Raw genomic sequence first — 57,671 nt, 5'->3', positions numbered from 1 at the left:
GCCAGATGACCATTGCCGATGGTTTTGTTCAGATTCGACATGGAGAGGCTTGGTTGGACAATGTTAATATTGCCCCTTACGCACAGGGAAATCAATTTAATCATGAACCATTGCGCCCCCGGCGGTTGTTGTTACATAAACGTGAATTACAACAATTAGAGCGATCATCCTCTGAAGCGGGGGTGACGATTGTCCCTTTGAAAGTTTATTTGAAACATGGTTTCGCAAAAATTTTAATCGGTGTGGGGACGGGTAAACGACGGTTTGATAAACGTGAAACTATTAAAAAACGTGATCAAGATCGGGATCTGCAACGTAAATTTAAGGGCAGTATTCGGTAGGCTAAATTTAAATCGAAAAAAAGCATTAATCCATCAACCTGGATTAATGCTTTTTTTATTTAATGAATAAGACGTTAATAAATTAAAGATTAGTGGTTTATGTGAAAGAATCTTATTTAATATTTATGGGCTAATCGGTGTAAATAAGGCGTTTTTGCACGTAAAATGAGAAACATTTTCGGGTTATACTAATTTTATACTTGTAAAATAGAATAGTTGTTGCTAAAATGAGAACATTATTAAAAACGGAGTTTGATAATTATTAATTACATAAAGGATGGGAACGTATGGATACTGAACAAAAACAAGAAAAGAAATTTTTTGGACAACCAATTGGTTTGTCAACGTTATTTATGACAGAAATGTGGGAACGTTTTTCTTATTATGGAATGCGAGCCATTTTACTGTATTATATGTGGCATTTGATTGCGACAGGTGATTTAAATATAACTAAGGCCGTAGCTGCTTCAATTATGGCGATATATGCTTCGATGGTCTATTTGACCGGGGCCCTAGGTGGGTATTTGGCTGATCGAATTCTGGGTTCGAGGCGAGCGGTCTTCATTGGTGGAATTTTCATCATGTTTGGACATATCGTTTTGTCATTGCCGTTTGGAGCGAGTGCTTTATTTACGTCGATTGCCTTAATTATAATTGGAACCGGACTTTTGAAGCCCAATATTTCATCAATGGTTGGCTCACTATATCGTCCTGAAGATCGACGGCGAGATGCAGGATTCTCAATTTTTGTCTTTGGAATTAATTTAGGATCATTCATTGCACCACTATTGGTTGGTTGGACTCAGCAAAATGCTGGTTATCATCCGGCTTTCGGGTTGGCCGCGATTGGAATGTTCTTAGGATTGGTTCAATATTACATCGGTGGTAAGAAAAATTTACCAAAGGATGGTTTAAAGCCAACTGACCCGCTAGAAGCGCATGAAGTCAAGCCCTTGATTATTAAAACAATTTTAGGGATTGTAGCCTTAGGGATTATCTTATTTGTGATGACGATGATGGGTTGGAATGATATTACTGACTATATTAACTTGTTAACGTTTATTGCGGTACTAGTACCTATTTATTACTTTGTACAGATGCTTTCATCAAAGAAAGTGACTAGCAAAGAACGTTCACGAGTTTTGGCCTATATTCCGCTGTTTTTGGGAGCCGTCTTGTTTTGGGCCTTGGAAGAACAGGGATCTGTAGTATTGGCGACGTTTGCGGAAACACGAACGCTACATTCATGGTTCCCGGCAGCCTGGTTCCAGTCTTTGAATCCATTCTTCATTATGTTGTATACTCCATTCTTTGCAACGATGTGGACCCGTTGGCGTAAAAATGCGCCTTCGTCACCGATGAAATTTGCGGTCGGATTGATCTTTGCTGGGGCGTCTTTCTTGTTACTAGCTATTCCGGGTAGTCTTTGGGGAACTGCAACTCGCGTTTCACCATTATGGTTGTTGGGTTCGTGGGCTTTGATCATCTTTGGAGAAATGTTAATTTCACCAGTCGGCCTTTCGGTTACCACTAAATTAGCACCGCGAGCATTTAACTCGCAGATGATGTCACTCTGGTTCTTAGCTGCGGCAGCTGGATCAGCATTGAATGCACAATTTGTTGGTTTGTACACTCCGAAAACCGAAGTTGCATACTTCTTGCTCTTTGGAATCGCAGCAGTTGTTTTGGGAATTATTATGATGTTCCTTGTTAAAATGGTCATTCGTCTCATGGACGGAGTCGATTAATTAAATTTTTTAAGGTAACTTAGGCCATTTGAAATGGTTTGGGTTACCTTTTTTAGAGTTGGAAGCGTGGGAATATGAATAGTTGTTGTACGAGTAGTTAAAAACAATTAAAATTGATTTTAAAAGAAACTAGAATATGAAATATTTGTCATTTTGGCATGGAGGACTTAAAAATGAATCAAGCAGATCGCTTTAAACTTGAAATTAAGCAGACGTCGTCATTAACAGCCCTTGAGTTGCTGGAAATTATGCAGGCACGGGTTGCGGTTTTTGTGGTGGAACAAGATTGTCCGTATCAAGAAATCGATGCTAAGGATGAAGCTGCATGGCACGTAATTTTAAAAGAAGAAGACAAAATGGTGGCTTACGCCCGCATTGTAGGTCATGACGATGGAGTATCAATTAGCTTTGGTCGAGTGCTAGTAGTTAAACCTTACCGACAAATGCATCTCGGCCGAACCATCGTTATGGCAGCTTTAACAGAGATTGAGGAACGTTTCCCAGAAAAGACAGTTAAAATTGCAGCTCAAGAATATTTACGTAAATTTTATGAAACCTTTGGCTTTAAAGCGCAATCGGAAGTTTACTTGGAAGATGGGATTCCGCACCTAGATATGATTTTAGAAAAATAAAAAATATTTAAGTTGAGGTTGAAAAAATGATCAGTTATCAAAATTTTATTGATGGATCTGGTGGACTAGTTTATTTGGCAACATCGGTCCAAGCAGTTCCGAGTGTTAGAGTTGTTTCATTTGGGGTAGATCCACACGATGAAAGTACATGGTATATTTATTCGATGGATCCGGCTAGCCCCAAGACGGTTGAACTAGCGCAAAACGAAAATGTAGCGATTGTGACAGCCGTCGATCTTAAGAGTGGGATGCGGATTAATTCCAATCATGTTACGATGAGACCATCGAATAAGCAGTGGTCAGATGTACAAAATATTTTTGCAGCTGATTCTGGGTTTATCCGGGCGCATCATCCTGAAAGTGAACGCTTGTATGAGTTGCACTTTAGCTCATTAGTTCTGGAAACCTATAAGCCCAGCGAAAGAAGAATTATTGAATTTTAGATAGAGTTAATAAATCGGAATATTGGATCTATCGGAGAGCCTCCGAGGGATCCTTTTTTTATTGGGAAGAACGCAATTAACGAAGAACTTTGATTAAAAAAATATTTCTTTTTCGAAATAAAAGTCTTATAATTTTAAATATTGATGAATGGCCTTTATCAGATTAATGTACAAAAAATTGTTTAATAATTATTTTATTCTATGAATTTAATCAATCGAATTAAAAATAAACTGGAGTGTTTTGATGAAAAAAATATTAATGTGGTGTGGTTTATTATTATTAATTTTAGTTGTTGGGGGCGGTCTTTTGCTTCGAAATGAATTGACCACTTTAGCGACGATGAAAAAAATTAATAATAAGCCGTTTTATGAGATGAATTACCGAGGTGACTATGCACTGGATAAACTGTTAAAGAAGGGAGTGAATAACGATCAAGAATTAGCCGATTTTGCGACGGGGCAATTATTACACGGATTACCTGTTAAGATTAAAGTGCCCAATTTGGGATGTACTACCTTTAATGCTAAAACACCCGAAGGCAAGGCCACCTTTGCTCGTAATTTGGATCTGGATGATGCGCCAGTGATGGTGGTTCGAACGAAGCCTAAAAATGCTTATGAAAGTATTTCGGTGGTCGATCCAGGGTTGTTGGGGATCAAATCTAATGAAATGAATCAACCAATGGCGCGCCTAATGACATTGGTGGCACCATACATCCCCCTCGATGGGTTGAACGAAAAAGGGTTAAGTGCGGCAGTATTAGAGTTAGATGGACCAACGACAAACCAGCAAACCGATAAGCCGGGGATTAACACGAGTGTAGCAATTCGAATGATATTAGATAAAGCCAAGACAACCGATGAAGCAGTTAAATTACTTGAAAAATATGATATGCATAGTTCAGCCAAAGCGACTTACCATTTTCAAATTGCCGATCGGCAAGGTAAAAGTGTAATTGTCGAGTATATTAATAATAAGATGCAGGTGCTGCCGGCTGATAAGAGCTATCAAGTAGCAACTAATTTTTATTTAAGTCCCGATAAATATAATCAAGGTTCAGGACAAGACCGCTACGCGATTGCTAGTCAGCAACTAGAAGCGAAAAAAGGCATTTTAACTCCGCAAGCGTCGATGAATATTCTACAAGCAGCGCATTTAGATACAAAAGAACCGAATGGAAAAGTGTTAGCGACTCAGTGGAGTGCAGTTTATGAACAGGATAAGTTAAGGCTTAATATTGCAGTTGGACATAATTATAAGCAGATATATCATTTTAATGTACATTGAGTTAACATAATGTAGAAATGTAGTTTAAAGTTGTACAAGGATAAAAAGCTTTCATATTACATTTGCACCTTAGAATATTAGAAAGAAAAAACGAAAAAATAAATATTTTATAATTAAATTTGATTTAAATGTATCTTTCTCTAGATGATGGTGTTATAATAATTTACAGAGTTAAAAAGCAATTTTGTTTTATGTTTTACCAAATGTATGGCACATTGATTTTTGATTTAATTTTTATTATGGCAAGTGCCAAGGAGGTTTCATAACATGGAACAAGGAACAGTAAAATGGTTTAACGCAGACAAGGGATTTGGATTTATCGAACGCGAAAATGGTGGAGATGTATTCGTACACTTCTCAGCTATCCAAACTGATGGTTTCAAGTCATTGGACGAAGGACAAAAAGTTAACTTTGACGTTGAAGAAGGAGCTCGCGGATTGCAAGCTGTTAACGTTACTAAGGACTAATTTTTAGTTGTTAGCTGAAAAAAGGCACACATTGTGTGTCTTTTTTTTGTTTAAATTCATTAAATTTGAAGAAATTAAAAGTTCCCGTAGGCCCAGGTTTTATGATAAAATTAGGATGTTAAATTAATTATAAAATCATGAGGGAGTAACGGCGAACTTTGGTTTGCGGTCCCACCGTCAACAAGGACAGTTAGACTGTTCCGGTGGTCCTTAAATTGTGAGACTCGTGGTGACTTGTTTAAATGTCACTACGGGTCTCTTTTTATATTAATTATTAATTGAGGAATGGACTTAGGAGGGTTATTTTATGCATGATGATGGAATTCAAAAGCCGTTATATCAAAGGACGACGCAAGAAGTTGAGTCTGACCTAAAGGCTGATATAGTGAATGGTTTGACGGGGAGCGATGCTGAGCAACGTTTAGAAGAGATAGGACCGAACCAATTAAAGGCTACTAAGAAAACAACATTATTTCAAAAATTTTTGAATCAGTTTAAAGATTTTATGATTGTAGTGTTGTTAGTGGCTGCATTAATTGCAGGTCTTACGGGAGAAGTGGCTGATGCACTGATCATTTTAGCCGTGGTGATTTTGAATGCTGTTTTTGGGGTATACCAAGAAGCAAAAGCAGATGAAGCTATTGAGGCGTTGCAGAAAATGTCTGCCCCAAATGCGAATGTTCGGCGTGATGGGGTGATTATGACATTGCCGGCGAGTGAACTGGTTCCTGGTGATATTGTTGCCTTGGAGGCAGGAGATGTGATTCCAGCTGATATGCGTTTGCTGGAGTCTGCATCATTGAAAATCGAAGAAGCAGCCCTTACTGGAGAGTCTGTACCGGTTGAAAAGCAGACCAGGGCTTTAACTGGGACCGATTTACCTTTGGGCGATCGGACTAATTTGGCTTTCATGAATTCAAATGTTACTTATGGCCGTGGCCTAGGAATCATTACAGGCACGGGAATGTCAACTGAAGTTGGTCATATTGCAGGAATGTTGGAATCAACAGAGGCAACTAAGACACCCTTACAAGTTAATTTATCAAAATTAGGAAAGTCGTTGACCTACTTAATTTTAATTATTGCCGTGGTGGTATTCATTGTTGGTATGTTAAGAACTCCAGAGACAGCGAGTGGTAATCGATTGGTTGATATGTTGCTAACAGCTATTTCGTTAGCCGTAGCCGCTATTCCAGAAGGGTTACCCGCAATTGTGACTATTACATTAGCATTGGGAACTAATCAGTTAGCTAAAAAACATGCTTTGATGCGCAAGTTGCCCGCCGTGGAAACGCTCGGTTCAACGCAAATTATTGGTTCCGATAAGACGGGAACGTTAACGCAAAATAAGATGACTGTCGAAAAATACTATGTTGATCAAAATTTGATTGATGCGCCAACTCCAGTGACTGGTTCGGCCGAGCAATTGGCTGATTTGATGGCGCTAAATAATGATACTAAAATTAATACTGATGGAGACAAATTGGGTGATCCGACTGAGACGGCTTTAATCACATTTAATGAAAGTCAGCATCGTAATTTAAAACAATTATTTGAAAATAATCCTCGGGTTGCAGAAATTCCGTTTGATTCAGAACGGAAATTAATGACAACGATTCATCCACACGTTGATCAATTTATGATTACGGTTAAAGGGGCGCCGGATGAATTGTTACGCCGGACCACGCATCGCTTAGATCATGATCAGACCGTGATGATGGAGATCGCAGATAAGGATGCAATTGGGGCAGTTAATGTGGCGATGGCCCAAGATGCTTTACGAGTGCTCGGGTTTGCTTATAAGTTGGTGGATGAAATTCCAACCAAACTTGAGTCAGATTTAGTGGAAAACGATTTGATCTTTGTTGGAATGATTGGAATGATTGATCCTGAGCGACCTGAAGTCGCCGGTGCGGTCGCGGAAGCTAAAAAGGCTGGAATTCGTACTTTGATGATCACGGGTGATCATAAAATTACAGCGGAGGCGATTTCTCGCCGTTTGGGAATTTTGAGTTCCGAACAAGGTAGTGATGCAGTCATTACGGGACGTGAACTAGATCAATTAGATGATGCTACATTTAAAGCTCGGGTATCACAATATAGCGTCTATGCGCGTGTAGCTCCCGAACACAAAGTTAGAATTGTCAAAGCGTGGCAATCGCAAGGACAAGTAGTTGCCATGACTGGTGATGGAGTCAATGATGCGCCGGCCTTGAAAACGGCTGATATTGGTGTAGCGATGGGAATTACGGGGACTGAGGTTTCAAAGGGAGCGGCGGATATGGTGCTTGCTGATGATAATTTTGCAACCATTGTCAATGCCGTAGAAGAAGGGCGTAAAGTCTTTTCTAATATTCAAAAATCAATTCAATATCTTCTTTCAGCTAACTTAGGTGAAGTATTGACCTTGTTTGTTATGACGATCATGGGTTGGAATATTTTGGCGCCAGTGCATATCCTTTGGATTAACTTAGTTACTGATACATTACCAGCAATTGCTCTGGGGATGGAGCCGGTCGAACCCGGAATCATGGAACGTAAGCCGCGAGGTCGAAACAGCGATTTCTTGTCCAATGGGCTTGGAAGTACGATTATCTATCAGGGATTAATTGAAGGTTTAATTACATTAGGTGTATATTGGTATGCAATCAATTTCCCAGTCCATGCTAGTGTGGGCGCCGCACATGCGGACGCCCTAACAATGGCATTTGCAACATTGGGATTAATTCAGTTATTCCATGCCTTTAATACTAAATCAATTTATCAATCAATATTTACAGTTGGGGTATTTAAAAATAAGACCTTCAATTGGGCTATTGTAATTGCTGCATTGGCTCTGGCCGTTACGATTGTGATGCCTGGATTAAATGACATTTTCCATGTAACACACTTGGATTGGCATCAATGGCTCTTAGTTTTGGGATCATCTTTGGCGATTGTTCCAATTGTCGAGATTATTAAATTCATCCAACGTCGTAGTATGCATAAGCAATAATCATGTATAATATAGAAGCTGTGTTATCATGTCGGCTTTGATGCAAAAACTTGAATTACAGCGATTGGTCCAAGGAGGACTGATCGCTGTATTCTTTTAATTCATCAAGTTGTTATGGAAAATTTAAAAGCAAATGGAGAAACTAAAATGGTTAAAAAAATGTTTGCAAATCCACGCGAGTATGTAATGCAATTATCACAACTGGTACAAACTACTGAAGAGAGTGGCACAAATGTAGCTGAATATTTTGAAAAAATTCGTGCGGCGTTAGATCAAGAGCAAGTGGATGCAATGCCAAAGGCTGAATTTGCAGAAATCTCGGTGGAATTTGATGACGTAGTCGAAATTTATCAACAAGTGGCCCAAGATCTAGATAGAATGAAAGCTCCGGTACGTTTAATTGGCGTTCATGGTGCAATGCAAAAGACTTTCCGTGCGTATTATGAAGCAACCGTTGTCATGGCAAAATCATTAGATGTTAATAATCAACAAGTGGACGTAGTAGCATTTGATCAATCAGAAAAAGACCAAGATCAATTGATGGAAGAATTTATGAAACAAGTGCGGCGCGCTTTCCAAATGGTAATGTAAAAATGACGAATATATCAATTCCAGAATTAGATTTGGTCACCGGGATTGCATCTGAATTAGATCTTCCAAAATCAAAAATTAAAGCCACCACAGATTTGCTTCAGGATGGTAATACTGTCCCGTTTATCGCGCGTTATCGAAAAGAAGCCACAGGTAATTTAGATGAAGTGCAAATTCGGGATATTCAGGCTAGTAGTAAACGATTAGAAGATTTACAAGCGCGTAAGTTAACGGTTCAAAAGGCGCTTGTTGAACAGAAAGTTTGGAGCTCAGCTCTGGCGGAACGTTTGGTCGCTGCTGATAATTTACAACAGGTTGAAGATTTTTATTTGCCATATAAGCAAAAACGTAGAACGAAGGCTACGATCGCAAAAGAGGCCGGCTTAATGCCGTTTGCACAAAAAATTCAAAGCTTCCCGAAAGATGATTTAAGTCAACTTGCCCAGACCTATGTAGATGCTAAAAAAGGATTGCCAGATATTACGGCTGTTTTTAATGGCGTTCATGAAATTTTTGCCGAAGTGATCGGTGAGAATGCAGGTCTTCGTGAATGGATTCGAAATTTCACACAACAAAATGGAACTATCCAGGCCAAGCTTAAACGCGGGGCTGACGATATGGATCCGAAAGATGTTTATGCGCTCTATTATGACTTTAGTCAGAAGGTCAAACAAGTACAGAATCATCAAATCCTGGCCATGAATCGGGGCGAAAAAGCGGGCGTGCTTTCAGTTGGGTTAGATATTGATCAGTTAGCAATTGAGCGCTATCTAAAATTCCGGTTAGTGGGTAGTAAGCAAGGTGCAGCTGCTGATATTTTAGTACGGGCGGCAAACGATGCCTATAAGCGGTTTATTGGTCCAGCGATTGAGCGTGAAGTGCGCAAGCAATTAACGACAGTCGCTAGCCAAGATGCGATTAATGTTTTTGGTAAAAATTTGTATCACCTCCTAATGGGGGCTCCGCTACGTGGACAAGTTGTTTTGGGATTTGACCCAGGAATTCGAACGGGATCGAAGCTTGCAGTTGTAGACCCAAATGGTAAATTTTTGGAAAAAGCGGTTATATATCCGCACCGGGCCGCTAAGTTTGATCCAGCGGGTGCCAAAAAGGTGATTATTAGCTTAGTACAAAAGTATCATGTAACTTTGGTTGCAATCGGAAATGGAACAGCGTCGCGTGAATCACAGCAATTTATTGCGGATTTGATTAAAACGGATTTGCCAGATTTGAAATATGTAGTGGTAAATGAGGCGGGGGCCTCGGTTTATTCAGCCTCTGATATTGCACGAGCTGAGTTCCCAGATCTGCAGGTTGAACAACGTTCGGCCATTTCAATTGCACGACGGCTCCAAGACCCGATGGCTGAGTTGATTAAAATTGATCCACAAGCCGTGGGAGTTGGGCAATATCAGCATGATTTACCTACCAAAGAATTAACGGAACAGTTGGATCAGGTCTTAGAGACATCAGTTAATCAGGTGGGGGTTAATTTAAATACTGCCTCACCGCAATTACTCATGCATATTGCGGGTTTGACTAAGACTACTGCTCAAAATATTATTGCCTATCGTGATAATAATGGAGCTTTTCAAACGAGAAATGAGCTGAAAAAAGTTGCTAAATTAGGACCGAAGGCGTTTGAGCAAGCAGCAGGCTTTTTAAGAATTCCCAGTGGTAAAAATAGTTTGGACAATACAGAAATTCACCCAGAATCGTATCAAGTGGCCAAGGAAATATTAAAGCGGGTTACAAGTAACGATGAGGATGAACGCATGCTTCAATTAGAAGCATTAACGACAACTACGATCGCGCAAGAACTGGGAATTGGACTACCCACGCTCCAAGATATTATTGATGCCTTAAAGCATCCTGGACGCGACCTCAGAGATCAAGCGACTAGTGCGGTCTTAAGATCAGATGTGCTAACGCTAAAAGATTTAAAACCGGGGATGGAGTTGCAGGGGACAGTCCGTAATGTTGTCGACTTTGGGGCATTCGTTGATATCGGGGTCCATGAAGATGGGTTGATTCATATTAATGAGATGGTAAAAAATAAGCATTCGCGACATAAAGTTAATCCACACGAGCAGGTGGCAGTTGGTGATATTATCACAGTTTGGGTTAAAGAAGTTGACTTGAAGCGTGAGCGGATTGGGTTAACTTTGTTTTCAGAGAATCTGGTGGAAAAGTAACGCTTGAAACTATATTACCAATTTGGTATGATTAGCTGTGTTAATTATTAACACGGCTTATGCGGACGTGGCGGAATTGGCAGACGCGCAGGACTAAGGATCCTGTGATAGAAATATCGTGCGGGTTCGACCCCCGCCGCCCGCATCAAATTAAGATTAAACCTCTGGTAAATCAACTGAAATGTTGATTTACCGGGGGTTTAATTTTTTGGAAAGTTTTTAATGATGTTTTATATTAAATTTGATTGGATACCTAAATAATCAGCGGGAAATAACCCAAAAAATATATTTTACTATATAATTAATAGATAATAATGATAGGAGGACTGGTATGCATAAACGTAATTTGGATAATTGGTTTAAGAAAATGACTGCGTTTAGGCATATCAGTCGAATTAATGAAAAATCACCAGAACAAGAAGTGATCCCGACGACGAAAGCTTTAAATCAACGTGCTTCACTGGATTTAAAACCAGATATTACTAGTCGCATGTTGTGGGTCTGGTTAATTGTAATTTGGTGTTTGTGGGGGCTTATGATTTGGGGGTTTTACACATTCCAAAATAGCGTAGGTAATCGCCAATCTATCGGAGGTTGGTTGGGTTTAGTTATTTGTAGTACCATTTCATTTGTCCTGATTTATTATATTAATCTGAAATTAATTCAGCATAAAACAATTCAGATTGGAAAGCGACTCAACATCGAATTTAAGAATCAGCAAGTGATTGGTCGTTTTTTTAAATTAGATTATGCCATTTTAGATAAGACAGGCACTTTAACCGAGCCAGCCGCTCGGGTGAGAGAAATCGTCTTGGCTGATCCAAAAACACGGTCAACAATATTTTCGATTTTAGAAAGTTTAGAACAACAATCAAAACACCCGGTAGCACGTGGAATTATAATGTATTTACAGACCCAAAAATTTCAGCGAGTCGATTTGCAGCTAGTGCAGAGCCGAAAAATCGAAGCGGGGATCTGGGGACGCTTTGTTGAGGATGAATATGCTTTATTGAGTCGGGCCGCCGTGCGCCAATTAGGAATCGAACCAACTGTGAAGGCTGATGGAATGATGATGTGTTATTTGGTGCAAGCTCAGCAAAAGATTGTAGCTTCAATCGTTTTGGAAGAACAGATTCGTCAATCGGCTCCGGGATTAATTCAGCAGTTTAGAAATCAGCGAGTGGTGACAGTGATGGCTACCGGTGATAATGATAGTAATGCCAATCGAATTGGTCAGGTGTTAGAGATCGATGTTATTGCCGCAGATCTTACCAGTCATTCAAAGGGGGATCTGGTAAAGGCGTATCAGCAAAATGGTCGAGTGCTTTTTGTTGGGGATGGCGATAATGATTATCTAGCATTACAATTGGCTGACTTTTCAATTGGATTGATGCATAATAAGCAACAAACGCTCGGGGCGATGACGGATGTTCAAATTCAAGCGGATCATTTAAGTCTGGTGCAAGCCAGTTTGGAATTAATGCAACAAGCGCTGATTAAGAAATGGTTGAGTTTATGCTCTTGGGGGGTGTATTGGGGTATGATGATATATGCCATCCAACAATTAGATGTGAGTGGTATGAATCTTTCAATTATTTATATTGGACTGGGCCTATTAATTGGTAGCTTCCAAGTCATTAATTTTAAACTTTGGAAAACTCGAGTATAAATAATTGTTTGACATAACGTTATGAAACTGTTAATATTAAATATGTTGATTAATCAACTATTTGGAGAATTACCCAAGTCTGGCTGAAGGGAACGGTCTTGAAAACCGTCAGGTCGGGAAACCGGCGCGTGGGTTCGAATCCCACATTCTCCTTTATATTATCGCGGGATGGAGCAGTCTGGTAGCTCGTCGGGCCCATAACCCGAAGGTCGTAGGTTCAAATCCTGCTCCCGCAATTAACTAGAACTGAGTTTATTATAAGCTCAGTTTTTTTGTGTTTAAAAACTTAAAAAGCTTATGATTTGGTAAGGTTTGTGAATGGTACGGTTTCAATACAAAGACCTTTGCTATACTTTAGTTACATTTTATAAAATTTATGATGGGAGTATTGCAGATGAATTTTAAATATTTGCGATATATAATTATCGCCATTTTATTAGCACTATTAACTGGAATTATTGCACCAATTTTAACTACATACGTCCAAACTATGAATATAGATCGACGATATGTCTACTTAATGGTAATGATAATTGGAATCATATTTTGGGTTTTCTTGGGAACTAGTATCGTGCGTTATCTGCGACAAAGTGAGCAACGATTAATTAGTTCGTGGCATGAAGTTTTGACAGCATTGATAAGTTGGGGATTTGCATGTGGAGTGGCCTTATATAAAGCGCCTGCTCAGACGTGGATCGTGGTCCCTTTGACTTTATTTGGTACGGCGATTTTATTAGGGTCCTTGGCATTATTTCAGCCAATTAATTTAGATCATGAAAGTGCTACTGATCAAAGAAATAGTAAAAGACTACGTTGGCTACTAACATTAGTTACAATCATTGGCTTGGTATTAGGGACACTAACAGTTAACCTCATGGCAGGGTTGCTGATTGCAACAACCGTTTTATTAATTGCTGATCCGAAGTGGCCCACTGTTTTAATTCGATATCAACGTCAATTGTTACAAGATCGTTTACGTGAAAACGGAATTGTGGTCAATGATTGGACAATTTTAAATCGCCTACCAGGGATTAAGAGTATTTTGTTAGAAAAGTCAGGGGTTTTGACTGAACCCGTTGCCAGTATTTATTCTGTGAAAAGTGTTGATGATCGTTATAGCGATCATGATGTCATTGGAATTGCGGCTGGATTATTAAGAAATTTTGCGAGTCCACTTTCGAGTGGGTTTGCGAAATATGCAGCTGACCAAGAGATTGATGCTAGCGAAGTATCTGAGCCAGAAAAAATTGCTTTGATTGGTGTTTCTGGCGTGATTCATCAAGAACGTTTTGCAGTTATTTCAGCCCGTGAAGCCTTGAAGAATTACGCGGTTAGCGCGGAAGTATTAGCAAACTACCAAGCCATTGGCAACTCTGTCTCATATATCGTTGATGGTATCCAAGTCATTGGAATTATTAACTATGGTACGCCATTGAAATACTCGCTTCTAGAAATTGATCGGATGTTAGTGAAGCGGGGAATTCGAACGCAAATTATTTCGGCCGATGCGATGGGCTCAGTCCATGGTTTAACTGAAATGTTTCAAAGTGCAAGCTATGTGAAAGCTGGATTGAGTCCTAAGGATAAAACCTTAATGCAAATGACAGCCTTACAAACTGAAGATTCAATGTTTATAACTAATCAGCAGATACCACATGGAATGCCGGACCGAATTATGATGGAGGTTGGGGACAGTCTTCCGATTGTTGATGCTCAACTAAAAGATTTAGAACAATTGGAAGTAGTTTTGAAAGCGGCTGATAAACTCACGTATCTTAATCAAAGGCATTTACGTTGGTTGAATGTAGGCATAATGTTTCTTATCTTAATGGGGCTCCTGATAGGGGTTGGTCTCGGAAATTGGATCATTCTTGCTCCGATTATAGCTGTGGTCATCCGATTAGTAGTTGTGGCATTTTTGATGTATCAAATGCGTGATTAAAAAGTTCTAAAATGAAAAATAAGATTGGTCTGTAAAGCGACCAGTCTTATTTTTTTAATCTTTCAACAATTGTTACAATTCATTGACACAAATTAATAAAACAGATAAAATTAAAAGGTGTTAAAAAGCGCAAATTTAATAATTTATAAATAAGTTGAAACCAATTAACTTACTAGACAGGAGTCAATGATGAACATCACTATGATCATCCTGGCGTCGCTTGTCGCAATCGTAATTGGGTATAGTTTTGGACACATTTTTACTCGGACTAAGATTGAAAATGATTTGAAACAAACCCGTCAAACTGCAAATGATATCACGAATCAAGCACAAGTGGATGCGAAGGCCTTAAAACAAAGTGCCATTGTTGAAGCGCGTGATGAAAGCCAACAATACCAAGCGAAAATTGAGGGAGAATTACAGGAACGTCGTCAAGCCGTTTTAGCCCAAGAAGAACGTTTGGTAAGTCGTGAATCTGTCTTAGATCGGAAAGACGCCTCACTGCAAAAGCGTGAGGAGTCAATTTCTGAAAAAGAAAACAAACTTGATCAACAGCGCCAAAGTGTGAAGGATAAGCAAAATTATGCTGAGCAATTGGTTGAGGATCGTGAAGCAAAGTTAGTTGAAGTGGCCGAAATGGACCGTACTGATGCTAAATCTTTGATTTTAACGGAAACAAAGGAATCCCTAGTTTCTGAACGAGCCAAATTGATTAAGGAAAGTGAACAGGAGGCCGTTACTGAAGCTGATAAAAAGGCTAAAAGTTTGGTCGTTCAAGCAATTCAACGTTCGGCGGCTGATATGGTCGCTGAATCAACTGTCTCAGTTGTCGCCCTACCAAACGATGATATGAAGGGTCGTATCATTGGTCGAGAAGGTCGTAACATCCGGGCAATTGAAACTTTGACTGGAATTGATTTAATTATTGATGATACTCCAGAAGCAGTTGTGTTGAGTGGTTATGATCCAGTTCGCCGTGAAATTGCTAAGCGTGCTTTAGAGGCATTAATTTCTGATGGTCGGATTCATCCGGCTCGAATTGAAGAGATGGTGGAAAAAGCACGAAAAGAAATGGACGAACATATTCGTGAAGTTGGAGAACAGACGGTCTTTGACCTTGGTCTCCACAATATTCATCCAGATTTAATCAAAACGATTGGTCGGATGAATTATCGAACAAGTTACGGTCAAAATGTCTTAGTACATTCGATAGAAGTTGCAAAACTAACCGGCTTGTTGGCAGCTGAGTTAGATGAAGATATTACGCTTGCTAAGCGCGCAGGATTATTACACGATATTGGTAAGGCGATTGATCATGAAGTGGATGGATCACACGTGGAACTTGGGGTGGAACTAACTACCAAGTACCATGAACGTCCGGTTGTTGTGAATGCAATTGCATCACATCATGGCGATGTTGAACCAGAGTCAATTATTGCAGTCTTAGTGGCTGCGGCAGATTCTATTTCAGCAGCGCGTCCCGGTGCTCGTTCTGAATCATTAGAGAATTACGTTCAACGTTTGCAACAACTTGAAGGAATTGCAAATGGGTTCAATGGGGTTCAAAAGACCTTTGCGATCCAAGCAGGACGTGAAATTCGCGTGATGGTTGAACCGGCGGCAATTTCAGACGTGGAAGCGACTGTCCTTGCTCGTGATATTAAGAACCAAATTGAGCATGATCTCGATTATCCCGGACACATTAAGGTGACGGTGATTAGAGAATCTCGTGCGATTGAATACGCCAAGTAAATAAGTGAGGGCTAATGGTAACTACCAATAGTCCTTTTTATTTTGCAAAAAAAATATTCGGCTGAAAATATTGGATATAGATATCTTTTAAAAATCGAGAAAAAAACTGACAATGCCATCAATCAAATTTTAATTATAGAGAATAATTATTGGTTTTATGATAAAATCAACATGTTACTGATTAAATACTTAATTTGTACGTTAATTAGGATTAGGAAGAGGTTTGACTGTGAACGATGATTTAAAGAGTGAAAAGCAAGGAATTGGGGCCAAGATTAAAAAAATTCAACATAAAAAACGCTGGATTTTAGGTGGAAGTATCGCCGTTGTGGCAATAGCCACAGGGTTGGGAGCCTTCTATTATTACAATCAAACTCAAGCTGGTCAGGCCCGGCAATTTGCGCATACATATACCGATAATTTTGCACAGAAAAAATATAGTAATTTATTAAAACATACCGATAAAGCTAGTCTAGAAGAATATGGACTAACAACTAAAGACCCATCGGCCAAAATGAAAACAAGTTTTGATTACTTAGGTGTCAAAAGTATTAAAGTAAAAGATGTTAAGACAAGTTTTAAGGGTGTTAACCGATATCAGATGACATATAACGCCGATTTAAAAACACCGGCTGGAACGATTAAAAATCAACATTATGTCGTTAATTTTACGATAAATAAAAAGCAAGCCACGGTGATCTACAATAGTAACTTGATTTTGCCTACTTTAGGGAAAGATGATCATCTAAATATTGCTAAAGATGGAGGTCAACGTGGTCAAATTTTAGATCGTAATGATAAAGTTTTGGCAGGGACAAAAGTTACGAAAGAATTAAAGATCGTACCTCAATATTTCCTAAATAATGATAAATCTATTAATCAAGATCAAGTCGATAAAGTCGCTAAAAAGTATAATGTGGCAGCGGATGAAATAATCAAAGGTATTAATGAGTACAGTGAGCATCCAGATTGGGCCTACACGGTTAAAACGCTTGGTGACGACGACTATCAAAAAGATGACGATGGAGATGGTGCTTCAATTCAGGAGAGTTACGACCGTGAGTATCCGCTGGGTGCTGCGGCAAGTCTTTTAATTGGTTATACTAGTACGGCGAACGCAGATGATGTGGCTAAGGATTCTACACTTAGTGGCAATGATATTGTGGGCCGCGCAGGCTTAGAAAGCACATACGATAAGCAATTGCGTGGAAAAGAAGCCACAAAATATCAAATTATGAATCAAAAAGGTGAAGTGAAGAAAACTGTTCTTTACCAAAAATTTCAAAAGGGTGAGAATTTGAAATTAACGATTGATGCAGATGTTCAAAAAGCAACATACGATGGATTCAATAATGTTCCTGGTTCAGCAGTTATTCAAGCTCCTAAAACGGGTGAACTCCTAGCGGTCGTTTCAACACCCTCGTATGATCCAACTACTTTGAGCTCTGATAATAACGCGGATTATCCGTTTATGGCCCGCTTTGCTAAAGGATATGCGCCAGCATCGACCTTTAAGCAGGTATCAGCAGCGATTGGCTTAAGTAAAGGAACCTTGAATCCTGAGGAAATTTTCCACATTGAGGGGACTAAATGGGCACCATATAATGTCACACGTGTGAATAGTGATACTGAGGTTAATCTAAAAACCGCTTTGCAACATTCAGATAATGTTTATTTTGCCCAACAAATGTTAAAGGTTGGTCGTGATGCTTTCCAAAAAGAGTTAACGGACAAATTTACTTTTGGACGCGATTATAAATTACCAATTACCATGAAAAAGGCATCCTTTAGTAATACTGGTAATTTGGAAGATGATAAACAATTAGTGGATAGTGCTTATGGTCAAGCACAAATGTCAGTTAATCCAATTGAGATGGTAACGATGTTCAATTTCTTAGATAATGATGGTAGTATTGTGATGCCTAAATTGGTCTTGGACGATAAAGACCCTGTTGTTATTAAGGATGTCGCTAAGTCTGATGATGTTAAAACTATTTTAGATGATGAAGTAGGAATTGTTTCTGATGCAACCGGGTATGCCCATGGCTTGTACAATGAGGGTTATAAACTTGCCGCTAAAACAGGAACTGCTGAGACTGGAAACAATAATCAAAACGCACTTGTTTCCATTCACGATTTACAAAACAATAAATTTACGGGGATTTTTGTAGTCGAAGATTCTGTGGTAAATGGAAATAATAAAAATCCACAAGCAGATGTGGTAGCTAAAAATGCAGTTGATTACCTCGAAAATACCTTTGTTAATAAATAATTTTAAGCAAACCGGAACTGTTAGACAGATCCGGTTTTCTTTTTATATCAAAATCAGCTATAATAAGGGGGTACGGGGGTCGTTCCGGAATCGACTAGTGCTGTTTGAGCTAATATTGCGTTTAGGGGTTGTGGCCCTATAATCCACTCAGACGAATTAACTGCAAAAAATTCAAACAACTTGGCTTTCGCTGCTTAATAACCAGTGAACCAAACTAACGCGACTGGTGACCATCCAGTTTAGTTAGTCATAATAATTATGGTCTGCGCGTAACACTCCCATCTGAAGTTGTTATGAAGAGGATAATCAGATTAGCCTAAAGGATCGCCTTGTTGATTGGCGTGCCGCGGGTGAAGTTTAAATTAATTAACTATGAACGTAGATGTATTAGTATCAAGGTACTAGGACAGGGGTTCAACTCCCCTCGGCTCCATAATATAAAACTAATTAACGTAAAAACAGGATACACAAACCTTTATATATCAACGTTTTAAATGATATAACGTAAATTAGGATAATCTAAATTACGTGGTTTTTGTGGTAAATATGTTGTGTTTTGCGTTTTTTTTGATTAAAAATTAAAGATTTGCCCGCTGGCATGTTCGCTCTGACTTAATTGTTGAAGCGATTTTTTTATGTAATTAAATCGGTTGTTTTAAGGTTACATTTGTTACATAATTCTATTAATATTTTAATGTTACCTGATAAAAAACCGGAAAATTATCGTCTATCTTTAGATATATAATTTAAAAATAATAAATGATAATTTTATGTAAATTACTTCGGGAGTAGGTAGTATGAAAACTAATATTGGAAAGTGCTTATTACTAAGCACAACGATCCTTGGCTTGATTAATCCTTTGGTGGCCTTGGCTGATACACAGACAAAAATGAGTTCAATTGATGCTGAAACGTTTCAAAGTAATTCTGATAAGCCTAGTAAAAACGTTAAAGATAATCTAAATAATGTTAAAAAAGCACCAATAAATAATCCGCTAGCAGTTCAAACATTTCCATGGGGAGATTCGGGATTGAATATTACTGTTGTGCCGGATAGTAGCGATGCCACCAAGTTGATTGTGCATGTTCCAGCGGGTGAAGTCACTAATCCAGAGCCAATTCATGATATTGATGGGTTACGGGATATTTTTGATAATAACGACACTGTTTATAAAATCGATGGGCCATTAAAAATTAATGGGGATGCCTCAATGTTATTTTCTGGAGGAGGTATTAATAAAAACAGTGGATTAAACCAAGTTGATGTATCAAATGTAACTATGATGCGGAATATGTTTGCGGGAGATGACAAATCCTATTTAGATTTTGCAAATCAGTTAGACAATTGGGATACCTCGAATGTAACGAATATGGCAGGTATGTTTAGTTTGGCTCATATTAATTCCGATGGATTTAATATGAAAAATTTTGATACTTCTAAAGTTACGGATATGGGCTGGATGTTTGCTACCGCGACGTTTGACCCAGAATCAATTAATAATAAAAATAAACCAATAACGGACGCAAAGTGGTCCGAATTAGATTTGAGTACTTGGAACACCTCGAATGTGACAGATATGGGAGTTATGTTTTCAGGAATGATAGGACTTAATGTATTAAATATAAGCAGTTTTGATACATCCAAAGCGAATACTTCGCTTTTTCTTAATGGTCTCGGTCTTTTCGAGGTGATTTTAGGAGATAAATTACAATTCCACCATAATGATGGTGAAATATATGACCCTGAATTGAAATATATGACTATTAATGAAAAAGCTGGCATAGAATATACGGGGAAGTGGCAAAACATTGGCGATGGGACGCCAGATTTTCCAAAGGGCAAAAACGTTTGGAGTGGGAAGGAATTCCAAGCTAACTACCAGGGCGACCGAGATGCAGGCGCGTATGTTTGGCAACCTGTGGTTAAACCGGGTGCGGATGTAACCGTCAAATATGTAAATGAAGACGGAAAGACGATCAGCCCCGATACTTCATTAAGTGGTGATATTAATGAACCATACACAGTAACCAAAAAGAATATATCTGGGTATATCTTTGAAAAATCGCAAGCTGGCAATGAGATAGGTAAATTTACCGATCAAGCTCAAACGGTTACGATGGTTTACAAAAAAGTTACCACCGCAACGCCAACAAAGCCGGTTGTCAATGGGAAAGTGACAGTTAAATATGTAGACGAGGCTAACCGAGAATTAGCCAAATCGGAAGCTTTGACTGGTAAAGCGGGAGATCATTATACGACGAAACAAAAAGATATTAGCGGCTACACGTTTAAAAAAGTCCAGGGCACAGAAAATGGTATCTTTAAGGCAAGTGGTCAAACAGTAACTTACGTTTATACTAAGAATCCTGAAAAAGGGGCGGATGTAACCGTCAAGTATATGGATGAGAATGGAAAAGCAATTGCCAAGTCAGAGACTAAGCGTGGAAATGTTGGCGATAAGTATACGACTGAAAAGAAAGAGCTTACTGGATATACTTTCAAGGAAGTTAAGGGATCAACCAACGGCGAGTTTACTGATAAGGCACAAACCGTGACATATATTTACACTAAGAATGATGAAAATAGTGTAAAGCCAAGTGAACCAGTTCAGCCGAATACACCGGATAACCAGACGGATTCAAATACTAATGCCAAGAACGAAACAACGAATAATGTTGTAAACCGGGTAGTTAATAATGTTGAAACGATGTTACCGAAGACTTCAGCACAAAAGTTGACACTAATTGGAATTGTGAGTGTTGTAATAGCTTCATTAGCTGGATTAGTCGTTTGGAAGAAAAGAAAGTAATCGATTTGAAAAGGGAAAACAAATTATGATGATTAGTCAGAATATAAATAAGCGAATTTTGAATATATTGGTAATGATTTTTGCCATGCTTGCAATGACTGGGTTACAACAATCAGTTCATGCAGAGAATGTCAAAGGAACATTAACAATTCATGAAGATTTAAATGATATTGATGCTAGCACGAAACAAGTTAAGTCAACTGTTGAAGTAACAGATGATCATAACGGAGCTAGCTATGTTAGTTCACCCTCACTTGCGGATTACTTTGATTATGTAGATGGTAAAATTAATGTGACAACTTCAACAATTAAATCTGTTACGCTCAAGGTAAATGGTGTTGAACAAACATTAAATGCTAGTCAATATCATTTTGTTGATAATAAAATTTATGCAGGCGTACAAACGAGTGGATTAGAAATCAATGATAGTGTCACGTCCAATATAAAAATGGCTAAAGGCGAACAAATAATCTTAACGGTTAATATTGATCGCAATAAAATCGAAAATAATAATGTGCTTTTTAGAACGAACGTTAATTATTATTGGAATTACATTAATACGATTGCGGTTGACGGGCAAAAAACTTGGGTTGATAATAACAACAAAAAAGGATTACGCCCGAATAACATTACAGTTAATCTATTGAGAAATGGAACTAAAATTGATAGTAAGGTGGTAGATGAGGCAGCTAATTGGAAGTATACCTTTATTGATTTACCGGTGTCAGATAAGGATAATAATCCGTACACATATACAATTAGTGAAAATACGGTCAATAATTATACAACTAAGATCGATGGTAATAATTTAACAAATACTTTAGTTGATAACGACCCAAGCACTAATACACCAACAATGCCTGCAAATCCAAGCACCAATACACCAACGAAGCCCGCGAATCCTGGGACCAATACACCAACGAAACCGACAGTTGATAATAACGATAAAACACATGATGAAACTGATGGCAATGTTGTAGGTGGTGATACAAATAGTAGTTCAGATTTAGGAACTACAAATTCAAAGAATCAAAAATCTAAAAATGTTGAAAAAAATAATCGTACTTTATTACCAAAGACAGGTGCACAAAATTTGACGTTAGCTGGGATTGTGAGTGTTATGCTAGCTTCAATGTCTGGATTGGTAGTTTGGAAGAAAAGTAAATAAAATAGATTAATAATAATTGCTTTGACTTAACTGTTGAAGCTTTTTTGTTAGAACTTGTAATGCAAACGTAAGTCATAAAATTCAGTTATTTAAAAAATACAAAAAGTAACAAATGTAACGCAATTAAAACAAAAATTACGCTTATATCGTGAAATAAGCAATATTAATATACGCCATTTTTAATATATAATTTCAGAGTTGATATTAAATGAAACTTAAAATTGTTAATTTATTAATTAGGAGTATTAAAAATGAAAATAAGTAAGTATTTATTATTAAGCACTACTATTTTAGGATTGATGAATCCTTTGGTGGCCTTAGCTGATGAACAATCGAATATTGGTAGTAATTCAAGTAGTCAAAGTTCATCCGAATCGATTAACAAAAACAATCATAAATCCACTCAAAAAAATATTCAGCAAAATAATAATAACGTTGATGCACAAACTAACAAAGCAACTTCAGAAACTGAAGATGCAACAGTAAATGGATTACCTTACTCGTATGATGCAACAACGAAGACGGTGACTTATCATGCTGGCACATATACTGCCAATGGAGGAGCGGATGTAGTTAATAACGGATTACTTGAAGATATCCAAAATGCAGAACACGTGAAATTTGATGGAAAAGTAAAAATTATTGCTAACAATAATGACACAATTGAACTATTCACTAATTCTACCAAAGCTACTGTGATTGAAGGTATGAATAATATTGATACGTCTAATTTAACAAACTTTAATTATCTTTTTGCGGAAACATCGTACGAATCATTAGATTTATCTAACTTTGATTCATCTCAAGTAGTTTCATTTTGGGGTACGTTCTATCATATGCGCAATCTAAAAAGTTTGGATGTTTCTCATTTGGATACAGCAAATGGTAAGCATTTTGACCGGATGTTTTCAGGGATGGGAAATATTAAGGAATTAGATGTGTCCAATTTTAATACGTCAAATGGAGTCAGTTTCACGTATATGTTTGCCATGACTCCATATATATCAAATTTAGACGTTTCCAATTTTGATATGGCTAATGCTAAGACTGTCACGAGTATGTTCTCGTATGATGCCTCATTAAAAACCGTCAAAACTGGAGCATGGGATTTATCACATGTTAATGCTTTAAACAGTATGTTTCGTAAGGATACCAGTTTGACCTCAGTTGATATTGAAAATTGGACGACTGGGCAACTTATTGGTGTGAGAAATATGTTTAATGGCGCATCATCAATTAAAAAATTGGATATTTCTAAAATTGATATGACCAATAATGAAATGTTGACGTTAGATCATGAAAATATTGAAAGTGATACATATACTCAAGGCTTAACGGGAATGTTAGCCGATATGTCACAGTTAGAAGAATTAAAAATAGGACCGAAAAACAATTTAAACAGCGTAGGTTGGGGGGAAAAAAGTACAATGTTGGTTTGCCTGAAGCGGGTAAACAAAATCTCAATGGGTATCAATATCATGGGAATTGGCGTAACGTTGGTTCAGGATCCGCCGATACCCCCACTGGTGAAAATTCATGGACATCAGCTGATCTGATGAATAATTTTAATGGTGCAAAAGATGCAGATACCTACGTGTGGGAACCTGTGAAGGGTGCGCACGTCACGGTTAAATATGTTGATGAAACCGGAAAGGCTTTAGCTCAAGACAATACATTAAAAGGTAATATCGGTAGAACATATACCGCAGAAAAACAGACAATTCCAGGTTTTGTTTTCCAATCTGCAAAAGCTGGCAATGAGACAGGTAAATTTACCGATCAAGCTCAAACGGTCACGATGGTTTACAAAAAAGTTACCACCGCAACGCCTACAAAGCCAGTTGTCAATGGGAAAGTGACAGTTAAATATGTAGACGAGGCCAACCGAGAATTAGCCAAGACAGAAGCTTTGACTGGTAAAGCGGGAGACCATTATACGACGAAACAAAAAGATATTAATGGCTACACGATTAAAAAAGTCCAAGGTACAGAAAATGGTATCTTTAAGGCTAGTGATCAAACAGTAACGTACGTTTATACTAAGAATCCTAAAAAAGGGGCGGATGTAACCGTCAAGTATACGGATGAAAATGGTCAGGAGCTTGCCAAATCAGAAGTGAAGACTGGAAATATTGGCGATAAGTATACGACTGCTAAGAAAGAGCTTACTGGATATACCTTCAAGGAAGTTAAGGGATCAACCAACGGAGAGTTTACTGACAAGGCACAGACTGTGACTTATATTTACACTAGGAATGACGACAATACCGTAAAACCAAGTGACCCAGCAAAACCTGATATACCGGATCATTCCGATGATACAGATCAGCCCGCAGATAATAATTCAACGGTCAATAACGTTGTCAATAATGTGGTTGAGCGCGTTCAAACGATGTTGCCAAAGACGTCGACTGAAAAGGTCACCCTAGTTGGAATTGTGAGTGTTGGATTAGCTTCATTGGCCGGATTAGTAGTTTGGAAGAAGCGCAAATAATAATTTAGCAACATTCTATTGATAATTATATAAAGTAAAGATAGGGCTGTTTGTTAAAAATTAAGTATTACGATTAATATATTTAAAAAAGCCAAGCGATGAATTCACTTGGCTTTTTTATTATCTCCGCCCGTGGAGTGTAAAAATCAATATGGGCTTAGGTCATCGAATTAAATACTGCCGTTTTTTAAACGTGATAGGGCTTATTTGAGTAAATATGGTCATAATAAAAAAATTATTTATTTGAGGCGTAGACACTATATTTATCTGTAGTGCTTTACCTGCTTAATTGATGTCGTAATTCGGGAGGAGAGGTTCAATAACTGCTCTCTTTATTGTATTACTAATTCTTGAATTGCATGGTTAGAATGGATTTTATTTTTTAATTTATCTTCAGATGACATATTTAAACTTAAATTATCGTGGCTTTTAGAATGAACTAAGCGATCAATAGCAGAGATATTACTTTTGATAATTGAATTTACGGAATTACCAGGCACAAATCGGGCAATTTTAACATAGCTGCCTTTGTGGTAAGCCATCACATAGGGATCATCTAATCCTGGATTAAGCCCGGTAGATAAAGTTAATTTAGACCATTGTGTCCCCATCTCATTGTCAGAAAACCATTTAGTCCATTTTCCATCTTGAGCATTATTTGGATTAGTAATTTTATTATTGGGGGCTTTAGTATAGGCTACTGAATATTGTAAAAAAGGATCAAATCGATCGATCGTATCAATTCCTTTTTGATAGCCCAGTATTAAAATACTGATCCATAAAATAAGTAATAATATAATGGAACTAAGGATCATTGTCGCTTTTTTATATCTACGCTTTAAAGATAAATCTTGATTGATTGTTTCGGCAATAGTTTCTTTTGTATGCATAAGTTCTTCTCCAAATAGTATTTTTTCAAAAGAAATGTCGAAGACAGCACTCAATGCACGTAAAACTTCTAAGCTGGGATAATTTTTCCCATTTTCCCACGCCGAAATCGTCTGACGGCTAACGTGAATTAAATTTGCCAGTTCTTTTTGAGTCATATTATGATCGACCCTTAATTTTTTGATATCATGCTGAAAACTCATATCCTCACCTCTTTCATATTTTATTAAAGACTACTTTGTGTCTGATTAAAAGCAATTAGTACTGGCACATGCAAAGCAAGCGATACTTGCTCGGAAATAGGAACAATATCAAGCATCCAAATTAAATTGATAATACGTTGATGGCATAGTAGTAATGCCCATTAATAGCGCCCTATATAAAAAAACCGTAGTTATTAAATTATAACGAACGGTTTTCTATTTAGTAATTTTAGATTGATATTTATCAGCGGAATCTTTTTTGTCGCGATGGAATAGGCGCTTGAAGTTATTCGCAAATGAGAAGGCCTTCTTATGAAGATTGAATTTTTGCCATGTAGTTAATTCAGGGAGCATTTCGTTATGATAATTCTGTAAATCTACAATCGCTTTTGCAATATTTTTATAACAAATATAATTGTAATCACCATAACCGATTTCGAGATGCATATCATCATCGCTGAGCGCCATGATTTGCATAAAAAGACTGTCATTGATCGGTACGTTTGGCGTTATAATAACAAAGTCCTCTGCAGTACTGGCAATTGTATGGACCAATTGAGCAATTTTCAGATCTGTAATTTCAGCATCGGAATATTGAACTTCTTGGTCGTTTTTTGAATCATAATGTATTAAACTAAATTTATTTTCCATAGTCGAATTATAACATTCTGGATTGAAGGGGCTAGCGACAATTGTCACCTTCAAGATTATTACTGATGAAATTATTTCTAATTTCTTAAGCTGAAGTCTATATTGTTTAATTCAGTTAACTCTCCCGACCTGCGTAAAATGTTTTATTAATAATTCGGTTATGCAAAATCTATTAGCCCATAAGTGACAAATGTAAACAAATTACAAACGTAAAATGTCGAGTTTTTGTGCAAAATTAAAAATATAACTCAGATACAGTGGATATATAATGTTAATATGGAAAACTGAGTAAATTATTTGTAGATTATGAAGGTTAATGTAAGAACATAAATTATTTGAGATACTAACATAATAGGGTTTGGTAATTGGAATAAATATTGATTAATATGAAAGATTTTAATTTTTATAAGGGGTGCAACGACACGATGGTCACAGAACAAGAATATATTGAGTATTTAATTCAGCAAATAAATATGTTACCGTACAATGACGTTAAAGAGGTTACGTTGAAGCGGAAAGAATATTTAGTTCGTGCAGGTGAAGATTTAGGTGATATTTATATTATGAAACAGGGGGTTGTTATTACTTCTTTGAAGGGCGCCAATGAAAGACTGGTTAATCTTAAATATATGATTGATCCCGGAATTGTGACACTTTTAACCGAGGAAGAATCTGGTGGTAGAAATAAACAACCTGTTGATGTTTTAGTAGATTCAACACAGGCAACGTTTTTACAAGTAAATCGTGAAAAATTTTGGAAGCTGTTCAATCAGGATGCAAAATTGTCGGAGTATTTGAAATTATATTACCGTCGCAAAATTAATGAATATATTAATCAAATTAGGGTGCAAACGAGCAATAATAAAACTGGTAATGTATGTGCTTTTTTGTATGAATGTGGGCAACTTTTTGGAAAGCCATCCGAAAACGAAACTGTGGTAATTAAACACCGAATTACGCAAGGAACAATTGCGGAATTTTGTGGAATTACGACACGAAACTCTGTGTCACGTATTATGTTAAATTTATCAAAATTAAATATAATTGATAATTCGGGTAAATATATTCTTATTAGAGACATGCATTATTTAAAAGGGTATGTTCAAAAAAATTAAAGAAGTGATTGAATCTTTGAGGGGGAAACTATGCCAGCGATCTATCTGAGAAAAGCGAAGCAACAAGATCTGGATAAAATTGAGCAGCTGATTCAAGGAGCCAAGCAAAAGTTGGCGATCGATCGAATCCCACAATGGCAAGGGAATTATCCCCAAAAGCAGGATTTATTAACTGATATCAAAAAAGGGATGACATATTTATTGATATTGGATCAACAAATTGTGGGGACAGCGACATTGTTAACAACACCGGATCCGAATTATCGGAAAATTTATCAGGGTACTTGGCGAGGGTCAAACGAAGCTTACGCAACAATTCATCGTGTAGCAATTAGCGGTCAACAAGCTGGGCAACATTTAGGAGATTTCTTATTTAGTAATTTAATGAGTGTGGCCGTTAATTTGGGATTTAAAGAAATTAGAATTGACACACACCAACAAAATTTAAGAATGCAACACATTATTGAAAAAACAAAATTTTTTGCGGCTGGTATTGTGTATATGGATGCTGATCCAAATGATCAGCGTGTGGTATACCAATTATTTTTAGAAACCGATGTGTAATTACCTAGTTGAATAAATGAAGATCTTAAAATAGAAATTTATGCCAACAGTATCAAAATAAGTTATAATATATAATCAATTGAATCAAAGAGCATCACCGGGTGCTTGGGACTGCTTAAACTCATTAGGTCATAGAAGAGTTTAACTAGTCCTTTTTTTGTAATTTTAAAAGGAGGATCAAGAGATGACGTGGTTTTATTTAATATTAGGGGGGCTTTTTGAAGTCGTATGGGCGACTACGATGAAATTAAGCCAAGGATTCACACATTTGGGATATAGTATGCTGACATTGATGGGGATGGTGTTGAGTTTTGGCTTTTTAGCTTTAGCAGTTAAACATCTTCCGCTCAGTATTGGTTATCCTGTTTGGACTGGAATTGGTGCAGTGGGATCGATTTTAGTCGGGTTGATTTTTTTCAAGGATCAAATCAACCCGTTGACATGGTTATTTATTGGCATGTTAATAGTAGGTATTATTGGAATTAAAATTACAAGTGGTCATTGAACTTTAGTTGCATTTGCAACTAAAGTGAAGTAGAATTTATTTTAATCGAGCGGAGGTGAAAATATTTTGGATCAAACGTTTTTACGAAACATTGGAACTATTGCGCGAGCACTAGATTCGATAAGCAATATTGAATTTAAAGAAATTGAATTGGCTCGGGGACAGTACTTATACTTAAGTCGGATTACCGAAAATCCTGGGATAACTCAAATTCAATTATCGGAGTTATTGTGTGTGGATAAGACTACGACTAATCGAGCGATTACTCGATTGGTAGAACAAAATATAATTATAAAAAAAATAAATCCCATGAATCGGAAAAATCAACAGTTATATTGCTCCCAGAAAGGGCGAGAGTTGTATGATATGTTAGTTCGTGAAAGTGATTATTCCACCCAAGTAGCACTGCAAGGATTGTCACCAGATGAAATTCAAGTAATGGATAAATTGTTGAAGAGAGTTACCCAGAATGTAGTGCAAGATTGGCAAGATGTTAAAAAGGGTTATAAAAGAATATATTAAGAGGTCAAAAATGACAATTCAAATTAAGCCAGTCGGACTGCATTAGGTGAACTTATTACAGGAAATTAGTCGAGCAACGTTTATGGAAACGTTTGGTCCATATAATTCAGCTGAAAATATTGAAAAATATGTGCAAATGGCATACCATCCTGAAATATTAAAAGCAGAAATAGCAAATCCCCTAAGTCAATTTTTCTTTATCTTATTGAATAACCAATTAGCAGGTTATTTAAAATTGAATTTTGGCTCAGCGCAGTCGGAGCCGCAAACACAAAATTGGATGGAAGTGGAGCGGATTTACGTTAGGCAGGTCTTTCATCAAAAAGGCTTAGGAAAAAGTTTGATGAATTATGCTTTAGAAATCGGGAGAAAAGCGGATAAAGAAACCGTTTGGTTGGGGGTGTGGGAACATAATCAAACGGCTTTACAGTTTTATCAGAGTCAAGGGTTCAGCCCATTTAGTGAACATATTTTTGAACTAGGTGGGAGTGCTCAACGCGATCTACTATTAAAATATAAGTTAAAAGGGGCAAAATAATATGACAGCATTAGTAATTGATCAGGATTTTTTTAATATTTTTCCGGAGGCTAATATTTTTGCCTTAGTGGTGAAGGGAGTTGACAATCATTCATCGGCAGAACGAGAAATTCGAAGTAAACAATTGTTAGATGAAGCTATGGAAATTTCTAAAAAATTTTTATCAGAAGATGACTTCAAGGAGAATGCCGTTATTCAAGAGTGGCGACAAGTCTTTACTAATTTTAAAAAGAAAAAAGGGGGCCCGCTCATCGATTGAAGCATTGCTGAAACGAGTTGGTCAGGGGAAAAAGTTAGCACCCATTAATCCATTGGTGGATATCTATAACAGTATCTCGTTAGAATTTGGGGTACCTTGTGGTGGTGAAGATTTGGCAGCAGTAGAAGTACCGATGCACTTAGGCTTAGCCCAGGGCGGTGAAGCTTTCATTCCCGTGGGGGCTGATGAATCAGAACCGGCTCTCCCAGAAGAATTAATTTATTATGATGCACGGGGAGCGGTTTGTCGTTCCTTAAATTGGCGCGATGCGCAGCGAACGATGTTAACAGAAACCACACAAGATGCGATTTTGATTATTGAAGGAATAACTGAGATACAGAAAGAACGTGGAGCAGAGGCGATTCGTGCGCTTCAAGCACGAATTGAAAAAGAGTTGGGCGTGCAGGGTGAAATTTTGACATTGGCAGCTGAATAAATTTCGTTAAAGTAAATTGTGAAAAAGGCTTGCCATTCACCGGTTGATCTTTTATAATGAAAAAAATTAATAACAATGAATGTTTAGTATAATCGTTGGAGAATGGCCAACGAGTTCCTACCTGCACCGAAACGCAGACTACTAAATGAAGTTTTTTGCGCACCCATTCACTATGTTTGGGTGCGTTTTTGTAATCACTTTTTCATTCATGAACAGCAAAAGCAGCGATGCTTATTTGGTGTTGGTGGGGGTGTTTGCGATGAACGACGATTGTACGAGCATTCAAGCACGCACCAGAGGAGATTTAAAGTGATGGATCAGGTAAGTAAGCCGAAGTTTTTGCAATCAATTATTCTGGGGCTCCAGCATGTCTTAGCCATGTATGCGGGTGGAATTTTGGTTCCTTTATTGATTGGAGCCGCACTGCATTTTACACCGCAACAAATGACTTATTTGATTTCAGTTGACATTTTTATGACTGGAATTGGAACACTTTTACAATTAAAGGCAACAAGGTTAACGGGGATTGCAATGCCCGTGGTTTTAGGCTCTGCGATTCAATCAGTTTCACCTTTAATTAATATTGGAGGCACTTTAGGGATTGGTGCCATGTATGGAGCCACGATCTCAGCAGGAATTTTTGTATTTTTAATCGCGGGCTTATTTGCCAAATTACGCAGCTTTTTCCCGCCCGTTGTGACGGGTTCGTTGATTACGGTGATTGGATTATCATTAATTCCAGTTGCGGTGACTAAGATCGGTGGTGGCGATATTGCAGCGAAAAGTTTTGGAAATATGACGGACTTATCAATTGCCGCAGTAACTATTATAGTGACTATTATTTTAAATATTTTCACCAGAGGTTTCTTGAAATCAATTGCCATTTTATTAGGAATTATTATGGGAACGATTTATGCGGGATTGATTGGACAAGTTTCCTTGCAAGCAGTTGCAGATGCATCATGGGTCCATTTACCAGTGCCATTTTTTATGGGAGTACCAACTTTTCACGCTTCAGCCATGATAACTATGATTATTATTGCCTTAACATCCATGATTGAATCGACCGGAGTGTATTTTGCTATTGCGGATATTACGGGTACTAAGTTAACTGAAAAAAGTATGGCCCGTGGTTATCGTGCCGAGGGTCTGGCTGTGATCTTGTCGGGGATTTTTAGCACCTTTCCGTACTCGACTTTTTCTCAAAATGTGGGGGTGGTTCGGCTTTCAGGAGTTCGTTCGAAGCAACCAATTTACTCAGCAGCTTTCATTTTAATTATTGTGGGGATGTTACCAAAGTTTGGGGCTTTAGCTACGATTATCCCAGATCCAGTTTTGGGTGGAGCGATGCTAATTTTATTTGGAACAATCGGAGTACAAGGAACAACAATTATGCGTTCAGTTGATTTTAGTATGGAACGTAATTTAATGATTGCGGCTTTATCAATTGGAGCAGGAATTGGAATTTCGGCATATCCACAATTGTTCCAGCATATGCCTACCATGCTCAACATTGTAATTCAAAATGCGGTTGTTGTTACAGCAGTCTTGGCCGTTGGTCTGAATATGATCTTACCCGGGCGGGAAACAAAAATTATAGAGTAAGATTGTGAGATATTTGGAGTCATTATGTAGACTTGAAACTTGAGGGATCTTCCGTTAGAATTTATTCTTAATACATCCAGTTTTTAAGAATAAATTAAATGGGGGGACTTAAAATGCAAATTAAACCACTTGAACAACAAGACTGGTCTGCATGGCAAGCTATTTACGAAGAAGCCTTTCCAATCGCGGAACGCTTTGATTTTGAAGAATTGGTAAATCTAACGCATGAAAATGCAAAAATTCATTTATCGAAATTAGTTGAAAATGACCAATTGGTCGGATTGTTATGTCATGTTGATTTATCTGATCAAAAAGGATTTATCTTATATTTTGCCACTCAGGCACAACAACGTGGTCGAGGACTGGGCGGTAAGGCTTTAGCTGCAATGAAAGAGCTGTATCCTGCCGGCTTTATTTTGGAAAGTGAATTAACTGAGACAACAGCTGAAAATGAGACACAAAGACAAGCACGGTTCCGATTCTATGAACGAAATGGCGTGAAGGCTTCAGATACTATTTCTCATAATATGGGCGGCGACTTTCATCTAATGCGCTCCACCACAGATATTGATAGTAATCATTACTTAGAAGCCATTGATATGTTTGGAATTGTCGCCAAATTAAGTAAAGTGGAATCAAAATAAAATAAAAGCTCTAGGTAAATTACTAGGGCTTTTTAATTTGTTTTTCTCAAAATTATGTTAGAACAGCAAACTTTTCAAATAATGTTGGTAAAGTCTATTAAAATAGTTGATAATACTAATTTGTTAGGTTAAATTATTAAAAAGTGAAAAATCCATTAAGAATAATGTATTTAATGAATTCGGTAGAAAATTGACTTGGGATAAGGTTGTTACAGTTAACTATTTAGGAAGAGGGAGCTAAAAATGGAAGACATTAAAAATTGGTGGTTTAATGACCGCACACAAAGGTATCTAACGTTGATTTTTATGATTGGGGTAATTTATTTATTTCGTTCATTTATGCCAACAATTTTGTTAATTATTATTTTTGCTTCAATTGGAATTTCAGGTGGACGTTGGATCAAGAAATGGACTAAATTACCATATGTAGTAGGCGTTACGATCTTTTATATCATAATTATTTTTGGATTATTTTTGATAACATCGTTTGTTGCGCCAATGTTTTACAAAGAAGTGGTGAGTTTGATTCAATCAATCATCCATGCTTATGAGAAGTCACCTAAATTGGCTGATCAAGTGAATGATTATTTAGCAAAAACGAATTTGGATGACAAAATTACAAGTGGATTGACTTCCGTCCTGCATGTTAGTTTACAAACCTTGCAAGGCTTGTGGAAGGGGATCACGGAAACGGTCCTAGCGCTTTTATTAAGTTTTGTATATGCAATTAGTTTAAATCCGTTAAAGAAGTTTGGTCGGCGTTTTCAAACCTCAGAATTCCCACGTTTTTTCAGTAATATTTTCGAATTATCTAATAAATTCGTATATATTTTAGGGCAAATTATTCGGGTGCAAATTGTGATCGATTTAGTGAATACCACTTTATCAGTTTTAGGGTTCTTAGTCTTAGGTATGCCTTCTGCTTTGGTCTTAGGGAGCATGGTCTTGGTGTTGGGATTGATTCCCGTTGCAGGGGTGTTAATTTCGATGATACCACTTACGATTGTAGCCTTTTCAGCGGGCGGATGGATTTTGGCTGGAGAGGTTTTGGCCTTTATTTTGGTCATCCATACGTTTGAAGCGTACGTGTTACATCCAAAATTAATGGCATCGCGTTCTGATTTACCAGTTTTTGTCACATTTATTTCTTTGATTGTTATGGAACGGATTTTGGGACCTTGGGGCTTGATTTTAGGGGTGCCAATTGTGGCATTTTTCTTAGACGTTTTTGACGTTCATGCTTTTTCAAAAAATATGAATGATAAAAACAGCTAAAATAGTAGTTTTATTCCTTAATTTATTGTACAATTATCCGAATGAAACCGATTTCTTTGAGTGAAAGTGAGTTGAAAATGCTAATTAAACAAGTTTCTATCGAAAATAGTTCGGAATTGTATGATATTCAAATTGTAGATAATTTAATTACGGCAATTGCTAAGGAAATTACACCAAAATCAAATGAAGAAATACTTGATGCAATAGGTTGTGTCGTTATCCCGCCGTTTGTTGATCCGCATGTGCACCTTGATTCAACTCAAACTGCAGGTGAACCAGAGTGGAATGAAAGTGGCACTTTATTTGACGGAATCCGCATTTGGTCAGAGCGAAAGCAAACCTTAAGCCATGCTGATGTCAAAACACGAGCTTTGAAAACGTTGCGATTACAAGCTGAACATGGGTTACAATTTGTTCGATCTCACGTAGATGTTACAGATCCAGATTTAATTGCTCTGAGAGCTTTGTTAGAGGTTCGTGAAGAAGTTAAGCCTTGGATGGAACTACAACTAGTTGCTTTCCCACAAGAAGGAATTCTATCTTTTCCACATGGAAAAGAGTTAATGGAGCAGGCTGCACAGTTAGGTGTTGATGCATTGGGAGCGATCCCGCATTTTGAATTTAATCGAGAATATTCGGTGGAGTCAATTCACTTTGTTTTTGAACTTGCACAAAAATATAACTTATTGATCGATGCTCATACGGACGAGATTGATGATCCAGCCTCAAGAAGTTTAGAGACGATGGCAACCTTGGCCTTAGAAACGGGCCTTAAAGCAAGAGTTACTGCTTCACATACCACTGCGATGGGTTCATATAATGATGCATATATGTATAAACTTATGCGGCTTTTAAAGTTGGCTAATTTAAACTTTGTTGCGAATCCATTGATTAATATGTACCTAGGTGGACGGTTTGATACTTATCCAAAGCGTCGTGGTTTGACACGAGTAAAGGAGCTGGATCAAGAGGATATTAATGTGGCTTTTGGTGAAGATGATATCAAGGATCCTTGGTACCCTATGGGGAACGGAAATATGATGGATGTTTTACACATGGGACTGCATGCCACTCAAATTATGGGACATCAAGAAATTATGGATTCATATCGTTTTATTACTAAGAATGGAGCGAAGACCTTACAGGTCGAGGATCATTATGGAATTGAAGTGGGTAAACCGGCTTCATTTTTAATTTTAAATGCTCCGAATTTTTACGAAGCTTTGAACCAACGAGCTGAAATTTTATATTCGATTCATAACGGGAATATTTTATTAACCACGCAACCGGCAACCATCGATCTAAATTTTTAGTTTAATCAAGTCAGTTTATAAAAAAGGTAAAACATATTTGTTTTACCTTTTTTTATATCACAGTTCAAAGCCAGGTTGAACCCGTTTATATTAAAGAAACTTTTTTAATATGAAAGGATTTTAATTTTGTTTTAATATAGCACTAAAAACTTCTTTATTTTTGAAAATATTTCCGTTATATTTGGTAAACAAGCTAGAGAAGGCGGAGGTACAACGATTGAATATTTTAATGATTTCAAAAGAACTAGAATTGCTGGAACAACTCCAAATTACGTTAAAGAAGATGCCTTGGAATTTTCAATTCGTGAGTGATGTAAAACTTGCGCAGATATTATTGACTCATAATCCAGAACAATTTGATTCAGTCATGCTAGATGACGCGTTAGTGGAATCAAAATTTGAATTGCAACAATTTAAATTAAACCTTGATCCTAAAAAATGTTTTATTTTATTTCGCTCTAAGCAAATCGAACGGGCGTGGGTTGATGAACGAGAGATGCAGTCGGAACAAATTAGTGCAACTGACGATGCTCGGCAATTAATGGCAAAACTGGAAACTTTAAAAACAATCATGCACCAGAATAAGACGGGAAGTAATCAAGAACTGTTAACGCCGATTTTACATGTGGATGAATTAACGCAAGAAGTTTCTGTCCGGGGTGAAAAATTAGAACATCTAACCCCCAAGGAATTTGACTTATTATTAATTTTAGTAAAACACCCGCGACAAGTTTTAACTCGTGAGATGCTCCTGCAAAAAGTATGGCATGAAGACATTTATATTGATACTCGAACGGTGGATACGCATATTAAGATGATTCGAAAAAAACTACCAATTAATTTAATTAAGACAGTTTGGGGTCGAGGATATAAATTTGAAGATTAGAGTTTATATCCACTTTAGAAAAGGGATGGAAAATTGGTATAGGAATTGGTATAATATATTTTGTACTTGAAAACGCTTAATCGTGATAAAATAAAGCTGTTAATTAAAAATTAAAGGTGGACAGTAAAATGACGATTAATATAGCTAGTTTAGGGACAACTCCAAGTGGAGAAGAGCTTCAACACATTCAAATTGAGAACAAAAATGGACATCAATTAGGGTTAGTTTCTTGGGGGCATCTTGGCAGTCATTTAAGACTGCCGCTGGTCAGGATTTAGTGTTAGGTTTTCACGATGTTGATAGCTATCTAAATAATAACTATTTTATTGGAAATGCTGTTGGTCGTGTGGCGGGTCGTATTGATGGTGCTAGTTTTGATTTAGAGGGACAGCATTATCAATTAGATCAAAATGAAGGTTCTAATACTTTACACGGTGGGGAAAAGAGCTTCTCTCATCGGAATTGGGAAATTAAAGAAATTGATGAACTTCATAATCGCGTCGTTTTTGCAACTGTGTTAAATGAATCTGAAGATCATTTTCTGGGAACCATGCAAGCAACTGTGACTTATACTTTGTCTGATAATGATGAAGTTAGTCTTGAATTTAATGCGCTTTCAGATCAAGCAACGCTTTTTAATCCAACTTCACATGTGTACTTTAATTTGGGTGGTCTAGGCAGTGATGCAAATCAAATGCAACTTCAAATTAAAGCAGATCGCTATATGGAACTACGAAAGACGGACAAGATTCCAACTGGTAAATTATTGCCAGTTGCTGGAACGGCTTATGATTTTAATGATGTTACTACAATTGGGGATGCAATTACCCGTATTCCTTCAGATGATTTTGATAAAAAATTTGATGATGTATTCGCGTTGAACGCACATAATAATCCTAATGTAGTCCTTTCGGATCCTAAATCAAAACGTGCAGTCGAAATGACGACTGACCGAAATGCGGTTGTATTCTTTATTACAAATCCAGAAGTTGATAACTATCAGGATCAAGCAGCATTTTTAGCTGAGCATCCATATAACGGAGTTGCCCTAGAGGCGCAAACATTATCTGATTCAATCCATCATCCTGAGTTTGGGGATATTGTGTTACCTGCTAATCAACAGCAAACTTATACCACAACATACGCTTTTAAGAACTTATAAATTTCATGGATAGTTTTAGACGGGAGTAGTAATAATTATGACGACGTTATCTTTTGATAAGAGTAAATTAACATCATTTGTAAATGATGAAGAGTTGGCAATGATCCAACCTATGGTTACAGTAGCGGATGAAATGTTACGACAAGGAACTGGGGCTGGGGCTGCATATACTGATTGGATTAAGTTACCAACGGAGTATGACCAAGCAGAGTTTGCACGAATTCAAGCGGCTGCTCAAAAAATTAAAAAAAATTCGCAAGTTCTAGTTGTGATTGGGATTGGTGGATCATATTTAGGAGCCAGAGCAGCGGTAGACTTCTTAAACGATTATTTTAATTCTGCATATTCGGATGGCGAACGAGAATTTCCACAAATTATCTTTACGGGAAATAACATTTCAGGTCAATACCTTAATTCCGTAATTAAGTTGATTGGTGACCGAGATTTCTCAGTTAATGTGATTTCAAAATCAGGGACGACAACTGAGCCAGCCATTGCCTTTCGTGTCTTCAAACAAATGTTAGAAGACAAATATGGGGCTGAAGCATCTAAAGAACGTATCTTTGCAACAACAGATGCAAAGCGAGGAGCTTTGAAAACCTTGGCTGATGATCAAGGGTACGAAGAGTTTGTTGTGCCTGACGGAGTCGGAGGACGTTTTTCAGTCTTGACAGCGGTGGGACTCTTACCAATTGCAGCAGCCGGTGGTGATATTGAACAATTGATGGCTGGGGCTGCTGCGGCACAGAATGATTATGCTGATGCCGATTTGCAAAAAAATGAAGCTTATCAATATGCAGCGTACCGTAATATCCTTTACCGTAAAGGATATACGACGGAATTGTTAATTAACTATGAGCCAACTTTAGTTCAATTTGGTGAATGGTGGAAGCAATTGCAAGGTGAATCAGAAGGTAAGGATGGTAAGGGAATTTTTCCGGCTTCTGGTAATTTCTCGACTGATTTACATTCATTTGGGCAATATATTCAAGAGGGACGTCGAAATATTTTTGAAACGCTTGTACGGGTTACCAACCCAGCATCAGATGTTGTGATTCCTGAAATGGAAGCTGACGATGGTTTGGAATACTTACAAGGTAAGACGATGAGTTATGTTAATCGGATGGCATCTGATGGGACGTTGTTGGCTCATGTCGATGGTGGTGTCCCAAATATGGTTGTTGAAATTGAGCAACAAGACGCGTACCATCTTGGATATATGATTTACTTCTTTGAAATTGCTGTTGGAATTTCAGGTTATTTGAACGGGGTGAACCCTTTCAACCAACCAGGGGTTGAGGCTTATAAAAAGAATATGTTTGGCTTGTTAGGTAAGCCTGGTTATGAAGAATTAACCACTGCGTTACGTGAACGCCTATAAATCCATTGGAATTAAAAATTAGTAAAGTAAAGTTAGGTTATGATCAACCTAACTTTTTTATTATTAATTAAGTACGCTTTAAGGTTTATTAAGTTCAGTTTGGTAATCTGATATAGGCAAATGTATTACTCATTCAAATTAATTTGAAACGAATAGGAGCGGAGAGTTGATTAAAACGAGCAATGTAACAAACTGGATTAGCCGATTAATTAAAGGCATGATCTTAGCATTAGGATTTATTTTACCTGGAGTCTCTGGTGGCGTTTTAGCAGCTATTTTGGGCATTTATGAACGTCTACTTCGGTTTATGGGGAATGTTAGACAGCGTTTTAGATTTGATTTTTGGTATTTTGTGCCAGTTGGAATCGGAGGAATCTTAGGGTTAGCACTTTTAAGTGCGCCATTGGAGTACCTTTTAGCGAACTACCAGGTGTTAGTGCTCTGGGCATTTGCGGGAGCCATTATCGGTACCTTGCCGGCCCTGTTTAAGACAGCAGGCTTACAGGGGCGTCAAACTAATGACTGGGTGGTTTTGTTGTTGACAGCTGGAATAGGTGGTTGGTTTTTATATAATTTGAGTACTCTTTTTGGGGTGCTAACACCTAGTTTTGTTAGCTGGATGTTAGCTGGATGCTTAATTGCATTAGGGGTTATTTTACCTGGATTAAGTCCGTCTAACCTCTTACTTTATTTAGGCTTGTTTGAACCAATGCTAAAGGGATTTAAATCAGGGGATCTAAGTGTCCTAATTCCTATCGCCATCGGTGCCGTTATAACATTGCTAGCTCTATCAAAGCTTATGTTGATTTTATTAAAAAAATATTATGCAAAAGTTTATCATTTTATTTTAGGAATAGTCCTAGCGTCAATTGGTTTAATTTTGATGCCACCCGTAGCTAACTACCAAGGTGCTAAGGTGGGGACTTTCGCTTTAGCACTGCTATTAATGCTAGGGGGGATCGCAATTGGTTGGTGGATGTCTAAATTGGAAGATAAGTATAAGTAATTCGATGTTTCAGCTAATAAAGCTGGTTTTTTAATAGTAACTCTGGTAATATTTATACATATAAAAGTTAATTTTTAGGAGATTTTAATCATGGCCATTGGAATGAATGATTTGAAGACGGGTTTGACAATTGAATACTCAAACTCAATTTGGCGAGTGTTGGAATTCCAACACGTTAAGCCTGGTAAAGGGGCAGCGTTTGTCCGTTCAAAGTTAAAAAATTTACGTTCTGGGGCGGTAAATGAAGTTACTTTCCGACCTGGTGATAAGTTTGAAACTGCTAATATTGAAACTTCACCAATGCAGTATTCATATGCTGATGGCGATAATCGTGTCTTCATGAATATGGATACGTATGATCAAATCGCTATTCCAGTTGACCGAATTGAAGATGAAATGAAGTATCTATTAGAAGGAACTGATGTTAAAGTTACTTATTATGAGAGCGAATTGTTAGGAATTGAAGTTCCTAAAACCATTGAGTTAACAGTTGCGGAAACACAACCTGGAATTAAGGGAGCGACTGCTAATGGTGGTGGTAAGCCTGCTACAATGGAAACTGGATTAGTAATTACTGTTCCTGATTTCATCAATGCTGGTGAAAAACTTATTGTTAATACGGATAATGGTGGATCATACTCTTCACGTGCATAATTGGTGAATGACTCCATTTCGAAGCGTCTACCAGATTGATATGATTGGTGGGCGCTTCAATTGTCTAAAAGAACTTACTAAAACAGGGAGGACGATCAAATGGCTGCTGAAGAAACAATTTTATTAACACAAACTGAAAATGGGTCAACGCGCGTAAACATTCGAGTGCTGGATATTATCGCTGGATTGGCAACGCGTGAAGTTGAAGGTGTTGCTCGTTTACGTGGTACTTTTGGAGAACGAGCTAAAGAAGTTTTGGGTTATAAAGATCAACATGGGACGGGAATTAGTACTAATCAAGATGCCGAAGGAAATCTTCAAATTGAGGTTTATGTTGACTTAAATTACGGTGTAGCCGTACCTAAGGTAGCGCACATGATTCAAACACAAATTAAAACTCAAATGCATGCAATGCTTGGAATCGATGTTCCGACAGTTGACGTTCATGTAATCGGGGTATTATCAGAAAAGCTCGAATCAGAAATTGATCCAAATAATCTCTTTGGAGATGAGCAAGTAGAAGAGGATAACAAGTAATGGCGACACTAACACGACACGCAATTCGCCAGGTGACATTACAAGCCTTGTTTGGACTATCAGTTAATTTAGATGCACAACCTGAAGCAGTAATTAAGCAAGCGCTCGCTGGTGATCCAGAATTGGAAAATATTTCAGAGGCGCCAACTGAGGTCTTAGAGTTAGTTCAAAAGGTCCAAGCTTATTCAGATGATGCAGATTTGATGATTTCTAAATATTTAATTGAAGGATGGACGCTGGACCGACTCAACTTAATTGATTTAGAAATTATGCGAATTGCAATTTTCGAGGCAAGTCAAGGTGATGTGCCAACCAAAGTTGCCGTCAACGAGTCTTTGAATTTGGCCAAAGAGTTTACAGATGAGTCGTCGGCTAAATTTATCAATGGAATTTTATCAAAAGTATTGACATTTTAGGTGATATTAAGTATCATTATGTAATGTTAGAAAACAAAGTAATGGCTGCCCGCTATTCACCTAGAAGAATTACGTTTCTTCGGGTTTATCGATTTCACTAATACTGAATGAATAGCGGGTTGTCGTTGTGTACGATAACTCGCTTTTACTTTGTCTGGACAAAAAATAGGAGGTAAGTACCATAGCAGCTAATGTACGCCAACCGCAACAGAAGAACGATTTGATTAATGAACACATTCGTGCCCATGAAGTCCGCTTGATCACTGATGATGGTGACAAAGGGGTCCTTTCTAAGGATGAGGCTCAAAAGATTGCTGACGAAGCTGAACTTGATTTAGTTTTAGTTCAAGCAAATGCAAAGCCACCTGTCGCTAAGATCATGGATTACGGTAAATTCAAGTTCGACAGCCAAAAAAAGGTTCGTGAACAACGAAAAAATCAAAAAACGGTCACTGTTAAGGAAATTCGTTTAAGTCCTACTATTGATTCAGGTGATTTTACAACTAAGAAAAATAATGCCATTAAGTTCCTAAATAAGGGAAATAAGGTTAAGGTTTCAATCCGTTTCCGGGGACGTGCGATTACCCACAAAGAAATTGGACGTGAAGTCATGAATCGATTTGCTGCAGAGTTAGATGATACAGCTAAAGTTGAAGCTCGAGCAAAAATGGAGGGACGTAGCATGTTCATGGTGCTAGCCCCTAAGGACGCCAAGTAACCGCATATTATATTTGGAGGAAAACTCATGCCTAAGTTTAAGACACACCGCGCTTCTGCAAAGCGTTTTAAGAAAACTGCCAATGGTGGTTTGAAGTCAGCCAATGCCTATACGTCACACCGTTTCCACGGTAAGACTAAAAAGCAACGTCGCCAATTGCGTGGAACTTCAATGATGGACCATAGCACGTTGAAGACATACCGTCACTTGTTGAGCCGTATCTAGTTAAAAAAGCTAAATCGGGTTCGTTAGATTTTTGTAAAATATTGGAGGATTAAACCATGCGAGTAAAAGGTGGAACAGTTACACGTGCGCGTCGTAAGAAGATGATTAAGTTGGCCAAGGGTTACCGTGGCCAACGTCATATTAACTATAAGGTTGCTAAGCAACAAGTTTGGAAGGGTTGGGTTTATGCTTTCCGTGATCGCAAGACCACTAAGCGTAACTTCCGTAAGCTTTGGATTACACGTATCAATGCTGCAGCTCGGATGAACGGTTTGTCATATTCACGCTTCATGAATGGTTTGAACTTGATGGGATCAAAGTTGAACCGTAAGATGTTAGCTGATTTGGCAATTACTGATGCAGCTGCATTTTCAAATTTGGCAGATGCTGCTAAGAAGGCTTTGACTGACAACAATCAAGCTTTCCATGTGATTACTCCTGCTACTACTGAAAAAACAATTGAAATTCATGTTGCCGAAGCTAAACCAGCTAAGACTATGGATTCAAAGCCATCAGAAAAGAATACTGTTGCTGAAATTAAAGCATTTTTGGATGCTCAAGGTGTTGAATACGCTTCTTCAGCAAAGAAGGCTGATTTGCTAGCCTTGGTATAATAAAAATTAAGGTCGAATTTCTTTTTAGAAATTTGACTTTTTTTGTCTTAATTTAAAAAATTATCATCCCATATCCGATAGTCATACATGGAATAAAGGGAATTTTGGACTTTTGCCAAATCCAAGAGATGATAATGCCAATAAGACAACTAAGTTGTAAACAGGCAAACCATTGTAAATATGATAAATATAAAAATTAAATGAAAAAAAGATCCAAATCTCCGTTACCAATATATTTTTCGGACTTATTTAGGTGGAGTAGAATTAGATAGATTGGCAAGCCAATCCATAATTGATCCAGTTCACGATGAACACCAGCAAACCAAATTAATGGAATAATTAGTTTGCTGGAAATTGTATATGATTTTAAATCTTGGTAACTGAATAAAAGTAGGTATAAAAAAATAATCATTAACATGATGACCTCCGTAATAAAGAGTAAGAATCAAAAATAAGGTGAATATGACTAAAAGAAACGCCCGGAAATGTTTGCCAGACAAATCGCGGTATTAATGGTTTATTTTTAGATATATGGTTGCAAAAATTAATGAGAGATGCTATTATATTCTTTGTGCTTGTAGCAAGTTGGTGTCCGCGTTAGTTCGCGCGACGTGCTGAACTAACTTTGCCGGTACCATAAACGTTTGGAATTTCGGATTTATTTTTAAACGATACGCCCGGAATTGTGGACTAAAATAAAAAAATATGGAAGGAGCCTCTTAGACATGCCTACAATTAATCAATTGGTTCGTAAGCCTCGTAAGTCAAAGAGCACGAAGTCAAACTCACCAGCTTTGAACTTCGGTTATAACTCACAATCAAAGAAGACCATCCTTGCCCCAGCCCCACAAAAACGTGGAGTTGCTACCCGTGTTGGTACAATGACACCTAAGAAGCCTAACTCAGCTTTGCGTAAGTACGCCCGTGTGCGTCTTTCAAACTTGATTGAAGTTACGGCATATATTCCTGGAATTGGTCACAACCTTCAAGAACACTCAGTTGTCTTGATCCGTGGTGGTCGTGTAAAGGACTTGCCTGGAGTACGTTATCACATTATTCGTGGAGCTTTGGATACTGCCGGTGTTGATGGACGGATGCAATCTCGTTCTAAGTACGGTGCAAAGCGCCCTAAGAAGAAGTAATTAAGGGAGGACATTAATTATGCCACGTAAGGCTTATACTAAGCAGGCAGAAGTTCTGCCTGATCCAATTTATAACTCAAAGCTTGTTTCACGTTTGATCAATCGCTTGATGCTTGATGGTAAGCGTGGAACTGCTTCAACAATCTTGTACGAAGCTTTTGATCGTATCAAGGAATCAACTGGTAATGAACCATTAGCAGTCTTTGAAGAAGCCATGAATAACATCATGCCTGTCTTGGAAGTCCGCGCACGTCGTGTTGGTGGATCAAATTACCAAGTTCCAGTTGAAGTTCGCCCAGAGCGTCGTGTTACGTTAGGACTTCGTTGGTTGGTTTCATACGCACGTTTGCGTGGGGAACATACAATGGACGAACGTTTAGCTAAAGAAATTATGGATGCTGCTAACAATACTGGTGCATCTGTTAAGAAGCGCGAAGACACACACAAGATGGCAGAAGCCAACCGTGCCTTTGCACACTATCGTTGGTAAGATTTACGATAGTTTAAATCGAATTGCTGGACTAATACTTCGTTTTTAAAGTGTTAGCCAGCTTTTTTTGATTAAAAAATCGCAAACTTCAATTTTAATTTTTGAAATTTGAGTTTAATAACAAAAACTGATTAGTTTCTTAAACATAAATTGTGCTGATATTTGATGATAATCAACCGGGAAGGGTGGTTACTTTTCTTATTTTGCGGTATAATTCATGGTAAGCAGCTAACATGCTGAATTAAATAACAGGAGATTTTTCACAATGGCTAACACGCGTGAATACCCATTGAGCCGGACCCGTAATATCGGGATCATGGCCCACATTGACGCCGGTAAGACAACAACTACTGAGCGTATTTTGTACTATACAGGAAAGATCCACAAGATTGGTGAGACTCATGATGGAGCTTCACAAATGGACTTTATGGATCAAGAAAAGGAACGTGGAATCACGATCCAATCAGCCGCTACAACGGCTGTTTGGCATGGTTTCCATGAACAATTTTCAGCAGAACCATACCGTGTTAATATTATTGACACACCAGGACACGTGGACTTCACGATTGAAGTTGAACGTTCACTACGAGTGCTTGATGGAGCCGTAGCCGTTTTGGATGGTGCCGCTGGAGTTGAACCACAAACTGAAACGGTTTGGCGTCAAGCTGAAACGTATCAAGTTCCTCGTATTGTATTTGTTAACAAGATGGACAAGTTGGGGGCTGACTTCCAGATGTCAGTTGACTCAATCAAGTCACGCTTGGGAGCAAATGCTAAGGCTATTCAATGGCCAATCGGAACTGAAGATGATTTCGCTGGAATTATCGATTTGATTACAATGGAAGCATTGTACCCAGTTGATGATTTGGGTGAAAAGTGGGAACCTCGTGAAATTCCTGCCGACTACAAAGAATTGGCTGAAGAAAAGTATAACGAATTGGTAGAAGCCATCGCTGATGTTGATGACGCTATCATGGATAAGTACTTGAATGGTGAAGACATCGCCCAAGACGAATTGAAAGCAGCAATCCGTCGTGCGGTTTTGGCTTTGGAATTCTACCCAGTTCTTGCTGGATCAGCTTATAAAGATAAGGGTGTTCAAATGGTTTTGGACGCTGTTGTTGATTACTTACCATCACCTTTGGATGTTAAGCCTTATGTTGCAACAGACCCTGATACTGATGAAGAAATCGATTTGATCGCTAATGATGAGGATCCATTCGCAGCCTTAGCCTTTAAGGTTATGACTGATCCATACGTTGGTCGTTTGACTTTCGTTCGTGTTTATACTGGAACTTTGGAATCAGGTTCATACGTACAAAACACTTCAAAGGGAAAGCGTGAACGTGTTGGACGTTTGCTCCAAATGCACGCGACTGACCGGACTGAAATTGATGAAGTCTTCTCAGGAGATATCGCAGCGGCGATTGGATTGAAGGATACGACAACTGGAGATTCATTGACAGCGATCGATCGTCCTTTGATTTTGGAATCAATGGAATTCCCTGATCCCGTGATCCAATTGGCTATCGAGCCTAAGACTAAGGCTGACCAAACTAAGATGGGTGAAGCTCTTCAAAAGTTGGCGGAAGAAGATCCTTCATTCCGTGCCGAAACTAATCCTGAAACTGGAGATACTTTAATCTCTGGTATGGGTGAATTGCACTTGGATATTATTGTTGACCGTATGCGTCGTGAATTTAATGTTGACGCTACCGTTGGTGCTCCCCAAGTTGCTTACCGTGAAGCCTTTACGCAAACCGTTGAAGCGCGTGGATACTTCAAGCGCCAATCTGGTGGTAAGGGACAATATGGAGATGTTTGGATTGAATTTAGCCCGAATGAAGAAGGAGCTGGATTTGAATTCGAAGATGCCATTGTTGGTGGAGTTGTGCCACGTGAATACATCCCTTCAGTTGAAGCTGGATTGCGTGATGCATTGAACAACGGACCGCTTGCTGGATTCCCATTGGTTGACTTGAAAGCTAAGTTGTATGATGGATCATATCACGATGTCGACTCATCAGAAGCTGCCTTTAAGGTTGCTGCTTCATTGGCTTTGCGTGAAGCTGCTAAGACTGCTGGAGCCGTTATCTTGGAACCAATCATGAAGGTTGATATTGTTGTACCTGAAGACAATCTTGGTGACGTTATGGGACATATCTCAGCTCGTCGTGGAATGATTGAAGGACAAGAACAACGTGGAAACTCATTGATGGTTCACGGTAAGGTTCCATTGTCAGAAATGTTTGGATATGCAACGACTTTGCGTTCATCAACACAAGGACGTGGTACCTTCCAGATGGTCTTTGATCACTACGAAGCCGTACCTAAGAATGTTCAAGAAGAGATCATCAAGAAGTATGGTCGTGGAAGTGTAGAAGAATAGTCTTAATATAAGATTGTTAAATTACTACAATTCAAGATAGAAGCGAGAATGAAGAAATTCATTCTCGCTTTTTTATTGCAATAAAACGAGCGATGATTTAAATGTCTTATCGGGCGCATTCAATCTGATGCCCAGATTGGAATGATAATCGTAAAAATTAAGGGTTTTGATGGAATAACATGGCAAGGACTTCCAGCAATATAGTATAATTTAGGCTAGGACTGGAAAGGTGGATAGGTAAGTGGCACAACCAATTATTGAGTTTAAAAATGTAATAAAAAAATATGATGAACATGTGATTTTAAATGAAGTAAATTTAGAAATTGAAGCGGGAAAGTTTTATACATTATTAGGCCCTTCTGGTTCAGGTAAAACGACTATTTTACGGTTAATTTCAGGTTTTTTGGAAGCATCTAATGGCGATATTTTGTTTAACGGTCAAAGAATCAACGATGTGCCAGCAGAGAAACGTCAGGTTAATACAGTTTTTCAAAATTATGCTCTTTTTCCAAATATGAATGTTTTTGAAAATGTTGCTTTTGGAATGAAACTGAAAGGTCTTCCACTGGCAACAATAGATGCAAAAGTGACCGAAATGTTAGAGTTGGTGAAGTTAGCGGGTTATCAAGATCGCGAAATCAATGAATTATCGGGTGGGCAACAACAACGGGTTGCGATTGCACGTGCTTTAGCGAATGAACCACAAGTTCTTTTACTGGATGAACCGTTGTCAGCCCTTGATTATAAGTTGAGAAAAGAAATGCAGTATGAATTACGGGACATTCAACAAAGACTGGGGATTACATTTATTTTCGTAACACACGACCAAGAGGAAGCCCTAGCCATGTCGGATTGGATTTTTGTAATAAACGATGGAGACGTGGTGCAGAATGGTGATCCGATTGATATTTATGATGAACCGATTAATCATTTTGTGGCTGACTTTATCGGAGAAGCTAATATTATTCCTGGGGTAATGGTAGCTGATAATTTGGTTCATTTCAATGGGCAAAATTTTGAAAATGTTGATGGTGGAATGCGTTTGAATGAGCCCGTTGAAGTTGTGATTCGGCCTGAAGATGTGGACATAGTAAGGGCTGAATTGGGCAAAGTTATTGTCACGATTGATAAAACGTCGTTTCGAGGTGATTATTTTGAAATTACGGCGTATGATGACGATCATCATGAATGGCAGATTCAATCAACTAATGGGGTGGAAATTGGTAAACGGGTTGGCTTGACCTTTGATCCAGAAGATATTCATATAATGCGTTTAAACGAGATGGAAGAAGACTTCGATGCTCGATTGGAGGCGTATGATGAATAATAATCGTCAAACGATTAGTTATATGGTGCCATATGCTTTGTGGATTGGGTTATTTGTCTTATTACCATTAATACTAATGGTGACCCAATCAGTTCAAAATATACATCATCAATGGACTTTCGTGAACTATACGAATTTTTTCAGCTCTGGTACTTATCTTAAGATGACTTTTAATTCCATTTTTTATGCGCTTCTTGTGACTTTTTTGACACTATTGATCAGTTATCCGATGGCATATATTTTAAGTAAGTTGAAGCATAGTCAATTTTGGTTATTATTGGTCATATTACCAACGTGGGTTAATTTGCTTTTGAAAGCATATGCTTTTATTGGATTATTGGCACGAGAAGGAACGGTGAATCAATTCCTGGGTTTTATGGGAATTGCGCCACAACAACTTCTTTTTACGGATGCAAGTTTTATTTTAGTCGCCACATATATTGAAATTCCGTTTATGATTTTACCCATTTATAATAGCTTGGCTGAGATTAATCCTAGTTTGACGAACGCTGCTCATGATTTAGGAGCAAATGCTTGGCAGACTTTGAGACAAGTTATTATTCCACTGACATTGAATGGAATTAAAACTGGAATTCAAGCTGTATTTATTCCCACCTTATCATTATTTATGTTGACGCGTTTGATTGGCGGTAATCGGGTCATTACCTTGGGAACTGCAATCGAAGAGCACTTTATGGTGACACAAAATTGGGGAATGGGTTCAACCATTGGAATTATTTTAGTATTGGCAATGGCATTAACGATGTACCTAACTCGAGATCGTAAGAAGAAAAGGAGGTTACGTTGATGCAGAAAATTAAACTTGGACGGCTTTATTTAGTATTAATTTTTGTTTTAATGTATGCTCCGATTATATATTTGATAATTTTTGCCTTTAATCAAGGGGATCAAATGGCACATTTTACTGGCTTTTCGCTTCGTCATTTTCGGGAAATGTTTGCTGACCACCATCTGATTCGGATTTTAATAAATACATTTATTGTGGCATTTTTGTCGTCAATTTTAGCCACTTTAATCGGGACTTTTGGTGCTCTAGGAATTTATCAGATTAAACGACCTGGAATTAAGAACATGATTTTATCGTTAAATAATATTTTAATGGTTTCACCGGATGTCATCATTGGCGCATCATTTTTAATTTTATTTACATTGGGCGGTATCAGTTTGGGCTTTGGTTCAGTTTTGTTGGCACATATCGCTTTCTCAATTCCTATTGTAGTCCTCTTAGTTCTGCCTAAGTTAAACGAAATGGATACAGCTTTGATTCGGGCAGCACAAGATTTGGGAGCGAATTCACAACAAGTTTTAAACCGCGTTGTTTTACCTTATATCTGGCCGGGAGTAATCGCTGGATTCTTCATGGCTATTACGTATTCCTTGGACGATTTCGCGGTCACTTTTTTCGTCACGGGAAATGGTTTCACAACTCTATCAGTCGAAATATATGCTAGGGCGCGCCACGGCATTGATTTATCAATTAATGCCCTTTCAGCAGTGATGTTCCTATTTTCATTGATTTTGGTCGTAATTTATTATGTCATTACAAATCCAAAATATAATAAGAGTGGTCTTAAGCTGCGACGACGTTCAGCGATGAAACAACGTGGAGGGATTCAATGAAAAAAATTATTACATTCACCGTGGTGATTTTCACTGCCGTGGGGATATTATTTTTAGCGAATCAAGGTTTGCAGGCATTGGACCAACAACATAGAAATACCAAGCATAGTCAAAAGAATCAAGTTGTGACCATTTTTAATTGGGGCGATTATATTGATCCTGTGTTAATTAAAAAATTTGAACACGAATCAGGTTATAAAATCGATTATGAAACTTTTGATTCTAATGAGGCAATGTTTACCAAGATTAAACAAGGTGGAACACATTATGACCTTGCCATTCCTTCGGATTATATGATTCAGAAGATGAAGGAAGCTCATTTATTGGAACCATTAGATCATCAAAAGTTAATTGGATTAAGCAATTATAATCCGGTCTTAATGGACCAAAGATTTGATCCAAAAAATAAATACTCATTACCGTATTTTTGGGGAACATTGGGGCTGGTATATAATGACAAGTATGTAAAACCTAATGAATTAAAGAATTGGGATGATTTGTGGAATGCAAAATGGAAAAATTCAATTATGCTATATGATTCAGCGCGGGATGTGATGGCCGTGGGGCTTGCCTCTAATAATAATAGCGTAAATACTAAAAATACAGGTGAGCTGATGGCCGCTAAAGGTCGTTTAGATGCATTAATGCCTAATGTGAAAGCCATTGTGGGCGATGAGATAAAAATGTATATGGTGCAAGATGAAGCCAAAATTGCTTTGGATTTTTCAGGGGATGCGCGTCAAATGATGGCTGAAAATTCTCACTTACATTATTTAGTTCCAAATGGACGTGGGAATGTGTGGTTTGATAATATGGTCATCCCCAAAACTGTGCAAAATAAAGCCGGGGCGTATGCGTTTATGAATTTCATGGCTGATCCGCATAATGCGGCACAGAATGCCGAGTATAATGGGTATGCAACACCAAATGAGGCGGCTAAGCAGTTATTACCAGCCCATATCAAAAATGATACAGCCTTTTATCCTACACAAACAAAATTAGCTCAATTGACGACTTATCAAGATTTAGGTTTAGATTGGACTGAGAAATATAATGATTTATTTCTGGAATTTAAGATGAGTACCAATCGTTAGTCAAATTAAAGGTGGTTGATAAAATGAAAAAAAGAAAAATAATTTTTGGTCTCGAGATAATCTTTTTATTATTATTTATGGGTGCAGTTATTTTAGGAATTTTGTCTGGCCGATAAAATTCAGTTAGATTTAAGACTATTTACATATAATTTTATGAAAGAACGATTAGGGAGTGAAAATGAAAAAATCAAATCAAATGACGGTTATTATTGGAATCATTATTTTAGCATTATTAGCGTTGCTGATTGCGGCGGGATTAATGGTCGGTAATAAGCAAGCCAGTAAGGATCAGGATCAAACTAAAAACCAGAGTGAGGTCGCAACGACCAAGCGTCCCAGTGAGAGTAAAGCTAAATTGAATAAAGAGGCACTACCACAACTTACTACAACCGTTGCAGAGACAGAATCCTTGGTGGCTCTACATACTGAACAGGGTGATATCAAAATTAAATTATTCAATAAATATGCTCCTTTGGCGGTTGAAAATTTCTTAACGCATGCCCAAGAAAATTATTATAATGGAACGACTTTTCACCGGGTCATGAAGGATTTTATGATTCAAGGAGGCGATCCAAAATCAGCTGAAGACGCCAACGCCGCTGATTTAGGTCGAGGTGGTAAATCTATCTGGGCCGAGGGTGCACATAAGGACAGTAAAATTGATTCAGGGAATGGTTTTAAGAACGAGATAAGTAATAACTTATATAATATCCGAGGTTCATTAGCGATGGCAAATGCTGGTGCTGACACCAATGGGGCACAATTTTTTATTAATCAAGGAAATCAAGATGCAACAAAGCAAATTAGTGCCGATAAATACCCTGACCAAATTATTAAAGCATATCAAAACGGAGGAAACCCCAGTTTAGATGGCAGTTATACCGTCTTTGGACAGGTCATTGAAGGACTCGATATCGTTGATCAAATTGCAAACGCCACGGTTAAAACTGATAGTAATGGTGAAAATTCTAAACCTGAGACGCCAGTTAAAATTGAATCAATTGAAGTAATACAAACAGCCAGTAAATAAGTAATACAAACAGCCAGTAAATAAGTAAACAAAAAGCCGGAAATTTAACTTTCCGGCTTTTTCTATTGTTTTTAGCCCTGGACAATCATCACATCCGTTTTAGCATTTTGAACGACAAAGGAAGCAACTGAGCCGACAATTAGCCGTTCGATGCGACTTAATCCTGATTTTCCGATGATAGTTAAATCATTGGCGTGGTCATTTGGAAATTCAGTCGCAATAACTTTCTTAGGTGATCCAAAACGCATGTGCAATGAAATATCAATGTCGGGAAATTTTTCGAGAATTAAATTACGATAAGTTTCGAGTTTTTCTTGTGAATCTTGGACAAGGTGATATACAACATCACCAGTGACGGACATGCCCGCAACACCAGATAATGAATTGGTATCAATTACATAAAGTAAATCAAGATGAGCATGGTCTCGATTTGCAACTGCTGCTGCCTTCAAGGCCACTGAGTTTGAAATCTCTGAACCATCTAATGGGGCCAAAATCTTTTCGTAAGTTCCATTTTTCATAATATATCCCTCTCTATTCATATCATATCTATATTATAACCTAAATCAGCTAATATGTAAGGGTTTACAGCGAAAAATTGATTTCTTAACCCAGAGGATGGTGTTAAACTAAGTGAGGCAATTATTCATTTATATTAAAAGATTAAAAAGGAAGTACTTTAAATATGAGCACAAATGCACAATTATCACCACGAAGAGTTAATTTAATTTTAGTGGCTTTGGGTATGTTTACCTTTATGTCAACATTAGATGCATCAATTGTTAATATTGCATTACCAGTCATGGCGCATGATTTATCGATTCCGATGAACCAAGCTACTTGGTCGGTATCAATTTATTTAATTACCATTTCAGGTTTGTTGACGTTATTTGGGAATCTAGGGGATCAACTTGGTAAAATTAGGGTATTTAAATGGGGGACCTATGTTTTCACCTTTGGATCCCTCTTGGCAGGAATTAGTCTCGGGTTAGGATTCTTATTATTCGCCCGGGTTGTTCAGGCAATTGGAGCAGCGATGACGATGAGTAATTCCTTTGGAATCTCAACTACGGTCGCGCCGGCGAACATGCGGGCGAGAGCAATGGCGACAATCGCGATGTTTGTTTCTTTGGGTTCAATCGCTGGTCCAGCCGTTGGTGGATTGATTCTATCACTATTGAAGTGGCCGTTTATTTTTTGGATTAATGTACCACTAGGAATTTTGACAATTATCTTGGGTGAGTTTATCTTTCCAAAAAATCAACGGCGTACGGCTCCACTCGTCATTGACTGGATCGGTACGGTTATTTTCTTCTCGATGATTGCGGTCTTCTTTGGGGGAATTAATATCGCCCAAGAACAAGGCTTTGGGGCACTCTTACCAATCACCACATATATCTTAAGTATTCTGTTATTAATTGGATTTATTAAGTGGGAGCAACATACAATTAGACCGCTGATCGATTTGTCTATTTTTAAAGAAAAAATGTTTACATTATCTGTAATTACATCATTTCTAGTCTTTGCATCAGGTTTCTTTATCAACGTATTATTACCATTTTATTTGGAAAACCTGCGTCAAATCCAGCCGGGTCAAGCGGGAATGTACATGATGTCATATCCGCTTGCTATGCTGATTGGAACTCCAATTGCGGGAGTGGTTGCCGATCGATTTGACCGTGAATATGTAACTTTCTTTGCATTAACTGGTATTACATTGGGAATGTCAGGATGGATCTTAATGACCGGTCATAGTCCGCTTTACATGGTTGTGATGTTGAGTGCTTGGACTGGCTTCTCAACGGCTTTCTTTAATTCGCCCAATAATGCGATTACGATGTCAAATGCCCCAAAATCACAATTAGGAGTTGCCGGCGCCATTAATGCTTTAGCTCGAAATGTTGGAATGATTACGGGAACCACGTTGGTAACAACAATGTTATATATTTCCATGTCCAAACAAATGGGACACCAGATTACGACATATCCAATCGGGCATCCAACGGTATTTATAAATGGATTGCATTTTGCGATGTTCTTTGGAATGTTCTTAGTCCTAATTGCTTGGTGCCTAACAGGCTACCGTTTAATTTTGAGATTGCAAAGTAAACACTAATTTGCTATAATTAAATTTATGCGATGAGTCGAGAAAGATTATTACGATAATCTTTTATAGACGGCCAACATATACACCCGTATGGTGGTTGGTGCAAGGGCGGTTGTGGAACTAAACTTGCTGCACATGACTACAACTTAGCAATAAGTTGGTGTACGTCGACAGTTAGGTAAAACTAACTCCTGAGTTAATGCAGGTCTTACATTAACAACGCCAAAACAAAAACCTCGTAACTTTTAGTTACGGGGTTTTTGTTTTGTCTATTTTCTGAATAAGTCATCTCAAGATAGGATTGGTACCTATAAAAAAATATGCTTTATGGCATAGGGACATTCTTTTGGTATAATGATAGACAATAAAGAAGAAAAAGGGGATTTATGCATGCAACTAAAGCGTTTTTCATTTTTACAGCGATTAATCATTAATATGATTACATTATTGGCCTTAGCTGGATTATTTCAACAAGGACTTTATGTGCAAAACTTATGGAATGCTTTTATGGCGGCCGCAATTCTAGGAGTTTTGAATGTTTTTGTGCGACCAGTTTTACAGATTTTGAGTCTACCACTAACATTTTTCACGTTTGGTCTCTTCTCATTTGTGGTTAATGCTGCGGTTTTGTGGATGACTAGCTGGTTTGTCGGACCTGGTTTTCAATTTACGAGTTTTGGCTGGGCCATTTTGATTTCTTTGATTATGTCGTTAGTTAATGCGATTTTATCTGATTTTTTTAGTCGTTAAATTTAGGAGCTCTCATGGCAAAAACAATTCAAGTTAAAGATTTATTAGCAAATACTCGTTTAAAAGTTGTCCAGGGGGAAGAGTGGTTAGATCGAACAATTGTGACCGCTGATATTTCACGCCCTGGTTTGGAGATGACCGGATATTTTGATTATTATGCCCTGAACGGGTTCAACTGATGGGGATAACCGAAACTTCCTTTGCGGAGCGGATGAATCATGATGAATTGTTAATGATTGCCCGTAAAATGATGGGAATAGAAACGCCAGTGTTTGTTATTTCAACAGGACGAAAATTGCCGGTTGAATTTTTAAAAGTGGCAAATGATTCTAAAATTCCAGTATTGGCAACGGAACTAACGTCTTCTCAAATTTTAGCCAATATGACGTACTATCTTTCAGGAGAATTAGCAGAACGGCAATCGATGCATGGAGTCTTAGTAGATATCTATGGTCTGGGAATTTTAATCACAGGTGATTCAGGAGTTGGAAAATCCGAAACTGCGTTAGAATTAGTGCAGCGAGGGCATCGACTGATTGCAGATGACCGAGTTGATATTTACCAACGAGACGAAAAACATCTGGTCGGTGAAGCACCAGCAATTTTGAAGAACTTAATGGAATTACGTGGCGTAGGAATTATTGATGTGTTGAATTTGTTTGGTGCGGGAGCGGTCAGAGATCATTCCAATATCTCGTTTAATCTCCACTTAGCTAAGTGGGATAAAGATACCAAGTTTGATCGTTTGGGCAATGGCGAAGATCATATTACAATTCAGGGGGTGAGTTTGCCTCGGATGGTTCTCCCCGTTCAAACCGGTCGGAATTTGGCTGTCTTGATTGAAACAGCAGCTAAAAACTTCCGAGCTAAGAAAATGGGCTTTGATGCGACGGAAACATTTAATCAAAATTTGAATAAATTAATTGAAGCAAACTCGCAAGATTAGTAAAAACAACTTTGAAAACGCTTAAATAGTGATTTTAAATCACATCAAAATATGATAATCTATAATAGTGATTTAATTATAACCATTGGGGAGAAATGACATGGATCAAACAAAAGTGGCCGTATTAGGGGCTGGTTCATGGGGAACTGCCTTAGCTAATGTTGCGGCAGAAAATGGACATGCAGTCAAAATTTGGGGTCATCGAGTGGCCACGGTTGACGAGATTAATACACAACATACCAATAAAGAGTATTTGGGTGATCGAGTTCTACAAGCCAGTATTCAAGCAACGACCGATTTAGTAACCGCAATTGAGGGAGCTGAAATCATTTTGAGCGTGGTTCCAACTAAAGCAACGCGTGAAGTGGCGAATTTACTAAATCAGGCGCTAACTCAACTTCAACAAAAATCGATTGTGGTAGCAGCGACGAAAGGGCTAGAACCCTCAACATATAAGTTTGCCAGTCAAATGATCGCTGAAGAGATCGATGCTAGCTCTTTAGCTGGGATTGCGGTCATTGCTGGGCCATCGCATGCGGAGGGCGTTATCAAACATGATCCCACCACTGTCACCGCAGTGAGCGAAGATTTAGTTGTTGCGGAACGTATTCAACGCGTGATGAGTAATTCCACATTTCGAGTTTATACCAACGATGATATTGTAGGTGCTGAATTAGGTGGGGCGTTGAAAAATGTCATTGCCATTGCAGCAGGTGCGTTACAAAGTTTGGAATATGATGCAAATGCAAAAGCTGCACTGTTTACCCGTGGCCTAAATGAAATGGCACAATTAGGAAAAGCTTATGGTGCTAATCCAATGACTTTCATGGGGCTAGCTGGAGTGGGCGATTTATTTGCGACGGCAACATCGACGCATTCTCGTAATTTCCGAGCTGGAATGCAGTTAGGTGCAGGATTAAGTAAAGAAGAAGTTATCGAACATATGGGGATGGTTATTGAAGGCATTTCCACTACGAAAGTGGTGCATGATTTAGCACAGGCTAAACAAGTTGAAATGCCAATTTCAAATGCGGTCTATCAAGTGATTTATGAAGGTCGAGACCCCAAAATTGCAATTAGAGAATTAATGGATCGTCCATTACATCATGAAGGGAAGTAAATTATAATGAAACCAGTACGTAAAGCAGTGATACCTGCCGCCGGATTAGGAACACGTTTTTTGCCTGCTACAAAGGCACTAGCGAAAGAAATGTTACCAATTGTCGATAAGCCTACGATTCAATTTATCATTGAAGAAGCTTTGGCATCAGGAATTGAAGATATTGTGATTGTTGATGGAAAGTCAAAACGTTCAATTGAAGATCATTTTGATTCAAATCCTGAATTAGAAAATAATCTGAAGGAAAAGGGTAAGGATGAGCTCTTGAAGTTGGTTCAAGAAACAACTGATATTAACCTTTACTTTATTCGACAATCGCATCCCCGAGGGTTGGGAGATGCTGTGTTAACGGCAAAGGCCTTTATTGGTGATGAACCATTCGTTGTGATGCTTGGGGATGACCTAATGACTGATGAAAAGCCATTAACTAAGCAATTAATCGAACGTTACGAACAAACCGGAGATTCAACACTTGCTGTGATGAAAGTACCGCATGATCAAGTTTCTGAATATGGAGTTATTGCCCCTGATACTGAGGTAACTCCTGGGTTACATAAGGTTTCAACTTTCGTGGAGAAGCCAAAGCCAGAAGATGCTCCTTCTGATTTAGCGATTATTGGACGTTATTTATTAACTCCTGAGATTTTTGAAGAATTAGAGAATACCAAGCCTGGTAAAGGGAATGAAATTCAATTGACCGATGCGATTGA

General features: G+C 37.9%; 52 protein-coding genes, 3 tRNA genes, 1 other RNA gene, 3 pseudogenes and 1 riboswitch (2 of these 60 cut by a window edge). Of the genes and pseudogenes, 55 read left to right on the top strand and 4 right to left on the bottom strand.

Annotated elements, in window-relative coordinates:
• From smpB to G7084_RS06945, 21 genes are all read left to right on the top strand, one after another.
• Window positions 1–341, top strand: partial view of an SsrA-binding protein SmpB gene (gene smpB / locus G7084_RS07045; protein ID WP_166011291.1) — the 3' portion only. Its footprint begins 133 nt before the window's first position; only the last 341 of its 474 coding nucleotides appear in the window; its start codon lies beyond the left edge, outside the window; its stop codon occupies window positions 339–341.
• A gap of 287 nt (window positions 342–628) precedes the next feature.
• Window positions 629–2,089, top strand: coding sequence for a peptide MFS transporter (locus G7084_RS07040; protein ID WP_166011289.1), 1,461 nt, complete (start codon window positions 629–631; stop codon window positions 2,087–2,089).
• 173 nt (window positions 2,090–2,262) lie between these two features.
• Window positions 2,263–2,721, top strand: coding sequence for a GNAT family N-acetyltransferase (locus G7084_RS07035; RefSeq protein ID WP_166011288.1), 459 nt, complete (start codon window positions 2,263–2,265; stop codon window positions 2,719–2,721).
• A 26-nt stretch (window positions 2,722–2,747) separates the two neighbouring features.
• Window positions 2,748–3,164 carry a hypothetical protein gene (locus G7084_RS07030; protein ID WP_166011286.1) on the top strand — a complete coding sequence of 139 codons (417 nt, stop codon included), beginning with the start codon at window positions 2,748–2,750 and terminating at the stop codon, window positions 3,162–3,164.
• A gap of 244 nt (window positions 3,165–3,408) precedes the next feature.
• Window positions 3,409–4,452, top strand: coding sequence for a C45 family autoproteolytic acyltransferase/hydrolase (locus tag G7084_RS07025; RefSeq protein WP_166011284.1), 1,044 nt, complete (start codon window positions 3,409–3,411; stop codon window positions 4,450–4,452).
• A 267-nt stretch (window positions 4,453–4,719) separates the two neighbouring features.
• Entirely contained in the window at window positions 4,720–4,920 is a 201-nt protein-coding gene (locus G7084_RS07020) for a cold-shock protein (RefSeq protein WP_166011282.1), read from the top strand.
• 307 nt (window positions 4,921–5,227) lie between these two features.
• A complete protein-coding gene (locus G7084_RS07015) occupies window positions 5,228–7,915 on the top strand; it encodes a cation-translocating P-type ATPase (protein WP_166011279.1) in 2,688 nt (895 codons plus the stop codon).
• Between the two features lie 147 nt (window positions 7,916–8,062).
• On the top strand, window positions 8,063–8,506 hold the full coding sequence (locus G7084_RS07010; protein WP_166011277.1) for a hypothetical protein: 444 nt from the start codon (window positions 8,063–8,065) through the stop codon (window positions 8,504–8,506).
• A 2-nt stretch (window positions 8,507–8,508) separates the two neighbouring features.
• A complete protein-coding gene (locus G7084_RS07005) occupies window positions 8,509–10,701 on the top strand; it encodes a Tex family protein (RefSeq protein WP_166011275.1) in 2,193 nt (730 codons plus the stop codon).
• Window positions 10,702–10,762: 61 nt separating this feature from the next.
• Window positions 10,763–10,846, top strand: a tRNA-Leu gene (locus G7084_RS07000).
• Window positions 10,847–11,032: 186 nt separating this feature from the next.
• Window positions 11,033–12,370, top strand: coding sequence for an HAD-IC family P-type ATPase (locus tag G7084_RS06995; protein ID WP_166011273.1), 1,338 nt, complete (start codon window positions 11,033–11,035; stop codon window positions 12,368–12,370).
• A 63-nt stretch (window positions 12,371–12,433) separates the two neighbouring features.
• Window positions 12,434–12,523: transfer RNA gene (locus G7084_RS06990), tRNA-Ser, on the top strand.
• Between the two features lie 9 nt (window positions 12,524–12,532).
• Window positions 12,533–12,606, top strand: a tRNA-Met gene (locus tag G7084_RS06985).
• 158 nt (window positions 12,607–12,764) lie between these two features.
• Complete coding sequence (locus tag G7084_RS06980; RefSeq protein ID WP_166011271.1) at window positions 12,765–14,312, top strand: HAD family hydrolase; 1,548 nt, start codon at window positions 12,765–12,767, stop codon at window positions 14,310–14,312.
• A gap of 189 nt (window positions 14,313–14,501) precedes the next feature.
• Entirely contained in the window at window positions 14,502–16,064 is a 1,563-nt protein-coding gene (gene rny, locus G7084_RS06975) for a ribonuclease Y (RefSeq protein WP_166011269.1), read from the top strand.
• A gap of 229 nt (window positions 16,065–16,293) precedes the next feature.
• Window positions 16,294–18,336: a penicillin-binding transpeptidase domain-containing protein gene (locus G7084_RS06970; protein ID WP_166011267.1), complete on the top strand. Its 2,043-nt coding sequence runs from the start codon at window positions 16,294–16,296 to the stop codon at window positions 18,334–18,336.
• A 75-nt stretch (window positions 18,337–18,411) separates the two neighbouring features.
• Window positions 18,412–18,772: a transfer-messenger RNA gene (gene ssrA / locus G7084_RS06965) on the top strand.
• 361 nt (window positions 18,773–19,133) lie between these two features.
• Window positions 19,134–21,146: a MucBP domain-containing protein gene (locus G7084_RS06960; protein ID WP_166011265.1), complete on the top strand. Its 2,013-nt coding sequence runs from the start codon at window positions 19,134–19,136 to the stop codon at window positions 21,144–21,146.
• A gap of 25 nt (window positions 21,147–21,171) precedes the next feature.
• Window positions 21,172–22,314, top strand: a complete 1,143-nt coding sequence (locus G7084_RS06955; RefSeq protein ID WP_166011742.1) for a Cna B-type domain-containing protein — start codon at window positions 21,172–21,174, stop codon at window positions 22,312–22,314.
• A gap of 251 nt (window positions 22,315–22,565) precedes the next feature.
• Window positions 22,566–23,870 (top strand): BspA family leucine-rich repeat surface protein, encoded by a 1,305-nt coding sequence (locus G7084_RS06950; RefSeq protein ID WP_166011263.1) that lies wholly within the window; start codon window positions 22,566–22,568, stop codon window positions 23,868–23,870.
• Complete coding sequence (locus G7084_RS06945) at window positions 23,870–24,808, top strand: MucBP domain-containing protein (protein ID WP_166011261.1); 939 nt, start codon at window positions 23,870–23,872, stop codon at window positions 24,806–24,808. The genes G7084_RS06950 and G7084_RS06945 overlap by 1 nt, the downstream gene beginning before the upstream one ends.
• Before the next feature lie 332 nt (window positions 24,809–25,140).
• Here the strand turns inward: G7084_RS06945 and G7084_RS06940 are convergent, their stop codons facing one another.
• Both G7084_RS06940 and G7084_RS06935 read right to left on the bottom strand, forming a co-directional pair.
• Window positions 25,141–25,899 carry a helix-turn-helix transcriptional regulator gene (locus G7084_RS06940; RefSeq protein ID WP_166011259.1) on the bottom strand — a complete coding sequence of 253 codons (759 nt, stop codon included), beginning with the start codon at window positions 25,897–25,899 and terminating at the stop codon, window positions 25,141–25,143.
• A 216-nt stretch (window positions 25,900–26,115) separates the two neighbouring features.
• Window positions 26,116–26,550: a hypothetical protein gene (locus G7084_RS06935; protein WP_166011257.1), complete on the bottom strand. Its 435-nt coding sequence runs from the start codon at window positions 26,548–26,550 to the stop codon at window positions 26,116–26,118.
• Between the two features lie 425 nt (window positions 26,551–26,975).
• Between G7084_RS06935 and G7084_RS06930 the strand changes: the two genes are divergently transcribed.
• The 21 genes and pseudogenes from G7084_RS06930 to G7084_RS08365 all read left to right on the top strand — a co-directional run bounded on the left by G7084_RS06930 (window position 26,976) and on the right by G7084_RS08365 (window position 42,925).
• The gene (locus G7084_RS06930; protein ID WP_166011255.1) at window positions 26,976–27,665 is read left to right on the top strand and encodes a Crp/Fnr family transcriptional regulator; all 690 of its coding nucleotides are present in this window, start codon (window positions 26,976–26,978) and stop codon (window positions 27,663–27,665) included.
• Window positions 27,666–27,695: 30 nt separating this feature from the next.
• On the top strand, window positions 27,696–28,229 hold the full coding sequence (locus tag G7084_RS06925; protein WP_166011254.1) for a GNAT family N-acetyltransferase: 534 nt from the start codon (window positions 27,696–27,698) through the stop codon (window positions 28,227–28,229).
• A gap of 184 nt (window positions 28,230–28,413) precedes the next feature.
• Entirely contained in the window at window positions 28,414–28,734 is a 321-nt protein-coding gene (locus G7084_RS06920; protein ID WP_166011252.1) for a DMT family transporter, read from the top strand.
• Window positions 28,735–28,800: 66 nt separating this feature from the next.
• On the top strand, window positions 28,801–29,256 hold the full coding sequence (locus G7084_RS06915) for a MarR family winged helix-turn-helix transcriptional regulator (RefSeq protein WP_166011249.1): 456 nt from the start codon (window positions 28,801–28,803) through the stop codon (window positions 29,254–29,256).
• Window positions 29,257–29,302: 46 nt separating this feature from the next.
• Window positions 29,303–29,794, top strand: coding sequence for a GNAT family N-acetyltransferase (locus G7084_RS06910; protein WP_246163785.1), 492 nt, complete (start codon window positions 29,303–29,305; stop codon window positions 29,792–29,794).
• Window position 29,795: 1 nt separating this feature from the next.
• Window positions 29,796–30,489 (top strand): annotated as a pseudogene (locus G7084_RS06905) (B3/B4 domain-containing protein).
• Between the two features lie 64 nt (window positions 30,490–30,553).
• Window positions 30,554–30,650, top strand: a riboswitch (purine riboswitch).
• 151 nt (window positions 30,651–30,801) lie between these two features.
• Window positions 30,802–32,094 carry a nucleobase:cation symporter-2 family protein gene (locus G7084_RS06900; protein ID WP_166011247.1) on the top strand — a complete coding sequence of 431 codons (1,293 nt, stop codon included), beginning with the start codon at window positions 30,802–30,804 and terminating at the stop codon, window positions 32,092–32,094.
• A 113-nt stretch (window positions 32,095–32,207) separates the two neighbouring features.
• Window positions 32,208–32,738, top strand: coding sequence for a GNAT family N-acetyltransferase (locus tag G7084_RS06895; RefSeq protein ID WP_166011245.1), 531 nt, complete (start codon window positions 32,208–32,210; stop codon window positions 32,736–32,738).
• Window positions 32,739–32,981: 243 nt separating this feature from the next.
• Window positions 32,982–34,013 carry an AI-2E family transporter gene (locus G7084_RS06890; RefSeq protein WP_166011243.1) on the top strand — a complete coding sequence of 344 codons (1,032 nt, stop codon included), beginning with the start codon at window positions 32,982–32,984 and terminating at the stop codon, window positions 34,011–34,013.
• A gap of 77 nt (window positions 34,014–34,090) precedes the next feature.
• On the top strand, window positions 34,091–35,326 hold the full coding sequence (gene codA, locus G7084_RS06885) for a cytosine deaminase (RefSeq protein ID WP_166011241.1): 1,236 nt from the start codon (window positions 34,091–34,093) through the stop codon (window positions 35,324–35,326).
• Between the two features lie 217 nt (window positions 35,327–35,543).
• The gene (locus G7084_RS06880) at window positions 35,544–36,212 is read left to right on the top strand and encodes a winged helix-turn-helix transcriptional regulator (protein WP_166011239.1); all 669 of its coding nucleotides are present in this window, start codon (window positions 35,544–35,546) and stop codon (window positions 36,210–36,212) included.
• A gap of 229 nt (window positions 36,213–36,441) precedes the next feature.
• A complete protein-coding gene (locus G7084_RS06875) occupies window positions 36,442–37,374 on the top strand; it encodes an aldose epimerase family protein (protein ID WP_246163783.1) in 933 nt (310 codons plus the stop codon).
• Window positions 37,375–37,411: 37 nt separating this feature from the next.
• Window positions 37,412–38,755: a glucose-6-phosphate isomerase gene (locus tag G7084_RS06870; protein WP_166011237.1), complete on the top strand. Its 1,344-nt coding sequence runs from the start codon at window positions 37,412–37,414 to the stop codon at window positions 38,753–38,755.
• A gap of 169 nt (window positions 38,756–38,924) precedes the next feature.
• Entirely contained in the window at window positions 38,925–39,761 is an 837-nt protein-coding gene (locus G7084_RS06865; protein ID WP_166011740.1) for a DUF368 domain-containing protein, read from the top strand.
• 90 nt (window positions 39,762–39,851) lie between these two features.
• Window positions 39,852–40,415: an elongation factor P gene (efp, locus tag G7084_RS06860; RefSeq protein WP_166011235.1), complete on the top strand. Its 564-nt coding sequence runs from the start codon at window positions 39,852–39,854 to the stop codon at window positions 40,413–40,415.
• A gap of 99 nt (window positions 40,416–40,514) precedes the next feature.
• On the top strand, window positions 40,515–40,952 hold the full coding sequence (locus G7084_RS06855; protein ID WP_166011232.1) for an Asp23/Gls24 family envelope stress response protein: 438 nt from the start codon (window positions 40,515–40,517) through the stop codon (window positions 40,950–40,952).
• Window positions 40,952–41,368: a transcription antitermination factor NusB gene (gene nusB, locus G7084_RS06850; RefSeq protein WP_166011230.1), complete on the top strand. Its 417-nt coding sequence runs from the start codon at window positions 40,952–40,954 to the stop codon at window positions 41,366–41,368. Before G7084_RS06855 ends, nusB begins: the two co-directional genes overlap by 1 nt.
• Before the next feature lie 220 nt (window positions 41,369–41,588).
• Window positions 41,589–42,086, top strand: coding sequence for a translation initiation factor IF-3 (gene infC / locus G7084_RS06845; protein WP_246163781.1), 498 nt, complete (start codon window positions 41,589–41,591; stop codon window positions 42,084–42,086).
• 27 nt (window positions 42,087–42,113) lie between these two features.
• Window positions 42,114–42,311: a 50S ribosomal protein L35 gene (rpmI, locus tag G7084_RS06840; RefSeq protein ID WP_166011228.1), complete on the top strand. Its 198-nt coding sequence runs from the start codon at window positions 42,114–42,116 to the stop codon at window positions 42,309–42,311.
• Between the two features lie 56 nt (window positions 42,312–42,367).
• Window positions 42,368–42,778: pseudogene (gene rplT / locus G7084_RS08295) on the top strand (50S ribosomal protein L20); the annotation flags it as partial.
• Window positions 42,779–42,808: 30 nt separating this feature from the next.
• Window positions 42,809–42,925 (top strand): HeH/LEM domain-containing protein, encoded by a 117-nt coding sequence (locus G7084_RS08365; protein WP_281346952.1) that lies wholly within the window; start codon window positions 42,809–42,811, stop codon window positions 42,923–42,925.
• A 196-nt stretch (window positions 42,926–43,121) separates the two neighbouring features.
• Here the strand turns inward: G7084_RS08365 and G7084_RS06830 are convergent, their stop codons facing one another.
• Window positions 43,122–43,343, bottom strand: a complete 222-nt coding sequence (locus G7084_RS06830; protein ID WP_166011225.1) for a prepilin peptidase — start codon at window positions 43,341–43,343, stop codon at window positions 43,122–43,124.
• Window positions 43,344–43,650: 307 nt separating this feature from the next.
• Here G7084_RS06830 and rpsL point away from each other — a divergent pair, with 307 nt between their 5' ends.
• From rpsL to G7084_RS06790, 8 genes are all read left to right on the top strand, one after another.
• On the top strand, window positions 43,651–44,067 hold the full coding sequence (rpsL, locus tag G7084_RS06825; protein ID WP_057754581.1) for a 30S ribosomal protein S12: 417 nt from the start codon (window positions 43,651–43,653) through the stop codon (window positions 44,065–44,067).
• Window positions 44,068–44,086: 19 nt separating this feature from the next.
• The gene (gene rpsG, locus G7084_RS06820) at window positions 44,087–44,557 is read left to right on the top strand and encodes a 30S ribosomal protein S7 (RefSeq protein ID WP_166011223.1); all 471 of its coding nucleotides are present in this window, start codon (window positions 44,087–44,089) and stop codon (window positions 44,555–44,557) included.
• A gap of 265 nt (window positions 44,558–44,822) precedes the next feature.
• The gene (gene fusA / locus G7084_RS06815; RefSeq protein WP_166011221.1) at window positions 44,823–46,946 is read left to right on the top strand and encodes an elongation factor G; all 2,124 of its coding nucleotides are present in this window, start codon (window positions 44,823–44,825) and stop codon (window positions 46,944–46,946) included.
• Window positions 46,947–47,187: 241 nt separating this feature from the next.
• The gene (locus G7084_RS06810; protein WP_166011219.1) at window positions 47,188–48,273 is read left to right on the top strand and encodes an ABC transporter ATP-binding protein; all 1,086 of its coding nucleotides are present in this window, start codon (window positions 47,188–47,190) and stop codon (window positions 48,271–48,273) included.
• Entirely contained in the window at window positions 48,266–49,081 is an 816-nt protein-coding gene (locus tag G7084_RS06805) for an ABC transporter permease (protein WP_166011217.1), read from the top strand. The genes G7084_RS06810 and G7084_RS06805 overlap by 8 nt, the downstream gene beginning before the upstream one ends.
• Window positions 49,081–49,914: an ABC transporter permease gene (locus G7084_RS06800; RefSeq protein WP_166011215.1), complete on the top strand. Its 834-nt coding sequence runs from the start codon at window positions 49,081–49,083 to the stop codon at window positions 49,912–49,914. The genes G7084_RS06805 and G7084_RS06800 overlap by 1 nt, the downstream gene beginning before the upstream one ends.
• The gene (locus G7084_RS06795; RefSeq protein WP_166011213.1) at window positions 49,911–51,008 is read left to right on the top strand and encodes an ABC transporter substrate-binding protein; all 1,098 of its coding nucleotides are present in this window, start codon (window positions 49,911–49,913) and stop codon (window positions 51,006–51,008) included. The genes G7084_RS06800 and G7084_RS06795 overlap by 4 nt, the downstream gene beginning before the upstream one ends.
• A 178-nt stretch (window positions 51,009–51,186) precedes the next feature.
• Window positions 51,187–52,038, top strand: a complete 852-nt coding sequence (locus G7084_RS06790; protein ID WP_166011211.1) for a peptidylprolyl isomerase — start codon at window positions 51,187–51,189, stop codon at window positions 52,036–52,038.
• A 71-nt stretch (window positions 52,039–52,109) separates the two neighbouring features.
• On the opposite strand, the gene G7084_RS06785 is transcribed toward G7084_RS06790, so the two are convergent.
• Window positions 52,110–52,559: a universal stress protein gene (locus G7084_RS06785; RefSeq protein ID WP_166011209.1), complete on the bottom strand. Its 450-nt coding sequence runs from the start codon at window positions 52,557–52,559 to the stop codon at window positions 52,110–52,112.
• Window positions 52,560–52,723: 164 nt separating this feature from the next.
• Between G7084_RS06785 and G7084_RS06780 the strand changes: the two genes are divergently transcribed.
• The 5 genes and pseudogenes from G7084_RS06780 to galU form a co-directional block, all read left to right on the top strand.
• On the top strand, window positions 52,724–54,154 hold the full coding sequence (locus G7084_RS06780; RefSeq protein ID WP_166011207.1) for an MFS transporter: 1,431 nt from the start codon (window positions 52,724–52,726) through the stop codon (window positions 54,152–54,154).
• 381 nt (window positions 54,155–54,535) lie between these two features.
• On the top strand, window positions 54,536–54,895 hold the full coding sequence (locus tag G7084_RS06775; RefSeq protein ID WP_166011205.1) for a phage holin family protein: 360 nt from the start codon (window positions 54,536–54,538) through the stop codon (window positions 54,893–54,895).
• A 14-nt stretch (window positions 54,896–54,909) separates the two neighbouring features.
• Window positions 54,910–55,841 (top strand): annotated as a pseudogene (gene hprK / locus G7084_RS06770) (HPr(Ser) kinase/phosphatase).
• A 100-nt stretch (window positions 55,842–55,941) separates the two neighbouring features.
• A complete protein-coding gene (locus G7084_RS06765; protein ID WP_166011203.1) occupies window positions 55,942–56,961 on the top strand; it encodes an NAD(P)H-dependent glycerol-3-phosphate dehydrogenase in 1,020 nt (339 codons plus the stop codon).
• Between the two features lie 6 nt (window positions 56,962–56,967).
• A protein-coding gene (galU, locus tag G7084_RS06760; RefSeq protein ID WP_166011201.1) for a UTP--glucose-1-phosphate uridylyltransferase GalU crosses the window boundary here: on the top strand, window positions 56,968–57,671 show its 5' portion. Its footprint extends 172 nt past the window's final position; only the first 704 of its 876 coding nucleotides appear in the window; it begins with the start codon at window positions 56,968–56,970; its stop codon lies off the right edge, out of view.

The organism is Weissella coleopterorum (assembly GCF_011304355.1).
GTDB classification, from domain to species: Bacteria; Bacillota; Bacilli; order Lactobacillales; family Lactobacillaceae; genus Weissella; species Weissella coleopterorum.
The sequence above is the reverse complement of the archived record's forward strand: the minus strand, read 5'-3'. Positions and strand labels throughout refer to the sequence as shown.

Bases quoted from the DNA above. Each gene is read 5' to 3' on its own strand.
- G7084_RS07015 (WP_166011279.1), top strand. From the start codon at position 5,228: ATGCATGATGATGGAATTCAAAAGCCGTTATATCAAAGGACGACGCAA.
- G7084_RS06925 (WP_166011254.1), top strand. From the start codon at position 27,696: ATGCCAGCGATCTATCTGAGAAAAGCGAAGCAACAAGATCTGGATAAA.
- G7084_RS06900 (WP_166011247.1), top strand. From the start codon at position 30,802: ATGGATCAGGTAAGTAAGCCGAAGTTTTTGCAATCAATTATTCTGGGG.
- G7084_RS08365 (WP_281346952.1), top strand. From the start codon at position 42,809: ATGGATTCAAAGCCATCAGAAAAGAATACTGTTGCTGAAATTAAAGCA.
- G7084_RS06800 (WP_166011215.1), top strand. From the start codon at position 49,081: ATGCAGAAAATTAAACTTGGACGGCTTTATTTAGTATTAATTTTTGTT.
- rpsL (WP_057754581.1), top strand. From the start codon at position 43,651: ATGCCTACAATTAATCAATTGGTTCGTAAGCCTCGTAAGTCAAAGAGC.
- G7084_RS06790 (WP_166011211.1), top strand. From the start codon at position 51,187: ATGAAAAAATCAAATCAAATGACGGTTATTATTGGAATCATTATTTTA.
- G7084_RS06870 (WP_166011237.1), top strand. From the start codon at position 37,412: ATGACGACGTTATCTTTTGATAAGAGTAAATTAACATCATTTGTAAAT.
- G7084_RS06765 (WP_166011203.1), top strand. From the start codon at position 55,942: ATGGATCAAACAAAAGTGGCCGTATTAGGGGCTGGTTCATGGGGAACT.
- G7084_RS06980 (WP_166011271.1), top strand. From the start codon at position 12,765: ATGAATTTTAAATATTTGCGATATATAATTATCGCCATTTTATTAGCA.
- efp (WP_166011235.1), top strand. From the start codon at position 39,852: ATGGCCATTGGAATGAATGATTTGAAGACGGGTTTGACAATTGAATAC.
- fusA (WP_166011221.1), top strand. From the start codon at position 44,823: ATGGCTAACACGCGTGAATACCCATTGAGCCGGACCCGTAATATCGGG.
- rpsG (WP_166011223.1), top strand. From the start codon at position 44,087: ATGCCACGTAAGGCTTATACTAAGCAGGCAGAAGTTCTGCCTGATCCA.
- G7084_RS06890 (WP_166011243.1), top strand. From the start codon at position 32,982: ATGGAAGACATTAAAAATTGGTGGTTTAATGACCGCACACAAAGGTAT.
- G7084_RS06795 (WP_166011213.1), top strand. From the start codon at position 49,911: ATGAAAAAAATTATTACATTCACCGTGGTGATTTTCACTGCCGTGGGG.
- codA (WP_166011241.1), top strand. From the start codon at position 34,091: ATGCTAATTAAACAAGTTTCTATCGAAAATAGTTCGGAATTGTATGAT.
- G7084_RS06855 (WP_166011232.1), top strand. From the start codon at position 40,515: ATGGCTGCTGAAGAAACAATTTTATTAACACAAACTGAAAATGGGTCA.
- G7084_RS06945 (WP_166011261.1), top strand. From the start codon at position 23,870: ATGAATAATTTTAATGGTGCAAAAGATGCAGATACCTACGTGTGGGAA.
- G7084_RS07025 (WP_166011284.1), top strand. From the start codon at position 3,409: ATGAAAAAAATATTAATGTGGTGTGGTTTATTATTATTAATTTTAGTT.
- G7084_RS06995 (WP_166011273.1), top strand. From the start codon at position 11,033: ATGCATAAACGTAATTTGGATAATTGGTTTAAGAAAATGACTGCGTTT.
- rny (WP_166011269.1), top strand. From the start codon at position 14,502: ATGAACATCACTATGATCATCCTGGCGTCGCTTGTCGCAATCGTAATT.
- nusB (WP_166011230.1), top strand. From the start codon at position 40,952: ATGGCGACACTAACACGACACGCAATTCGCCAGGTGACATTACAAGCC.
- G7084_RS06935 (WP_166011257.1), bottom strand. From the start codon at position 26,550: ATGGAAAATAAATTTAGTTTAATACATTATGATTCAAAAAACGACCAA.
- G7084_RS06775 (WP_166011205.1), top strand. From the start codon at position 54,536: ATGCAACTAAAGCGTTTTTCATTTTTACAGCGATTAATCATTAATATG.
- rpmI (WP_166011228.1), top strand. From the start codon at position 42,114: ATGCCTAAGTTTAAGACACACCGCGCTTCTGCAAAGCGTTTTAAGAAA.
- G7084_RS07005 (WP_166011275.1), top strand. From the start codon at position 8,509: ATGACGAATATATCAATTCCAGAATTAGATTTGGTCACCGGGATTGCA.
- G7084_RS06805 (WP_166011217.1), top strand. From the start codon at position 48,266: ATGAATAATAATCGTCAAACGATTAGTTATATGGTGCCATATGCTTTG.
- G7084_RS06920 (WP_166011252.1), top strand. From the start codon at position 28,414: ATGACGTGGTTTTATTTAATATTAGGGGGGCTTTTTGAAGTCGTATGG.
- G7084_RS06780 (WP_166011207.1), top strand. From the start codon at position 52,724: ATGAGCACAAATGCACAATTATCACCACGAAGAGTTAATTTAATTTTA.
- G7084_RS06930 (WP_166011255.1), top strand. From the start codon at position 26,976: ATGGTCACAGAACAAGAATATATTGAGTATTTAATTCAGCAAATAAAT.
- G7084_RS07040 (WP_166011289.1), top strand. From the start codon at position 629: ATGGATACTGAACAAAAACAAGAAAAGAAATTTTTTGGACAACCAATT.
- G7084_RS07035 (WP_166011288.1), top strand. From the start codon at position 2,263: ATGAATCAAGCAGATCGCTTTAAACTTGAAATTAAGCAGACGTCGTCA.
- G7084_RS07010 (WP_166011277.1), top strand. From the start codon at position 8,063: ATGGTTAAAAAAATGTTTGCAAATCCACGCGAGTATGTAATGCAATTA.
- G7084_RS06960 (WP_166011265.1), top strand. From the start codon at position 19,134: ATGAAAACTAATATTGGAAAGTGCTTATTACTAAGCACAACGATCCTT.
- G7084_RS06940 (WP_166011259.1), bottom strand. From the start codon at position 25,899: ATGAGTTTTCAGCATGATATCAAAAAATTAAGGGTCGATCATAATATG.
- G7084_RS07020 (WP_166011282.1), top strand. From the start codon at position 4,720: ATGGAACAAGGAACAGTAAAATGGTTTAACGCAGACAAGGGATTTGGA.
- G7084_RS07030 (WP_166011286.1), top strand. From the start codon at position 2,748: ATGATCAGTTATCAAAATTTTATTGATGGATCTGGTGGACTAGTTTAT.
- G7084_RS06785 (WP_166011209.1), bottom strand. From the start codon at position 52,559: ATGAAAAATGGAACTTACGAAAAGATTTTGGCCCCATTAGATGGTTCA.
- G7084_RS06830 (WP_166011225.1), bottom strand. From the start codon at position 43,343: ATGTTAATGATTATTTTTTTATACCTACTTTTATTCAGTTACCAAGAT.
- G7084_RS06950 (WP_166011263.1), top strand. From the start codon at position 22,566: ATGAAAATAAGTAAGTATTTATTATTAAGCACTACTATTTTAGGATTG.
- G7084_RS06955 (WP_166011742.1), top strand. From the start codon at position 21,172: ATGATGATTAGTCAGAATATAAATAAGCGAATTTTGAATATATTGGTA.
- G7084_RS06895 (WP_166011245.1), top strand. From the start codon at position 32,208: ATGCAAATTAAACCACTTGAACAACAAGACTGGTCTGCATGGCAAGCT.